The sequence below is a fragment of the Candidatus Providencia siddallii genome (assembly GCF_964026685.1).
GTDB lineage: Bacteria > Pseudomonadota > Gammaproteobacteria > Enterobacterales > Enterobacteriaceae > Providencia_A > Providencia_A siddallii_A.
Genome location: NZ_OZ034688.1, coordinates 576713 through 634383 on the forward strand (window position 1 = coordinate 576713; position 57671 = coordinate 634383).

Genomic DNA, 57671 nt, shown 5'->3' on the forward strand with positions numbered 1-57671 from the left:
AAAAAAGCAGTTTGTTTATGAATCCAATAAATTCGTGTTACAATACCAATTGCAGAAGAAGTTAATCCAATAATAAAACCAATCCAAAAACCTTTAGGACCCATAGCAAAAGTAACAATATCAGTTAAAGATAATATATAACCAAAAGGTAACCCTAAAACCCAATAAGCTGTAAATGTAATAAAAAAAATAGAACGTGTATCTTTATATCCACGTAAAATACCTGATCCAATAACTTGTATAGAATCTGAAAGTTGATAAAAAGCTGCGAATAACATTAAATTCGATGCTAATGAGACAACTTCTAAGTTTTTATTATACATAATAGCAATTGATTCACGAAATATAGCAGTAATAATTGCAGTTACACATGAAACACAAAAACCAACAACTAATCCAGTATATGATGATACTTTAGCTGCATCTATTGATCGCATACCAAGATTATAACTAACACGAATAGTTGACGCAACACCTAATGATAATGGAAAAATAAACATAATAGAACTAAAATTAAGTGCAATTTGGTGTGCAGCAACAGCAACTATTCCAAAAGGAGAAATAAATAATGCTACAACCGCAAATAACGTAACTTCAAAAAATAATGATAATCCAATTGGTAAACCTAATCTTATTATACGCTTTAAAATTAAAAATTTTGGAAATGAAAAAGAATAAACTGACACAATGTCGTAATACGCTGGAGCTTTTTTTATATACCATCTCATAATTATACACATAATCCAATAAACTGATGCAGTAGCAATTCCACAACCTACACCACCAAACGCAGGAACACCTAAACGACCATAAATAAATGTATAATTAATTGGAACATTAACAATTAAACCTATAAAACCGATAATCATTCCTGGTTTTGTTTTTGATAATCCATCGCATTGACTACGATAAACTTGATAAAATAAATAACCAGGAACACCACACATAATCGCACGAAGAAAACGAACTGATTTAAATGATAACTCATTATCAATATGTAATATATTATTTATAAAATAATTACTATTATAAAGTAAAAACATAATACAAAGTGCTAAAAAAAAAGCTAACCATAAACCTTGTTGAATTTGATCAGCAATTAATTTTCTACGACCAGAACCATTCATTTGAACAATTATAGGTGTTAATGCCATTAATACACCATGACCAAAAAGAATAATAGGCAACCAAATCGAAAGACCTATAGCAATTGCAGACATCTCAATTTCACTAACACTTCCTGCCATAACAGTATCAATAAAACCCATAGCAGTTTGTGAAAATTGAGCAAGTAAAATAGGAATTCCAATAGTTAATAAACTACGCGCTTCTATAAAATATTTCTGCACGTATACACCTTTAAATTTTTAAAATTATTAAATTATAACATAATTAAAAAAATATTTTTATTTCATATTAATTGATCTAATTATTAAAAAATATATAATATTAAAAAAATAAAAAACTAAAATTAATAATAAAACAAGGAATATTATGTTTACAGGAATTATTGAAAATACAATGCAAGTTATTAAAATAATAAAAAAAAATAATTTTCAAAAACATATTTTAGAATTTAAAAAAGAACTTTTAACTAATTTAAAAATTGGTGCATCAGTTTCACATAACGGTTGTTGTTTAACTGTGACAAAAATTAATAAAAAAAAAGTTACTTTTGATTTAATTAAAGAAACATTAAAATTAACTAATCTAAATAATATAAAAGAAGGTGATTTTATTAATATTGAACGTTCTGCAAAATACGGAGACGAAATTGGCGGACATATATTATCAGGTCATATTATAACAACTGCTAAAATAATAAATATTTCAAAATCAAAATATAATTATCAAATTTGCTTAATTCTAAAAAACTTAAATATCATGAAATATATTTCATATAAAGGTTTTATTGCTATTGATGGCATAAGTTTAACCGTAGGAGACATTAATGAAAAAAATTTTTTTATAAATTTAATCCCAGAAACAATTTTAAAAACAACTTTAGGAAAAAAAAATATAGGTGATGTAGTTAATGTTGAAATAGATTCTTACACACAAACTATCGTAAATACAATTGAGAATTTAAAAAAAATAAAAAATAATTTTATATAAAATAACTATATTTTATTTTAAATAAATAATATATAATTAATATATATAAAATATCAATACAAAAAAACTATTTATTTTATTATAAAAATATTTAAAACTATTACATAAATTTCAAAACATTTTAAAAAATTAATTCATATAAGTATTTTTTATATAAAAAAATACTTATATTTTTTTTTAAAATCAAAAACTTATATATCAGTATTAAATTTAATATCTTATTATTAAAATAAGAACAATTTAAATATTTCACTCATTATATGAGGTGAGTGATTTATATAAAATTTATATTTTTGTATGAACTGATAATTGTTTTTAGTATGACTATATTGATTATTTTTTATAAAAAACACAATTAAAAAAGTGTTTTTTGTACCACGTAATTGTTTTTTCTTAATTTATATTAATAGAGAGAATATTATGTTTAATAAAAAAATGACGTCTGTGTTATTGTCAACTGTTATTGCTGCTACAACAGTAGCTAGTATAAGTGCTCAAGCAGCTACAGTATTACAAGCAACAACTATAAACGATCATACACCTGTATCATATGTGATTTCATCTAAATAGATAAAATATATAATTACAAGTGTAAATTTTACTAATGTAATTAAAAAATTTTAATTATTTTTAATGATTTCAAAAATAATTATTTAATAAATCACATTTTATTAATAGAGATATTATAAGGATATATATCTCTATTTTATTATGTTTTTTAAAAAAATCTTTATACTAATTAATTTTATATAAAACAAAATAACAAATAAACATTATGGTTTTTTATAAAATTAAATTATTTATTTTGCATTATTAAAAAAATGATAACTATTTTAAAAATCAAAAAACAAATTAAAAATAATCCTATTTTATTATATATGAAAGGATCTCCAAAATCCCCAAGTTGTGGTTTTTCTGCAAAAGCCGCACAAACATTATGTTCTTGTGGAGAAAAATTTGCATATGTTGATGTTTTACAAAATTTAGATATCAAAAAAGAATTACCAAAATATGCAAACTGGCCAACTTTTCCTCAACTTTGGATTAATGGAGTTTTAATAGGTGGTTGCGATATTATCACGGATATGTTTATAAAAGGAGATTTACAACTTTTAATAAAAAAAACAATTAATAATTATTATAAAAATTATTAATTTATGTTCCAATATTAATTTCAATCTTAATTAAATTGAATATTGGAATTAATAGTAGTTTTATTCTTTTGATCAAAAATAGGCCATCCACCAAGTTTTTTCCATCTATTTACAATTTCACAAAATAAAAGAGCTGTACGATTTGTATCGTACAACGCACAATGAGCTTGTTTTCCATTAAACGGAATCCCAGCAGCCATACAAGCTCTAGCTAAAATTGTTTGTCCAAAAACAAGCCCACTAAGCGCTGCTGTATCAAAAGTAGCAAAAAGATGAAAAGGATTACGCTTTAAACCAGAACGATATACAGCATTCATAATAAATCCATGATCAAAATTAGCATTATGCGCAACTATAATAGCTCTATTACATTCCGTACTTTTCATTCCTTTACGTATAACTTTAAAAATTGAATACAATGCATCATGTTCACTAACAGCTTCACGCAATGGATTTTCTGGATCAATTCCAGTAAAAGCTAAAGCTGATGGTTCTAAGTTTGCTCCCTCAAATGGTTTTATATTAAAATGTATTGTATCATCAATTAATAACCAACCTTCATTATCCATTTTTAAAGTAATTGCTGCAATTTCTAATAAACCATCAGTTTTTGCATTAAAACCACCAGTTTCTACATCGATAACTACAGGATAATATCCTCTAAAACGACTAACTAAAGTATTAAAATTATTTTTTAATATCAAAGATTTCATATATAAATTACTAACTTTATTTTTTTCGATTATATTATTTTTTTTAAAAAAATTACTATAATTACTGTGTTACAATATATATAAATATAAAACATTTATAAAATTATAATATTTTTTAAAATATAAAAATAAAACATTATTAATATATTTTATAAAAAAAATAAATATATAAAAAATTATAATAAATTTATTTTTTTATATTAAATTTTATTTATATTTATTATAAATAATAACACAATTAATTTTTCTGCCAATATTAACCATTAATACATATTAATGACTTATATCTACTTAAAAAATAAAATAAATTATATAAATTTTATACAAAACAACTATTTTAGTTTTACAAAAAATATTTATGTATATTATACAAAAAAAATAAAACTTAAATATAATGCATATTAATTATATTAATACTATAATCAATATTATACAAAAAAATATGTTAAAAACTATCTTAATTATTAATTTTATAAAAATACAAATAAATTTATTCTTAAATAAATGGTTAAAAATTACATATATTTTTTTATAATATTTTTTAAACAAAATATATTATAAAAAATATTTTAAATCAAAATTACAAAAATAAAAGATTATAATGAACAAAATAAATAAAATTACTATATCAAAAATACGTAGAGAATATATTAAAAACGAACTAAAACGAAGTGATTTAACACAAAATCCATTAATATTATTTAAAAAATGGTTAACAGAAGCTTGTGAATTACAGTTAACTGATCCAACAGCAATGTGCGTTGCAACCGTAGATGAAAAAGGTCAACCTTATCAACGTATAGTTTTATTAAAACATTTAGATGAAACTGGTTTGATTTTTTATACAAATATGAATAGCCGTAAAGCTAAACATATTAAAAAAAATAACAAAATAAGTTTACATTTTACTTGGAAAAAATTAGAACGTCAAGTTAATTTTATTGGAATAGCAAAACCTCTTAAAACTATGGAAATATTTAAATATTATAAAAATAGACCAAAAAATAGTAAAATTTCAGCATGGGCATCATATCAATCATCAAAAATTTCAACAAAAACAATTTTAAAAAATAAATTTTTAGAAATAAAAGAAAAATTTAAAAATAAAGAAATCCCATTACCAAGTTTTTGAGGTGGTTTTCGTATAATATTCAATAGTGTAGAATTTTGGCAAGGAGGAAAATATAGATTACATGATCGTTTTTTATATCAACTAGAAAATAATAATTGGAAAATTGATAGATTAGCACCATAAATTTTCTATTAATTAATTTTATTTTTCTGATATAATAAACATTATTTTTTTAATATATACAAAAAATTTTAAATAAATTGTTATGTCTAAAAACATTATTAATAAATTATATGAACGTGATCTTATAGTTCAACTATCTAATAAAGATAAATTAATAAAAAGATTAAAAGAAAAACAAATATCTTTATATTGTGGATTTGATCCAACATCAGATAGTTTACATATAGGACACCTTATTCCATTACTATGTTTAAATAGATTTAAACTAAAAGGGCATAAAACAATTGTATTAATTGGTGGAGCAACAGCACTAATTGGTGATCCTAGTTTTAAAAATATTGAACGCAATATAAATCAAATAGAAATAATTCAAGAATACACATTAAAAATAAAACATCAAGTTTCAAAAATTTTAAATCATAATAATGAAAAAAAAAATACAATAATTATTAACAACTATGATTGGTTTAATAAAATAAATTTATTAACATTTTTACGAGATATTGGAAAACATTTTTCAATCAATAAAATGATAAACAAAGAATTTATTAAACAACGTTTAAATCATAATAATTTAGGAATTTCTTTTACAGAATTTTCATATAATTTATTACAAAGTTATGATTTTGCTATTTTAAATAAAAATTACGATGTTGAATTACAAATTGGTGGTTCTGATCAATGGGGTAACATAATCTCAGGAATTGATTTAACAAAACGTTTAAATAAAAAACATGTTTTTGGTATTACACATCCATTAATTATAAAAAATGATGGAACTAAATTTGGAAAAAGCGAAACAGAAACAATATGGTTAGATCCAAAAAAAACAAGTCCATATAAATTTTACCAATTTTGGATTAATATTAGCGATAATGATGTTTTTAAATTTTTAAAATTTTTCACATTCATGAAATTAAATGATATTAATGAATTAGAAAAAAATCAAAAAAACAATAAAAATTATAATGCACAATATATTTTAGCAGAAAAAATAACCAAATTAGTACATGGAGAAAATAATTTCATTTCTGCTTCTCGAATTAGTAAAAATTTATTTTCAAATAAAATTTTAAATTTAACAAAATCTGATTTTGAACAATTAGAACAAGATGGTATACCATGTATAACATTACATGAAGGCATAGATTTACAACAAGCATTGGTTGAATCAAAATTATTCAAATCAAGAAATCAAGCAAGAATTGCAATAAGTTTAAATGAAGTTAGTATAAATAGTGAAAAAAAAACAGATCCATTATATATTTTTAATAATACAGATCGTTTATTTAAACACTTTACTTTAATTAAAAAAGGAAAAAAAAATAATTTTTTAATTAAATGGATTACAAAAAATTAATATAAAAATAATTTTAATTATAAAGAATTTTATATATATTTTATTATTTTATCTAAACACATTTTTACAATTCATTATAAAATATATACAAAATTTTTTATTTACACTAGATATCAATAAAATATTTTATTGTAATTTACAATTAACAATACTACAAGAAAATTAGTTTTATATAAAATTTCATAATAAAAATATTCAAAATAATTAATTTAAAACCATAATACATTAATTTTATTAAAAATATTAATATTTAAAATAAATTACAATTTAATTATAAAAAATAATAAAATAAAAATAGAAAAATAATTTTTTTGATCAATTTTTAAAAAAAAATACATTATTTAAAAAATTATATTTTAATATATATTAATAAATAAGTTATATTATAAATATTTTCAAAAATAAAAATATTTAAAAAAATAAAAACTTTTGAATTTATTTTTAAAAATGTTAATATAATAATATTAAAAATAAAATATATTATTATTTATAATTAAATATAAAAATATTATGTACAAAACAATTCTACTTCCTATAGATATTACAGAAAAAACTTTAACAAATAAAGCAATTACTCATACAATTAATCTAGCAAAATTATCAAATTCAAAAATACATTTAATTTATGTATTACCAATTTCTTTAGCTATAACAAATACTTATACATTTGGATATTCTGAAATAAAAGATTTTACAACAAAAGAAGCAAAAAAAAATATCAAAAAAATCATTGAATCTATTAATTTCCCTCATAATAACATTAGCTATACAATTAGCTTTGGAATTCCTCGTGATGAAATTATTAATACAGCTAAAAATATTAATGCAGATATTATTATTATTGGATCACGTCATCCAAATATAACAACTCATTTATTAGGTTCAACTGCCGCAAGTATTGTTCGTTATGCAAAAACATCAGTTTTAATTATTAGATAAATATGTATTTTTTTAAAAAAAATACATTAATTAATACTAAAATAAATTTTATTTTGAAGCTTATTTTAAGTATTAATTTAAAATATTTAAAATATTATACACAAATTAATTTTGTTTTTTTAATTTAATTTTTTTAAATAAAATATCGGAGGGAGAGAGATTTGAACTCTCGGATAGTTTCCCATCTACGGTTTTCAAGACCGTTGCCTTAAACCTCTCGGCCATCCCTCCAAAATATATAAAACATTATAAATATATAGATTTTATATGTAAACTATTAATTAATTTTTCTTTTAAAAAAAATATGTTAATATTTTAAATAAAAATTAATTAATATTTTTATATATATACTTTTTTAAAAAAATAAAATGATAATTTTAAATAATAAAAAAATAAAAACAAATTCACAAGGATATTTAATTAATTATAATCAATGGTCTGAAGAATTAATTTTTCTATTAGCTAAAAAAGAAAATATTAAATTAACAAAAGAACATATAGATATAATTAAATTTATTAGATCTTTTTATATACAGTTTAAAATATCTCCAAGCATTCGTTTACTTGTGGAAGAAGCAAAAAAAAAATTTGGAAAAAAAAAAGGAACCAGTATATATTTATATTATCTTTTTCCTAATGGACCAGCAAAACAAGCAACAAAATTAGCTGGTATTCCTTATCAAGTCAAATGTATTTAATATTTATTAAATAAATATAATAAATTAATAAAAAATATATTTATATTTTTTTATAACTATATATAATTAAATAATTATTTTATAAAAAAATAATTATTTATTTTATAAAAAATACTAAAAAATACATTAAAATTTTTATTTAAAATAAATATCTACTTTTTAATAAGAAATAAAATTAAATAATATAAAAATTCAAAATTAAAATATAACATTGTAATATTATAAACAATTTATTTAAACTACATATAAAATAACTAGATAATCAAAATAATTAACTTAATTAAATAATAATAACATTATTTTAGTAATATATACACAAATTAATTTTTATATAATTTAAATTAACTAATTATAATAATATTTTTCTAAAAAACACTTAAACTAATTAAATTTTTTACTATTCAATAAAATTAATTTTTAATATTTATTAAATATAATTTAATATATAAATATAATAATAATATAAATATCAATTTATATAAAATATAAATACAAAAATAAAATAATCAAAAAAACTAAAAAATTTTTTATATATTATTCAAATAATTAAATCATTAATTAATACATATATATTAAAAAACAAAGTAATTAAATTTAATTTGTTATATAATATTTAAAATATTAAAATTATTAACAATAAAAACAATAAATTTTTATAAAATTCAAAAATAATTTATTATAAAATATTTTTATACAATAAAAGATAAAACTAAAATATGAATCATAAACGTATTTATTATACAAAAAACGATTTAATCAATTCTGGAAACGGAAAACTTTTTGGATCTAAAGGTCCACCTTTACCATCAGGATATATGTTAATGATAGATAGAATCACAAATATAACCGAAAACAGTGGATTATTTAATAAAGGTTATATTGAAGCAGAATTAGATATTAATCCAAATTTATGGTTTTTTAATTGTCATTTTATAAATGATCCTGTAATGCCTGGTTGTTTAGGACTTGATGCTATGTGGCAATTAATAGGATTTTATCTTGGCTGGCTTGGCGGTGAAGGTAAAGGTCGAGCTCTTGGTGTTGACGAAGTAAAATTTATAGGTCAAATCCTACCAACATCAAAAAAAGTTATTTATCAAATTAATTTAAAACGAATAATTAATAGAAAACTAATTATGGGTTTAGCTGATGGGAAAGTTATAGTAGATAAAAAAACTATTTATACTGCAAAAAATTTAAAAGTTGGGCTATTTACAAATACCGATGTTTTTTAAAACTTTTTAATTGTTATTTTTTTATGAAAAATATAAAATAATATCTATTACTATATTTTAATATATTATATATTTAATTTTGAAATTAAATAACATAATTAATTACAATATTGCGTTTCATGCATATTAATTATTTTAAAAAAACAATTATAAAATTTTACTATTTATTTTAAATATAGTTTACTATATCTTTAATTAATTTTGGTCCAAGATAAATAAAACTAGAATAAATTTGAATTAATGATGCACCTGCTTCTATTTTTTCACGAGCTGATATTAAAGAATCAACCCCACCTACACCTATAATTGGTATTTTACCATTAGATTCACGAAAAATAATTTTAATTATTTCTGTACTTTTAAATTGAATAGGACGTCCACTTAAACCACCTTTTTCATCACAATATTTTAAACCTTGTACTAAAGAATGATTTAAAGTTGTATTTGTAGCAATAACACCATCTAATTTATATCTTATTAAACTATCAATAAATTGAATAATTTCCTCTTCAGATAAATCAGGTGAAATTTTAACTAAAATAGGAACATTTTTTTTATATTTTAAAGATAATTTTAACTGTTCTAATTTTATATTATTTAATAAATCATCTAAAAGTGAACCATATTGTAACATACGTAATTTAGGAGTATTAGGAGATGAAATATTAACAACAATATAATCTGTATAAAAAAATATTTTATTTATTAAAAATAAATAATCATCTTTACTATATTCAATTTTAGTATCCCTATTTTTTCCTATATTAACACCAATAATTCCATTGTAAGAACAATTTTTTATATTATTAATAAGATAATCTACACCTTTATTATTAAAACCCATATTATTAATAAATGCATTAGCTTTTGTTATCCTAAATAATCTTGGTTTATTATTACCAATTTGTGGTTTTGGTGTAATAGTTCCGCACTCAATAAAACCAAAACCCATTGCGCCAAATACATCTATACATTCACCATTTTTATCTAACCCAGCTGCCAATCCTAATGGGTTTTTAAAATGTAATCCCATACAATTAACCGGTTTTGATTTAATATTTTGATAAAACATTTTTTTTAAAGGTGAAATATATAATTTATTAAGTTGTTTTAAAATAAAATTATGTACATTTTCTGGATCAAATTTGAACATTATATTAGTAATAAAATTATATAACATATTCTATAACCTAAAAAATACAATTTTAAAAAAATTAACAATAATTTTTTTAATAAAAATAAAATAACAAAACTTATATTTTTAAAAGTAAAATAAAATCAAATTATATTTTAAAAAACAATTACAATTTTATTATTATAAAATAAAAATAAATAATTTTTTTATTATTTAAAAACCTAATTTTTTATTAATTTACTTTTTATTTAAAATTTTTTAATAAAACATTATATCAAAAAGTAAATTTTTATTTATAAATATATTTAAAAATTTTTATTATTAAAAAAATTAATAAAAAATTTACATTTTAAATAAAACAAAAATATATTTTCAACCATTACATTTATTTTAATAACAAACTTTATCTTATATAAAAAAACAAAATAAAAAAGAATAAACAATATTAAATTATATTTGATATTATTTAAAAAACATTTTATTTATATTACAAAACGTTAATAAAAATAAAATAATATTTGTTTTAATATAAATATTTTATATAAAACATATTAATTATACAATAAATAAATAATAACATATAATTATCTATATAATAGAATCTCCATACTTCATAGGAGATAATCCAAAATATTTAGCAATCGTTTGGCCAATATCTGCAAATGTTTTTCTATGACCAAAAAATACTGGTTTTATTTTTTTCCCATAAATTAAAATAGGAATATATTCACGTGTATGTTCAGTACCATGCCAAGTTGGGTCACATCCATGATCAGCAGTTAAAATTAACATATCATTTTTTTTTACTAAATTTATAATCTCTGGCAAACGAAAATCAAAAAATTCTAAAGCTTCTGCATAACCAAAAACATCACGACGATGACCATAAAGTGAATCAAAATCAACAAAATTAGTAAAAACAATAGTATTATCATTTGATTCTTTTATTTCTTTTATTGTCTCATCAAATAAATTGGAAATACCAGTAGCTTTAACTTTTTTAGTTATTCCAACATTAGCATAAATATCAGCAATTTTACCTATTGAAACAACTTCACCTTTTTTTTCATCAATTATTTTTTTAAACACAGTTAATGATGGCGGCTTTACTGACAAATCATAACGATTACCAGTACGAATAAAATTATTTGCATGATTACCAATAAATGGACGAGCAATAACACGACAAATATTATAACCACATTTTATTAACTCTTCACGAATAATAAAACATAAATTATATAAATTATCCAAACCATATATATTTTCATGACAAGCAACTTGAAATACAGAATCTGTAGAAGTATAAAAAATTGGTTTTTTTGTTTTTATATGTTCTTCACCTAATTCTTTTAAAATTACAGTACCTGAAGAATGACAATTACCTAAATATCCAAACAAATTTGCTTTTTTAATTAAAATATTTAATAATTTTTGTGGAAAACTATTATTTTTATTAGAAAAATAATCCCAATCAAACAGTACTGGTACACCAGCAATTTCCCAATGACCAGATGGTGTATCTTTACCGGATGAAATAGAACTTGCATAACCATATGCTCCAATAATTTTAACATTTTGATCAAGACCAATAGGAAAAAAACCACTTGCTTCTTTTGCAGCCAAACCTAAACCAAGACTATTTAAATTTGGTAAATATAACATTTTTTTTCTTTTATTTAAGTTATTATTTAAATAAAAACATGATCTTGCAATATTACCTAAAGTATTTGAACCATTATCACCAAAACTATCTGCATCGCTAGAAGATCCAATACCTAAAGAATCCAATACTATAATAAATATACGTTTCATGTAAAAATTCCTATTAAAATTTTAACTTAATAAATATTTTTAAAATTTATATGATATCTAAAAAATAAAATAAATTTTGTATATATAAAATAATTTTAATATTTAATTATTAAAAAACTTTAAAATACATAAAATTTTTTATAAAAAAATAAATTAATCTAATTAAAATTTAAATACTATATAATATGTTATAACAAAATTTGTTTAATTAATATATTAATTAAACAAATAATATATAATACAATTATAAAATATATCAGTATAAAATTAATATTTTAATTTTTTTAATGAAACTATTTTTTTTATATTTTTATAAAAAAATAACTTTTATTAATAATATAACAAAATTATTTTTTATAAAAACCTTATAATATATAAATATATATATATATATTATAAGGTTTTTATAAAACATCCTATAATATATATTATTATTTTTTTAATAAAATTAAAAAAATTATTTTTTTTTAATTTTATTTTTTTATAAATATATATTTAATAATTTTTTACTAATATATTTATTATATAAATTTAAAAATTATATTTTTAAATATAAAATAATTATAATAATTTTATTATATTTAATATAATTAATATTAATTAAAAATATTAAAAATTATATTTTTCTTAATAAAATTAATATAAAAACAATTTATATAAAATATATTTTTTATTATTTAATAATAAATACTGAATATAAATATAAATTTTTTAAATTATTTAATTCAAAAAAAATAATACTATACTAATAGTAATTAATAATTTAACTAATTTTTATTTTTTTCAATAACTAAACGTAATTTTTTCATAGCATTTTTTTCAAGTTGACGGATTCGCTCAGCTGAAACATTATATTTATTTGCTAATTCTTGTAACGTTTTTTTATTTCCATAATCTAACCAACGAGAACGTATTATGTCTTGACTTCTTGTATCTAATAAAGCAAAAGCCTTTAACAAACATTCAGTAGCATGAGTTTCCCAATTATGATTTTCAATCATATCAGCAAAATCAGATGTTTTGTCTTGTAAATATAACATAGGCAATAATGAACCATTAAAATAATTTGATTCATCATCTTCTTTTATATCAAAAGACATATCTTGAACAGACATTCGTGATTCCATTTCACGAACATCTTTACTACTAACACCTAATTCTTTTGCAACTTTATCTACTTCTTCTTGATTAAACCAACCAAAACGTTTTTTATTTTTTCTTAAATTAAAAAATAATTTACGTTGAGATTTAGTTGTAGCTACTTTTACAATTCTCCAATTACGTAAAACATATTCATGTATTTCTGATTTTATCCAATTAATAGCAAAAGAAACTAATCTAACTCCAATTTCAGGATTAAAACGACGAACTGCTTTCATTAAACCAATATTTCCTTCTTGAATTAAATCAGCTTGCGGTAGACCATATCCCGAATAACTACGAGCAATATGAATAACAAAACGTAAATGAGATAAAATTAATTGTTTCGCTGCCTTTAAATCACCATAATAATGTAAACGTTCAGCAAAATTTTTTTCTTCATCTATAGTAAGTATTGGAAAAGTATTAGCTACTCTAACATATGCTTCAATATTCCATTGCGGTATTATAGATAACGATTTTATATCATTAAACATTAAAATCCTCTATTATAAAATATATAATATTTTTAAAATATTTTAAAAAATAAAAAATACTAATTTTAATTTTTTTTAAATCTAGATTTAATAACATCAAAAAATATTAAAAACTATTTAATTAAAAAATATTTTTATTTTTATAAAAAATCAATATTTTTGATAAAAATAATTATTTTAAATATATATTTAAAATATTATAATAATTATTATCTATATATAATAATATTAAATATCTACTAATTTTTATTAAAATTAAAAATATTTTTATATAAATAAAGCATCAATAAATTCATTTGCGTTAAATATACATAAATCTTCAATATTTTCACCAACACCTATATAACGAATTGGTATATTTATTTGTTCTGCAATTGAAAAAATTACTCCACCTTTTGCTGTACTATCAAATTTTGTTAACGTAATACCAGTTAAACCAATTGCGTCATTAAAAAATTTTGCTTGATTAATAGAATTCTGTCCAATATTTGAATCTAATGTTAACATTGTTTCATGAGGGATATGTTTATCAAATTTTTTAATTACTCGTACAATTTTTTTTAATTCTTCCATTAAAAAAAATTTATTTTGCAATCGCCCAGCAGTATCTATAATAAGCACATCAATATCTTTTGATCTAGATTGTTTAATAGCTTCAAAAATCACAGAACTAGGATCTGCACCATAATGTTGAGCTATAACAGGTATTTTATTTATATTACCAAAAATCTGCAATTGTTCAATAGCTGAAACTCTAAATGTATCACCAGCTGCTAACATTATTTTTTTTCCATCTAAATTATATCTATGTGCTAATTTAGCAATTGTTGTAGTTTTACCACTTCCATTAACCCCAACCATTAAAATAACATATGGTTTTTCATTTTTTATAACTAAAGGTTTATCTACAGATATTAAAATATTTAAAAGATCTATACGTAATTTACTATATAGTAAATCAATATTTTTCAATTCTTTAGAATTGGAATGTTTGATTAATTTATTAATAATTTTACGTGTAGTAAAAAAACCAACATCAGAAACCAATAAAAATTCTTCTAATTTATTAAATAAATCATCATCAATTTTTTTATTAGTAAATAATTTAAATAAATTATAACTGAAATTTTCACGAGTTTTTATTAATCTTTTTTTAAACCTTTCAAAAAAATTATTTTTCTTTAATTTCATTTTTTCACTAAATTTTTTATCTATAATAAATTTTTATATTTAAACTTTACATTTAAATATTAACTAATTTTATTTATTAATAAATATAACCAATTTATGATAATACATTATATTACAAAATATATAACTATTAAAATTCAAAGATTATATATTTATAATATATATTAATATATATTATAAATATATAAAACAAAAAAATACTAAATAATATAAAAATTAATGAATTTATATCCAAAAAAATATAATAAAAAATTAAAAATAGTATCATATAAACAAATTAAAATAATTAGTGGGAAATGGCGCGGACGAAAATTATTTTTTCGTAGTTATAATAATTTACGACCAACAAGAAATAAAATAAAAGAAACTTTATTCAATTGGTTAAATCCTTTTATTCAAAATAGTAATTGTCTTGATTGTTTTGCAGGAACTGGTTCTTTAGGATTTGAAGCACTTTCTCGTTTTGCAAAAAGTGTAACTTTCATTGAATTAAATAAGAACAATATAAATTTTTTATTAAAAAATAAAAAACAATTACAAGCAGATAATATAACTATTATTAACAAAGATATTCTAACGATTACAAATGAAATAAAAAATATTTTTGATATAATTTTTATTGACCCACCTTTCTACAAAGGATTAATTTACAAAAGCATACAATTTTTAGAAAAAAAACAATTTTTATCAAATAAAAGTTTAATTTACATTGAATCAGAATCTAATCTAATATTAGTAAACGTACCTATAAATTGAGAATTACGTCATGAAAAAATTTCTGGACAAGTTGCTTATCGTCTTTTTTATAGAAAACAAAATATTAAATAAACATTAAAAAAATAATAAATTTTAAACAAATTTAAAAAAAACAATATTATTACTTTTTTTTACGTAATAAATAACGATATGGCTTATTTTTTACTTTTATTAACAATAATTCATGTTTCATAAAACGACAAAAATTAGGAATATCATAAATTGTAGTACTATCATCTGAAATAATTAATAAAGTATCTCCTTTTTTTATATTACGAACTGTTTTTCGAACTAACATTACTAATTCAGGACAACGTAATCCAGATGTATCAAGTGTTTTAGTAATATCAAAATATACATTACACATAAAATATATCCTGTAATTATAATATATATAAATATTATATAATCTATATATTATATATAGTATAAAACTAATAATTTTTCGTAAATTTTTTTGATTACAAAAAAACTAATTACAAACAAAATTGCTTTTTTTAATAATTAATATTATTTTATTAATTACAATTAAATATAAAATTAACATAATCTAATAAAAAAATAAATTTTATTTTAGATTTTTTATAAATATCTTCATAAAAATTAATTAATAATATTTAAAAATAATCAAATACAAATATACTCTATCTAATAACTTTTTTATTTAATTTTTTAAAAAAATAATTTTTTGCTAGTTTATTTCTTATAATACGAGCATAATCAATAATTTCATGTGCAGTTAAACCAATCGGTCCTATTCCTTCTAATACTGCTCTGTCTGCAGCAGCCCCATGAATCCAAACACCACCACAAATTGCTTCCTGAATTGGTATTTTTTGAGCTAACAAACCACCAATAATACCTGATAATACATCGCCAGTACCAGCAGTAGATAATCCATTATTACCACTGTAATTACACCATAAATCTCCATCAGGAGATGATATTAAAGTATGATAACCTTTTAATACAACCCAACAACAATATTGTTTAGATAACATTAATATTGATTTTTTCCGATTAAATTGTATTTTTTTTACATTTGTATGTAATAAACATGCTGCTTCTTTAGGATGAGGTGTGATTATACAATTTTCATGTAATTTTATATCTGATGTTATAGAAAGAATATTAAGCGCATCTGCGTCTAATAAAATATATTTTTTTTTATCTAAAACTATCATTTTTATTAAAATTGAACTTACCGGGTTAATACCTAATCCTGGACCAACAACCAAATTTGTTAATGATATATCATTTATTATCTCATTAACAGTTCTTAAAATTAATTCCGGCATACTTTCAATTAATGAAACTGCACATTTTAATTGATTAAATCCAATAATAACTTTTCCACAACCAATTTTTAAAGCAGAACACCCTGCTAAAATTATAGCTCCTATCATTCCATAAGAACCACCGATTAAACCTAATGTTCCAAACATTCCTTTATGAGAATCTTCTAATCGTAATTTTTTTAAAAAATGATAATATTTATTAATTGAATTTAAATCAATACGTTTCATTATACTGCCATTAAAATCAAAACAATTAAATTATAAAACTAATAGATATTAATTTTAAAATTAATAAAAATTATTATATCAAAAAACATAATTTAATATTTTATTATTTTTTTTAAAATTAAATAATGTTAAATAACTATTATAAAAAATAAATTTAAACATTTTAAGGTACTAATAAACTAGATGCATACGTATTTTTAGATTCAATCATATCATGAATTTTTTTTACATCTTTAAGTGAAAAAATTTGTTCTGATGGAACTATTGCTTTAAGTTTACCACTTAATAACATATCAAACAATATTTTACTTATTTTTTTTAATTCTTTTTTATTTGAAATATAATCTCTAATAGATGGTCTTGTAACATACAAAGAACCTTTTTTATTTAAAATATCTAAATTAATATTTTTTACAAAACCTGATGCATTTCCAAAACTAACCATTAATCCTCTTTTTTTTAATGAATCTAAAGAATCAAACCATGTCGTTTTACCAAAAGAATCATATACTACACGAACTTTATTTCCTTTTGTTATTTCATTTACTCTAGATACAATATTTTCATTTTTATAATTAATAACATCCCATGCTCCAAACGATTTTGCTATTATTCTTTTATTTTCTGAACCAACAACACCTATTAATTTTGCACCAATTAATTTCGCCCATTGACAAGCAATAGAACCAACACCACCGGCTGCAGCATAAAACAAAAATTTTTCATTATATTTAATTTTATAAACTTTATTAAATAAATAATAAACTGTAATACCTTTTAAAAAACAAGCTGCAGCATCTTTAAAAGAAATATTATCTGGTAAATGTACAGCAACATTTTCTTTTACATTATGAATTTCACTATATGCTCCTAATTTTCCTTGTGCATAAACTACTCTATCACCAACTTTAAAATCAATTATATTTTTACCTTTTTTTATAACAACCCCAGCAGCTTCAATCCCAAGACCACTAGGTAAATTTGTAACAGGATATAATCCATTACGCATATAAATATCTATAAAATTAATTCCTATTACATTATTTTCTACTTGAATTTCATTATATAACGGATCATTTGGTAAATATTTTTCAATCTTTAATACTTCAGATGAACCATATTTATTAAATTTAATACGTATCGCCACAATATTCTCCAATAAAAAAAACATAATTTTTTACATTATATTTTTTTATTTTTTAACTTATTATACACTATAAAATATTAATAAGATACAAAATCTAGGAATAAAAATGTCAAAAAAAATATTATCAGATTATAAAAAAAATATATTACGAGATTATCAAATTGAAAAATTAAAACTTCCACCTCATTCAATAGAAGCTGAACAATCAATTTTAGGTGGAATAATGATAGATAATGATAGATGGGATACAGTTTCTGACCGCATAACACAATCAGATTTTTTTATTAAATCTCATAAAATAATTTTTTCACAAATGAAAATTTTACTAGAACAAAATAAACCAATAGACTTAATTACACTATCTGAATCTTTAGAACAACAAGGAAAATTAGATATTGTTGGTGGCTTTTCATATTTAGCTGAATTATCAAAAAATACACCAAGTACAGTAAATATAAATGCTTATGCTGATATTGTAAGAGAACGCGCTATAGTTAGAAATATGATTTCTGTTGCTAATGAAATAGCAGACTCTGGATATGATCCAAAAGGCAGAACTAGCGAAGATTTACTTGATCTTGCAGAAAGTAAAATTTTTCAAATCGCTGAATCAAAAACAAATAAAAGTGACGGTCCAAAAATTATAGAAACTATATTAGCAGACACAATAGAAAAAATTGAAAAACTTTATAAACATCCAAACAAAGGTGTAACTGGTATTTCTACAGGTTATCAAGATCTTGATAATAAAACACTAGGATTACAAAATTCAGATTTTATTATTATAGCTGCGCGACCATCAATGGGTAAAACTACATTTGCTATGAATTTATGCGAAAATATAGCAATGACTGAAAAAAAACCAGTACTTATTTTTAGTTTAGAAATGCCAGGAAATCAAATAATGATGCGTATGTTAGCATCATTATCCCGTGTTAATCAAACACGAATACGAACAGGTCAATTAAGCGATGAAGATTGAGCTAGAATCTCAAGTACAATGAGTATATTAATGGAAAAATGTAACATGTATATAGATGATTCTTCAGGTTTAACACCAATGGATGTTAGATCACGTGCAAGACGTGTTTATCGCGACAATAATGGATTAAGTCTTATTATGATTGATTATTTACAATTAATGCGAGTACCTTCTTTAATTGAAAATCGTACTTTAGAAATAGCAGAAATTTCTCGTTCTCTAAAAGCATTAGCTAAAGAATTAAACGTACCAGTTATAACTTTATCTCAACTAAATCGTAGTCTTGAACAACGTGCTGATAAACGACCAGTTAATTCAGATTTAAGAGAATCGGGTTCTATTGAACAAGACGCAGATTTAATTATGTTTATTTATCGTGATGAAATTTACAACGATAATAGTATATTAAAAGGAGTAGCTGAAATCATCATTGGTAAACATCGAAATGGACCTGTTGGGACAATTAAATTAACATTTAATGGACAATTATCAAGATTTGATAATTATGCAGAACCAAGATATAAATTTTAATAAAAATTTTAATTTAAAATAATTACTTTATAATATAAAAAAATAATTATATAATATAAAAAATAATTTTTTATATAATAATATTATTAACTAATAAATTTTAAAAAATAAAAAAAATGAAAATAGCAACTGCTTTTATAAATCGATTAGCTATAAAAAATAATTTACAACATATAAAAAAAATTGCGCCAAATAAGAATATCATAGCAATTGTAAAAGCGAATGCTTATGGACATGGAATATTAGAAATAACAAAAACAATTCAAAATTTAGTAGATGGTTTTGGAGTTGCAAGATTAGATGAAGCATTAATTATTAGAAAATCAGGAATAACAAAACCTATTATTTTACTTGAAGGTTTTTTAACAACAAAAGATTTATCATTAATAGTCAAAAACAAACTAAATACAGTAATACACTGTAATGAACAATTAAAAATTTTAAAAAAAAGTAAAATTAATAATAAAATAAAAATATGAATGAAATTAGACGTTGGGATGTATCGTATAGGAATTTTACAAAAAGATGCAGAAAAATTTTATAACCGTTTACAACATTGCAAAAATGTACAATTACCTATCAATATTATTAGTCATTTTTCTAAAGCAAATACTCCATCTTCATCAGTTACTAAAAAACAAATTAATATATATAAAAAATTTATTTTTAATAAAAATGGAAAAAAATCAATTTCTGCTTCAGCTGGTATTTTATTATGGCCAGAGGCTCATTTTGACTATATACGTCCTGGCATTATAATGTATGGCGTCTCTCCTCAAAATAAAAAAAATGGATCAGATTTTGGTTTGCAACCTGTAATGACATTTAAAACTATACTAATTTCAATTAAAAAATATTTTGCTAATGAATATGTTGGATATGATGGAATATGAACTAGTAATAAAAACACTTATTTAGGTGTTATAGCTGTAGGATATGGTGATGGGTATAGTTTTAATTCATCATCAAAAATTCCAGTTTTAATTAACGGAAGAAAAGTTTATATTGTTGGAAAAATTTCAATGGATATGACTATTGTAGATTTAGGTGAAAATAGTACTGATAAAATAGGAGATGAAGTATTATTATGGGGTGAAAAATTACCAATCGAAGAAATTGCAAATAAAACAGGATTTTCAAATTATGAACTACTAACAAAATTAACATCACGTGTTAAAATAGAATATTTTAATTAAATAATTATTTCATAATATAATTAACTTATTTTTATTAAATAGTTAAAAAAATGTATTATTATAAGTAACAATATTTATAATATGGAAAATTAATTATAAATATAAATTATTATTTTTGAAAACTTAATATAAAATATATTAGTTATATTAATAAAAAAATAACAATAAACTAAATAAAAATTCATATTTTTATAACAAAAAAATATATTTTAAAATAAATTTTATTTTAAATTATAAAATATTGAATTTAATTAACTTAACAATAAAATATTCTATCATTACTAATAATTGCTTCGAAATATTTAGGATAAAACAAATGGCTAGCAGAGGAATAAATAAAGTAATTCTTATAGGTAATCTAGGACAAAATCCAGAAATACGTTATACACCTAATGGTATAGCTGTACTTAATTTATCTATAGCAACTTCTGATAATTGGAAAGATAAACAAACAGGTGAAAAACGAGAAAAAACTGAATGGCACCGAGTAGTAATTTTCGGTAAAATAGCCGAAATTACAAACGAATATCTAAAAAAAGGATCTCAAGTTTATATCGAAGGTTCTTTACAAACTAGAAAATGGCAAGATAAAAATGGTCAAGATCGATACATAACAGAAATTATTGTAAATATAGAGGGAACTATACAAATACTAGGAAATCGAAACAATGAAAAATTATCACATAATAATAATGAACAAAACAATTGGGACTCAAAAAAACAAACAGAAATAAATCAACAAAATCATAACAATAATAATCTTGAAAATCAATTAAAAGAAATAAATGAATTATCAGTTGATTTTGATGATGATATTCCTTTCTAATTTATAATATTTATATTATAACCTTCAAAAATTGACGGTTATAATATATTTAAACTATATAATATTTTTTATAATTTATACTTACTTTCTTTATTATCAAATAAAAACAAAAAGATTATTTTAAATTATACTTTTCTATATAATTAATATATTTTTTTTAATATATTTATTATTAATTATAAACGTTAATTGAAATTTGTATTTCAACAAAATTTTTAAAGAATTTAAAATATAAATTACTAATAATAAAAAATTAAAAACAATGAAATTAAATATAACAAATAACCATTAAATATATAATATAAATTAACTAATTTTAATATTAAATATAAATATAAGTAATATTTTATTTTTTTTTTAATAATCGGCGAGAGAGGATTCGAACCTCCGACCCACTGGTCCCAAACCAGTTGCGCTACCAAACTGCGCTACTCACCGAATTAAAACATAATTTTATAAAACGAAGGAGGGGATTTGAACCCCTATATCATTTTTAGATGCCAATACCTGAAATTAGCGCGTCTACCAATTTCGCCACCTTCGTAATAAACTTTAAATGGGTGACTAATGGGATTCGAACCCACGACAACTGGAATCACAATCCAGGGCTCTACCAACTGAGCTATAGTCACCATAAAATTTTAACGATAGCACCCGACAGGATTCGAACCTGAAATCTCTGCCTTCGGACGGCAATGCTTTATCCAAATAAGCTACGGGCGCACATTCAAAGGATAATACAATTTTATTTATTAATTGTCTATACATTTAAAAAATTTTTTAATTATTTTATTTGAATTCGATTTAATTTATTAACTAAAAAATAAATTATTGAAACAACTAATAAAAATAAAGCTCCTATAATCAAAGATAAACGAGTATCTTGATTTATAAGCATTCCAATTAAAACGCATACTAAAAAAAATAATGTAATATAATTAACCCATGGAAATAAAATTGATTTGAAATTATGATTCACAAGTTTTTCTTTATTATATTTACGAAAACGAATTTGACTTGTTAATAATACCAACCAAGGAACCATTCCTGGTAATACACTAGCACTATAAACATACACAAATACTTTTTCAGAATTTGGAATAATATAATTTAAACTTGAACCAATAATTAAAAATAAAATCGTAAAAAAAATACTACGTGCTGGAACACCATTATTAGTTAATTTCAATAACCAACTAGGTAATTGTTTGTTTTGTGCCAAAACATACAACATACGACCACCACTATACATACCACTATTACAACCAGATAAAGCTGCAGTTAAAACAACAAAATTAATAACAGAAGCAGCTGAAACAATACCAACTTTCGAAAACGTTAATACAAACGGACTACCTTCATATCCAAGATTATTCCAAGGAAATAACATTACAACAACAAAAGTAGCTCCAACATAAAAAATTAAAATTCTCCATAAAACATTACTAATAGCTTTTTTTAATGTTACTTGTGGATTTTTAGCTTCACCAGCTGTAATCCCTACCAATTCAACTCCTTGATAAGATGCAACAACAATACATAATGCAAATAAAAAACCCTTCCATCCGCCAGCAAAAAAAATACTATTTTTAGTTAAATTTGTAAATCCTATAGGTTCAAAATTATTTCCTATACCAAAAAAAATAAGACCAAAACCAATTAAAATCATTGCTATAATTGTAATAACCTTAATTATTGAAAACCAAAATTCAAATTCACCATATAATCTAACAGCAACTAAATTAGCAAAAGAAACTAATCCTACTGCAATTATAGCAAATACCCATTGAGGTACATCAGAAAACCAATATCCTACATAAACACCAATTGCTGTAATCTCTGATATACCAACAGAGACCCACATAAACCAATAACCCCAAGCTGTTAAACAACCAAAAAACGGGCTAAGATACTTATAACCAAAAGAAGCAAAAGAACCTGTAACAGGTTCAACAAATAACATTTCACCCATAGAACGCATAATAAAAAAAACAAAAATACCAGCTATAATATATGCTAACAGCACTGATGGACCAGCCCATTTTAAAGTACTAGATGATCCTAAAAATAAACCAACTCCAATTGTTCCACCAAGTGCAATTAATTCTATATGGCGAGATTCCAATCCTCGTTGAAGACCTTCTTGTGGTTTTTCCATAAATACCCCTGTTATAAACAGATGTTATTATACTAATAAATATAAAATAATTAACTCTATTAAAATAATAAAAATATATAAATACTATTTTTTAAAAAAAATAATATTTTTTAAAATCAAAAAAAATATAAATTATATTAATTTTTAATTATTTTATCAATAAAATTATAACATATCTCCGTAATAGTAACCTAAAAATTTAAGTAATTTAAATTGTCTTTTTATACGTGTTAACTGTGATAATAATCTATACAACCATTCTAATTCAAATTTTTGCCAAATCTTTGGTGCTCGTTTTACATAACCTGTAAAAACATCATATGTTCCACCTACCCCCATATAAATGGCATCATTATAAATTGCTTTACAATCACGAATAAAAATTTCTTGTTTAGGAGACCCCATAGCAACAGAAACGATTTTAGCACCACTAAAACGAATACGTTCAAATAAATTTTCTCTTTCTTCAAAAGAAAAAAAACCATTTTGTGAACCTACTACATTAACATTTAACACAGTACGTAATTTTTTTTCTGTTTTTTCTAAAATTTTTTGTTTTGCTCCAACTAAAAAAATTGGAATTCCTTTTTTTCCAATTACTTCCATCAATCTACACCATAAATCAATTCCAGCAATACGAGATATTTGAACACCTGGGGTATTTACGACGAATAGCACGAACAATACTAATTCCATCAGCATATAAAAATTCAGCTTGTCTTAATAAATTATGTAATTTTTTATTTTTTTCAGCAATTATAACTTTTTCTGCATTAAGGGCTATTAAAATACCATTCTTAATTTTTCCATCAGCAAATAAAAAATCTATAAAATGTGATATATTTTTAAATCCAGAAACCATATGACCACGAATACTAAATTGAGGTATAAACTGATATATATTAGATAATTGTGTTGTTTTTTTCATAATTTTCCTTTTAAAAATTATTTCATTATTATAATTTTTAAGTTATTTTTTTTAACATAAACAACCCCTGCATTTTCAAATAAACAATATAATATTTTTGCAAAAATCAAACAAAAACCAAAAATTATACAAAAAAAGAAAAATCTTGATACAAACGAATCAATACCTTCACGAACTAAAACAATTATATTAAAAATCAAACTAAAACAAAATGATTTTAAAACAGAAGCTTTATAACGATTAGATTCTCTTAAACTTAAATTATAAATCCAATCAAACCATTTTATAAATAAACCAACAACAATACCTCCAAGTGGAATAAAAAAAACTCCACCCATAATAATAAAAGAACCAATTAATGTTGGTGAAATAGATAAACCTGAATAATTATTTAATATTTTCCAAGTAAAATAATTTGCTGAATTTAAAATAACATTAGGACGTTCAGGCCATACCCATGATGGGATAAACACATAAAAATCACGTATAATTGGTGATAAATTTTGAAAATCTAATTTTTCATAATAACTTAATATTAATGCTAAATTTTCCCATGGAGAAAAAGTATCACGAGTAAAATATAACATTATATAAAACAATTTATTCCAGCTAACATTAATTCCATATCTATTTAAAGCTAAAAAAAACATTATAACTATACTTAATATAAAAAAAACAATTAACATCCATAATTTAATCCATTTACGATTTATGCCAATAAATAAAAATAACGAAAATGGAATAATAATATTAGCCCTAGTTCCACCAACTACAAAATAAGTAAAAAAACCAAATATAATAGTACTAAAAAGAAAAAAAAACCAACGTTTTTTGGTTGGTTTTAAAAAATAAATAATTAACATAGCAGGAATAAAAAAATAAAAAAATCTTTTTAACCCAACTAAAAATACTTGATTAGAAAAAATTTGATCATAAGATTTAAGTTTAAATAACAAAAAACCATTTTTCAAAAAAAATATAAAAATAGTAATAATCGATATCAACATCAATAAAATACAAAATAAATTTATTTCAATTTTATTTATATTAAATATCATACGTCTTTTAGTACTTTTTAATACTGAAAAATTAGTATTATAAACAATATAATAAACTATATAAAAACTAATTGAAGATAATTGTGTATAAAACAAATATTCTGATTTTATAATACTTTCGCTAAATTTAAATGTTAATATACAAGTTAATGGAAAACCAAAATAAAATGTAAGCAAAAATAAAAATGAAAAAATGACATTAAAATTCAATTTAAAATAAAAAAAATTTTTATATAACAAAATACTAATAAAAATAATTGATATAAAACAAAATAATGATAAACAAATTAATTCCATTAATGTCATTTTTTTACCTCTTTGCAAAAAGGCTTAAAACTATTTTTCAATTACAAACAAAATTAGGAGGAAAAAAATTAATTTTATTATTATTTAAATTAAATATTTGTTGTTTAATTTTATTTATTGAAAAAATAGTAAATTTATTACCGTAAATAAAAACTGGAATATTTTGTAATTTTAAATCTTTTAAAAAAGTATTTTCTTTACTAATAACAAATGGAATACATAATTGTATTAATAAACATATAGTTCCAATCCCTTGTTGACGATTAAAAATTAAATAACTTAAATCACAAGTTCTCAATAAACTAATATATTTATTAAAACTTAAATATTCTTTAATAACTATTACTTCTCCTAACTTAAACTTTTGATTTATAACTTTTTCTATTTTTCTAATATATGTTTGATTGTTATTAGGATATCCCATAGGAATAATAATTTTTACTTTTTCACCAAATTGTTTTTTAATTGCTATTAGTGCTTCTTCATGACGATTAGAAGAATCACCTGAATTGCCTAATAATATAGTTAATCGTCTTGTTACGCTAATTTTTAGTTTTTTTTTATTTAAAGATAAATCTATTTTTGTTGGAAAATATAATACAAAACTAGGAGTCTTAGGATTTATTTTATAATAATAATCTAAATCACCACGAGTAGCACATACATATCCAACTTTTTTATAAGCTAAACGTCTAAAAATATAAAAAATTTTAAATTTTAATGAATTAGATTCTTCATATAAATCAGCGCCCCAAATATGCCACCAAAACTGATATGATTTTATTCCTCCAAATAATAATCCTAACCAAATAAATACATTAAATTGTCCATGAAAAAAAAAACGATTATATCGATTATTAATCGCATTTTTTATTACATTTTTCGCAAGCAATAATTTATTATCAAAAGTTTTAATTTCTAGATTAGAATATATATTAATAATATTTTTATCTTTAGTTACAACAAAAAAAAGAAATTTTTTTAATAAAAATTTTTCTTTTAAAAAAAGTTTATTAAAAAAATTTAGTAAAGTATTATTATGATGTGAAATATTAGATCCTAATACATGTATCAATTTTTTCATATCTTTTTATTATAAATAAAAAAAACGTAACAACATATAATAAAATATATAATATAAGTTATCATATACGCCTTTGTTGCTCCTACAGCACCATATAAAGGAATAAAATAATAAGATAAACCAACAAGTAAAAAAAACTGAGTTAATTCCGTTATAAAACAAAAAAATAAAGATGCTTTTGCAATAACAAAATAGCCAAACACATATGATCCTACTTTTAAAGTATTTCCTATAACTTGACATAAAAACAATTTTTTCATATTTATGAAATTTTCTGAAAATAATAATAAAATAATAAATTCACGTAATAACCATATTACAAAACCAACAACAAAAATAACAGGTAAAACAAATTTTAATACTTTAATTATTTCTAAAATAATTTCTTTTTTATTAGATATACGAGAAAACGTAGATAATAAATAAACAGAAAATAATGCAGTAACAAATTGCAAATAAGCGTCAGAAATCATACAAACACCTGACCATAAACCAACTTCATACCAACTTTGACACTTAGCAAGTAAATTTCTTATTAAAATATAAGCTATAGGTAAAGTTATTGATGTCATTATTGACATAATTGTAAATTTACTTAAATCAATTGCGATTGATTTATTCCAAATAGGAATTATTGCCAATAAATTAATTTTTTCTCTACGAATAATTATTACAATTGCAGGTATACCTATTAACGCAGGTATTAATGCTATTCCAACTAATGAACCTTTATATCCAAAAAAATTATAAAATAAAAAAAATACAAAAAACCCAAAAAAAAATCCAATAATAATCGATTTAGCATTACCAGAAGCGTCACAATATCCTTTTAATATTGATAAAAAATAATTGGAATATGCAATTCCAATTTGAATAAAAGCTAAAATACATATAACTAAAGAATATTCTTTACTATTAAATAATAAAATACTAATAAAATCACTAATTAATAAAAAAATAATTGCTAACAATATTGAAAAAAATAAAATAATCGATGATGCTGTTCCTAATAAAGAATATAATTTTTCTTTATCACGATCATATTCTGCTACATATTTTATAATACCATTATAAATACCACCGCCAGACACAACTCCTAACACAGTTAGTAATTGACGAAAATTACTTGATAATCCAACACCTATTGGACCAAAAAACACTGCTAACGATTTTATTATAATAAAACCTATCACTATTTTAATAAAAATAGAACTAGCAGTCCAAATTGAAATTTTAGTGAGTGACATTAGAAAAAAATATTTTAATTCGATTAATAACTATACTTTGTTCTTCATCTGTCATGTTATAAAATATTGGTAAACGTATTAAACGTTCACTATGAAAAGTAGTATTTTCATCTTTTCCATTAAATCGAGTAAATTTTATACCAGCTGGGCTAGTATGTAATGCTACATAATGAAATGCTGTTAATATACCATGAGTTTTCATATAATATGAAAATATCACTCGTTCATTTATATTTTTAAATTTTAAATAAAATATATGACCATTATTTTTAATACCTTCTGGAATAGTCATTAAAGTTATGTAATTAAAATATTCTAATTCTTTTAATTCTTTAAAATAACGTTTCCATAAAAATACACGACGATCATTAATTTTATCTGATTCTTCAAATTGCGCCCATAAATAAGCAGCTTGTAAATTAGATAATAAAAAACTTGATCCTATATCACACCAAGTATACTTATCGATTTGACCATTTAAAAATTTATTACGATTAGTTCCTTTTTCTCTAATTATTTCAGCACGATCAATTAAACTTACATCATTAATTAATATTGCTCCGCCTTCACCACCTGAAGAATAATTTTTAGTTTCATGAAAACTATAACAACCTATATGACCAATAGTTCCAAGTATTTTCCCTTTATATGTAGACATTATACCATGAGCTGCATCTTCAATTACAAAAAGATTATATTTTTTTGCTATATTCATAATAACATCCATTTCACAAGCTATACCAGCATAATGAACAGGAACTATAGCACGTGTAAATTTTGTAATCGCTTCCTCAATTTTAGTTTCATCAATATTCATTGTATCTTTACGAATATCTACAAAAACTATTTTTGCGCCACGTAAAATAAATGCATTTGATGTAGAAACAAAAGTAAAACTAGGCATAATTATTTCATCTCCAGGACTAATATTAATCAATATCGATGCCATTTCTAGAGATGCTGTACAAGATGGAGTTAAATGAACTTTTTTACAATTAAATTGTTTTTCCATCCAATTTTCACAAAGTTTTCCAAAATAATTATTACCAAATATTTTATTACTTTTTATCAATTGTTTTATATATATTAATTCTGTCCCAACAATAGGTGGTTTATTAAATGGAATCATAGTTACCTCTATACAACCAATATGAAATATCCACTATTGAAGCCCCACTACATAAATAAAGATTTAAAGCAATATTATTACTAATTTGAGTTGTAATTTTTAATTGTTTTTTATTATTTTTTTTACACCATTCAAATACTGCTAACATTAATTTTTTACCTATATTTACACCAGAAGATTTAGGAATTTTAGCTAAAAGACCAATTTGCGCCACATCTACACCAACATCACGTAAAGTTACAAAACCTAAAATTGTTTTATGCTTATCTTTAATAAGCAAACAAACATTATCAAATGTACCTAAAACAGATTTTTTTATCCATAATGAATAAAACTCTTTAATTTTTTTTTTATTATACCATGGAAAACGAAAACGAGTTTTTTCAAAAAAAATAATTGATGCAACCTCTGCTAATAAATCAATATCACAAACTTTAGCTACATAAACTTTTTCTTGTTCTAATAAAACTGTTTTAAAAAAAGAATTATTAAAACTAATTTTTAATAATAAATTAATTTCACCTTCTATAAAAAAAAAACCAATTTTTCCTAAATTATCTATTAATATTTTTTCAGATGACAACACTTTAGCATGAATAATATCAAATTTATCAAGATTACTAACCAAAATTCTATTAGAATTAACATTAAAATTTAATCTAGCTGTTAAACGATTAAAAAAATTAGATTCCCATTTTAAAAATTCAATATCAGCGAAAATACACATGAAGAATATCCTTCAAATATTGTCCATAACCTGTTTTTTTAAATCTATCCGCTGAAGATTTAAGTTGTTGATCACTTAACCAACCATTTCTCCATGCTATTTCTTCTAAACAAGCAATATTAAAACCTTGTAATTTTTCAACATATTGAACAAATGTAGCCGCTTCAATTAGACTATCATAAGTTCCTGTGTCTAACCAAGCAAAACCACGACCAAGTAATTCTATATTAAGCTCATTACATTCTAAATACATTTTATTTATAGAAGTAATTTCTAATTCGCCTCTTTCTGAAGGTTTTACTTTTTTTGCAAAATCAACAACTTGTGAATCATAAAAATATAATCCTGTTATTGCCCAATTACATTTAGGATTTTTTGGTTTTTCTTCTATAGATAAAACTTTAAACTTATCTGAAAATTCAACTACACCAAAACGACTTGGATCCATAACTTGATAACCAAAAATTGTTGCACCTTTTTTTCTTTTTGAAACAAATTTTAATTTAGGAGTAAATGAATGACCAAAAAAAATATTATCTCCAAGCACCAAACAACATGAATCTCCATTTATAAAATCTTCAGCAATAATAAAAGATTGTGCTAATCCATCAGGAGAATATTGTTCAGCATAATTCAAAAAAATACCAAATTCAGAACCATCACCTAATAAACGTTTAAACATTGGCAAGTCATTAGGAGTTGAAATAACCAAAATATCTCTAATTTCAGCTAACATTAAAACTGAAAGAGGATAATAAATCATTGGTTTATCATAAATTGGCAATAATTGTTTTGAAATACCTTTAGTGATTGGATATAAACGAGTTCCATAACCACCAGCTAATAAAATACCTTTCATAATTTTAATTTTATATTTATAATTTGTATTATATACGTTAAAAATCACGTTTTATATATTTATTTAAAAACCATAACACAGTTTTTTTAATACCAGATTCAAATGTTTCAATTGGTTTCCAATTTAATTCTGTAATAATCTTATTGGAATCAATAGCATATCGAATATCATGACCAGGTCTATCATCAACATATGTAACAAGATCAATATAACGAACAACTCCTAACGGTTTTTTAGGATGAAATTCTTCCAAAAGTTCACATATAATTTTAACTACATTAATATTACTAAATTCATTATTGCTACCAATATTATAAATTGCACCAGGCTTAGCATTAGTTACAACTAGATATAACGCACGAACATGATCTTCAACGAATAACCAATCACGAATTTGTTCACCTTTTCCATATATTGGAAAAGTTTTTCCTGATAATGCATTTAAAATAATTAAAGGTATTAATTTATCAACAGAATGATATGGTCCATAATTATTCGAAGAATTAGTAATTAATATCGGCAAACCATAAGTTCTATACCATGAGTATACTAAATGATTACTAGAAGCTTTTGAAGCTGAATATGGACTACTTGGAAAATAAGGTGTTTTTTCATTAAATAATTTTTCCGATTTATCTAAATCACCATATACTTCATCAGTAGAAATATGATGAAAACGAAAACTATTTTTTTTATCCTTATTCAACTGCAACCAATAACAATATGATAACTCAAGTAATGTATATGTTCCAACAATATTTGTTTTTATAAATATTTCAGGATTTTTAATTGAACGATCTACATGTGTTTCTGCTGCCAAATGTAATATTGCATCTGGTTTATACTTAATAAAAATTTTTTTTAATGATAATTTATCACAAATATTTATTTTTTCAAAAAAATAACGATCATTATCTATAACTTCAACAAGCGATTCCAAATTTGCAGCATAAGTTAAAGAATCAACTACAACTACTTTATCTTTTGTATTTTTAATTATATAACGAACTACTGCTGAACCAATAAACCCTGCTCCACCAGTAACTATAAAACATTTCAATACTAAACTCCTTTTTTTATATCTATAAAAAATTTTTTAGAAAAATATGAGTGTTGAATATTTTTAAAAATATCATGATCAACAAGCATTAAAAATATATCTGATTCATCAATAGCTTTTTCTATAGAAACTAATTCAGAAATATATAATAAAGAAGATGGTAAAACATTAATATAAGGCTCAACTATATAAGTTTTTCCTTTATTAAATTTCGCTATTTTTTTCGCTATATATATTGATGGACTTCCGCGTAAATCATCTATATTTGGCTTAAAAGATAAACCAAAACATGCAATTGTAATTTCATGTTCTTTTTTACATATCTTAATTAACAAATTTTTTATAATTTTTTTTACTTGATTAACAACCCAAATTGGTTTGTTATCATTAACAAAACGCGCAGCACGTATAAGAAATGATTCTTCTTTATTTTGATCAATAATAAACCATGGATCTACAGCAATACAATGTCCACCTACACCTAAACCTGGTTGTAAAATATTTACACGAGGATGTCTATTAGCAAGTTTTATTAATTCCAGTGTATTAATATTTTGCTTATGACATATCAAATCTAGTTCATTTGCAAAAGCAATATTTACATCACGAAAACTATTTTCTGTTAACTTACACATTTCTGCTGTTTTTGCATTCGTGATAACACATTTACCCTTAAGAAAAATATTATATAATTCTGTTGCTCGTAAAGATGATTTTTTATTTATTCCACCAATAATTCGATCATTTTTAATTAATTCTTCTATAATTTTACCAGGTATAACCCTTTCAGGACAATATGCTACATCTATATCAGAATCAACTAATTCTTGATGTGGAAAAGTTAAATCATGTCGAATTTCAGACATCCATCTAGATACTTTATCTGTTGTTCCAACAGGAGATGTAGATTCTAAAATAACTAAATCTCCTTTTTTTAATATTAAAGCAATTGATTCTGATGCTGCACGAACATATGTTAAATCAGGTTTTTTATTATCTTTTAAAGGTGTTTGTACTGCAATAATATGTGCATCAGCACACTGTGGTTTACTAAAACCTTTTAAATAACCATCTGCAACAGCAGACTTTACAATTTCATCTAATCCTGGTTCAATAATATGTGTTTTTCCTTTATTGATCATATCAATCACATAATGATTAATATCTACTCCAAACACTTGTTTTTTACAAGATGCAAAAATTGCTGCTGTTGGCAAACCAATATATCCAAATCCAATAACAGAAATAGTATTAAAACTCATATTTTCACCTAATTTTTTTTAATACTTTTATAATACGATAACAAGCTTTTCCATCACCATAAAGATTATGTATCTGACTCATATTTTTATATTCTTCTTTATCAATTAATAATTTGTTTACTTCTTTTACTATTTTTTCTGTATTTGTACCAACAAGACGAGCAACACCAGCTTTTATACATTCAGATCTTTCTGTTTGATTTCTCATGATAAGAACTGGTTTTCCAAGAAATGGAGCTTCTTCTTGAATACCACCAGAATCAGTTAAAATCAAATAAGAAAGATTCATTAAATAAACAAATGACAAATATTCTTGAGGATTAATCAATATAACACGATCAATACCACGTAACATATAATTTATTGGTTCACTTACATTTGGATTTAAATGTACAGAATAAATAATTTGAACATCCAAATGATTTTTAATAATTTCTAAAATAGCAAAACATATATTTTTGAAAGCTTTTCCAAAATTTTCTCTTCGATGACTTGTTACTAAAATTATTTTTTTATTAAAATCTATAAACGAATATTTATCTTTTAATGCTTCTGATATATTTTTATCATTTTTAATTTTATTACATACCCATAATAATGAATCAATAACTGTATTACCTGTAACAAAAATATTATCATTAGGAATTAATTCTTTTAAAAGATTTTTACGTGAATTATACGTTGGTGTAAAATGATATAACGCTAAATTAGCTATTATTTTACGATTACCTTCTTCAGGCCACGGAAAATATAAATTTCCAGTACGAAGACCTGCTTCAATATGTCCAATGTTTATACGATGATAAAAAGAAGAAATACTTGCAGCCATTGTTGTTACAGTATCACCATGCACTAATACAATATCAGGTTGAAATTCATTAAACACTTTTTTCAATCCTTTTAATATAAAACATATAATATTAGTTAAATCTTGCATTGGATACATTATATTAAAATCATAATCTGGTATAATGTTAAATAATTTTAACACTTGATCCAACATTTCTCTATGTTGTGCAGTTACACATATTTTTATTTCAAAACTTTTATCATCTTTTATTAAACGTAATAATGGAGCCATCTTTATAGCTTCTGGTCTAGTACCAAATACACTTAATATTTTCACATTAACTCTCTTAATTTTTTAATTATGTTTTTTAAAAATCTATTTTTTTATCATTTTGTCATTTAAATTACGTCCTTTTAAAAAAACGAATATTACACCAACTAAAAATCCTATTATACCCCATAAAATTGTTATAAATTCTTTTCTTGGACTATCACAATTAATTGGATTTTCAGGTGTTTTTAGATATCTATAACTCTGAAAATCATTTTTAATAACAAGATTTTTATTTATATCTAATAACATATTATTATCATTACAAATATAACTGTTACCAATTTGCAACAATGGGATATCAAACATAAACATTTTATAATAAAAAAAATCATTAATAAAAAAATAGTTTTTATTTTTTATAAAATCTTTTTTTAATACATAATTAAATTTTTCTTTTAACAAATTCAATCTTTCTTCATAAATATCTTTTATATTTATATCTTTTGGTTTTTTAAAAAAATTAAATAACTGCATTTTTGTTTTTAAGATATTTTTAATTTCATTATTCAAATTATTTATAGTACGTGCGTTAGCAAAATCTACATATTTACGCAAAAGTAAATTAGAATCATCTGATGTTTCAGCAATTAATTTAATAGTATTAACATTACTCTTAAAATCATCTGATGATAAAAATTCAATATTATTTATAAGCTCATCTAAAAACGCAATATCTATTTTAGAATTATTTGTCAACCTATTTTTATAATAATTAGTAGTTAACCAAAATTGACGACGAGTATCATATGAAGTTAACTGTTTTATAAATTCTTGATAAACTTCTTTTGTTATTGTTACAAAATCTTCTTGAACAGTTTTATTAACGCATAAATCAAGATTATGAATAAGTTGTTTATTAAAATAATAATAACCAAGATTATTAATAGTTGGTAAGTCTGTAACTGCAGTAGCAGTCCATTTATATTTCATAAAACATGATATAATAAACGCAATAAAAGCAAAAATAATACTAAAAGCAAAAATCAAAAATTTTTTTTTAAAAAATAAACGAAATAAACCACGAATATCTAATTCATATTCCATTAAATATTGATTTTGATTATTATTTGAATTATCCACTATATAAAAAACCTCTATATTTTATATAAAATATTATATCTATCGAAAACGATGTTTAACCCGCTTTATAAAACGAGAAATTTTCCATGCACGTTTTATAAAATACCCATACATTACAAACAAAAACAAAAATAAAAATAACATAACCCATTCCATCATAAATTTTGAATATTCACCAATAATACCAATAATAGCAATAAAAATTGCAAATAATGTAATCAAAATAAAAGCACCTTTTGCTGTAAACCCGGAACGCATAATCAAATGATGAATATGTTGACGATCTGGAGAAAATGGACTCATTCCTTTACGTATTCTACGATACATAATAGCAATCATATCCATTAATGGTATTGCAATCAACCATAATGCTGTAACAGGATTAATAGAATGATATTTACCTTGAGTTGATTCTATTAAAATCCAAATAATAGTAAAACCAATTAAAGTGCTACCAGCATCACCCATAAATACTTTAAAACGAACACCAAAAATCCCAAGATTAAGAAAAATATATGGAATAATAGCTACTATAAAAGCAAAACACCAAAACGCAAGTGCATAATTATTGTTTTTATATAATAAAAAACCTAAAGAACTAAAAAATACTAATGATAAACCTCCTAATAATCCATCTATACCATCTATCATATTAAAAGAATTAATAGACGCCCATACTGCAAACAAAGTCATAATATAACTAAATGGTCCAAGTGATAATTCCCATGGACCAAACGCATTACCTAATGATTCAAGTTTAAGATCTGCTTTAGTCATCATAATAATAGCTATTATTGCTTGAATACCAGCTCTAAATTTTACACTAATATCAAATTTATCATCCAAAATACCAATAAAAACTAATATACCAGAACAAAAAATATACAACCATTTATTAGGAATATATTCGTTAGTAATAATTAATGCAAAACATATACCAAAAAATAAAGATACCCCCCCAACTAAAGGAATAAAACCTACATGCTTTTTTCTAAAATTAGGTTTATCAACTAACTCAAATTTAATTGCAAAAACTCGAGCAATAAAAATAAATACTAATGTAAATAAAAAAACATAAAAAAGACTAATTATAAAATGTATAGTATCCACTATTAATTCTTTTGCCTTTTTATATTATTAAGTACTAAAAATAGATCTAACATAAACTAAAATAATTCATAATTAACTTATAAGTTTTATACGTAAAGTTATTTTATATCTTTAATATTAAATGAATTATAAAATTATAAAACATATTTTTTCTATAAAAAAACAACAAAAACATATTTACTATGTAATATTTTAAATAACGTTATTTTATCAAAAATTAAAAAAAATAAATTAATAAAAATATATATTTTTATAAAAAATAATATACAAATTAAAATTAAGATCTTTTCATAAAATCAAAAAATTCTTCATTTGTTTTCGTCATAGCTAATTTACTAATAAGAAATTCCATAGCATCAATTTCTCCCATTGGATGAATTATTTTTCGTAAAATCCACATTTTTTGTAATTCATCTTGTGATGTTAAAAGCTCTTCTTTACGTGTACCAGATCGATTATAATCGATAGCTGGAAAAACACGTTTTTCTGCTATTTTACGAGATAAATGTAATTCCATATTACCAGTACCTTTAAATTCTTCGTAAATAACTTCATCCATTTTTGATCCTGTATCAACTAATGCAGTTGCAATTATAGTTAAACTTCCACCTTCTTCAACATTACGAGCGGCACCAAAAAAACGTTTAGGTCGATGTAATGCATTAGAATCAACTCCTCCAGTTAAAACTCTACCAGAAGAAGGTACAACAATATTATATGCACGAGCAAGACGAGTAATTGAATCAAGCAAAATAACAACATCTCCTTTATGTTCTACTAAACGTTTTGCTTTTTCAATAACCATATCTGCTACTTGTACATGACGTGTTGCTGGTTCATCAAAAGTTGATGCAATTACTTCGCCGTTAACTAAACGTCGCATCTCAGTTACTTCTTCGGGACGTTCATCTATTAATAAAACAATTAAAATACAATCAGAATAATTAGATGCAATATTCGCTGCAATGTTTTGCAATAACATTGTTTTTCCTGCTTTAGGTGGCGCTACTATCAATCCTCGTTGACCTCGACCAATAGGAGCAGCTAAATCTAAAACACGAGCTGTTAAATCTTCTGTTGAACCATTACCTCGTTCCATACGAAGACGATTATTTGCATGAAGTGGTGTTAGATTTTCAAACAATATTTTACTACGAGAATTTTCAGGTTTATCAAAATTAATTTCATTAACTTTAAGAAGAGCAAAATAACGTTCGCCTTCTTTAGGTGGGCGAATTTTTCCTGAAATTGTATCACCAGTACGTAAATTAAAACGACGAATTTGACTAGGTGAAACATAAATATCATCAGGACCTGCAAGATAAGAACTATCTGAAGAACGTAAAAAACCAAATCCATCCTGTAATATCTCTAAAACACCATTTCCAAAAATATCTTCTCCACTTTTAGAATGTTGTTTTAAAATAGAAAATATAATATCTTGTTTTCTCATACGAGCTAAATTTTCAAGATCAATATTTTCGCCTAAAATAATTAATTCTGACACTGGTTTATTTTTTAATTCAGTAAGATTCATGATGGTGGGGGTTATTAAACTTGGGGGATAATATTTTGAACATTAAACACTTTTTTAATTTAAACAAATAAAAAATAGTTATATTTATTTATGTAATTTTTTTTATAACTAAATTTAATTTGAAACTTTAACGTTCAACACTAAAAAAATTATCAAATATTTATAATATATTTTTTCAAAAAAATTAAAAGTATATTTTTAAATATTGTAAAAAAATTGATTATAACTAAAATATTTTATAAAATAAAATAAAACATGTTATTTTTGTATCTATAACATTATAACATAAATACTTAATAAAAACTAAACAATACAAACATAAAAATAATAATCATAAAAATCAAGTTACCTAACAAACATACTAAATAAAATTTTTTTCATATTACAAAAATATATTTCAAAAAAATAAAACTAATATTATATACATCAAAAAAATAAAAATCAAATAATAAATAAATAAAACAACATATTTGTATATTTAAATTAAAAACAAAAAAAATAATCTAATAACTATATAAAATAAAGATATTTTTTTTATTTTATATAATATAGAAATATTCTAACGGAAACAATTTTATATTATAAACTATAATTTTTAAAAAAACAATAATATATTTTTATAAATTTTACAAAAATAAAATATATAATCTATATATACTATAAAAATAAATAAAATATAATAAAATAATATCAATTACGATTTTTAAAAACTTTATTAAAAATATTAAAAAAACTATATTCTTTAAGTTTTAAAATATTATAATTAATTTAATTATAACAAAATCTTATAAAAATTAGTAATATTATCAAAAAATATTTTTTAAATTATTAACGATTTTTTTAAAAAATTTTCTAAATTTTTTTTAAAACTAAATATAAAAAAAATAATAATAAAAAATGAACATTAAAAATAAAAAAAAAATTTATTTAAATTGCAGACGCAGTATGAGAGAATTAGATTTTTTAATCTTATTTTTCGAACAAGAATATGATAATCTTTTTTATGAAGAAAAACGTGCATTTTACCATCTCTTAAAATTTAATGATCACTATATAATTAATTTTTTAACCAATTATAAAACTCCAAAAAATAAAAATTTAATAAATATAATAAAACTTATTCAAACAAAATATTTACATAATAAAATAATTAAAACTTAAAAAAATAACAAAACATTATATTTTTTTTAAAAATAAAATATACGTTAAATTATTATTATAAAATATTAATAAGATATTTTTTTATGTATTTTTTTTTAATATTTAAATAAACAAAACAATAAAATTATTAATCAAGTATTTTTATTTGAAAATTATTTCAAATAAAAATACTTGATTACCATAAAACCATAAATATAGTAAATATAAGTTTATAACTGTATACTAACGTATAATATCATATATTCATTTTTAAACAACATTTTTTAAAATAAATAAGATACTTGAAACATAAAATATATAAAAATTAATATTTTTTTTAAAATTAAAATAAAAAATAAGAAATATATTAAGCATATAAATAAAAACTATATAACTTATTAAAATATAATGAATTAATAAAATTAACTAATTATATTAAATATAATAATATATAATTTAATAAAGTAAAATATTATTACAACTAATATTTTTTTATAAATAACAAAAAAACTATTTTCATATTCAATAATAAACCATTAAATATTTTAATTTATTTTTTAATAAAAATAATATTTAATATTTATAAAAAAATATTTTTTATAAAAATAAATGATAATTATAAATACTTTAACAATATAAATAATTTATCAAAAAAAACTATAAAACAAGCATAAATATAAAAATATAATACAATTATAGATAAAAACATAAATAAAAAAAATACAAAATGACTTTTGAAAAAAAACAAATAAAAAGTAAAATTCAATATATATTTGAACGAATAATTATATTAAAAAATTTTTTTGATTATAATAAAAAGAAAAAACGAATAGAAGAAATTAATCAAATACTTGAACAACCGTATATCTGAAAAAAAATTAAACAAATAGAAATTTTAAATAAAGAACGTTCATTTCTTAATACAATAATCAATAATATTGATCAATTAATTAAAAAAAATGAAGATATTAAAAGTTTATTAGAACTTGCATTAGAAATAAATGATGAAGAAGCATATAATGAAATATCTTTTGAACTTAATCAATTACAAAACAAATTAATTGAACTTGAATTTCACAGAATGTTTTCTAAAGAATATGATATATCTAATTGTTATATTGATTTACAAGCTGGATCAGGAGGAATTGAAGCACAAGATTGGACAAACATGTTACTTCGTATGTATTTACGTTGGGCTGATTCAAAAGAATTAAAAACAGAAATAATTGAAGAATCTTTTGGTGATATTACTGGCATAAAATCCGCAACAATAAAAATTATAGGTAATTATGCTTACGGGTGGTTACGTACAGAAACAGGTATTCATAGATTAGTACGTAAAAGCCCATTTGATTCATGCAAGCGACGTCATACATCATTTAGTTCAGTATTTATCTATCCTGAAATTGATAATAAAATAAATATTGAAATTAACTTATCTGATTTACGAATTGATGTATATAGATCATCTGGAGCTGGTGGACAACATGTTAACAAAACAGAGTCTGCAGTACGAATAACACATATTCCAACAAATATTGTAACACAATGCCAAAACGATCGTTCGCAACATAAAAATAAAGATCAAGCCATGAATCAATTAAAAGCAAAACTTTATAAATTAGAAATCCAAAAGAAAAATGAAAATAAACAAGCCATTGAAAAAAATAAATTAGATATTTGTTGGGGGAATCAAATTCGTTCTTATATACTAGATGATGCAAGAATAAAAGATTTACGAACTGGTATAGAAACACGTAATATACAATCAGTATTAGATGGTGATTTAGATAAATTTATTAAAGGTAGCCTAAAAATAGGACTTTAAAATGTCTCAAGAACAAGATTTTAATAATTCAAATAACGAATTTATTAATCGTAAAAAAAAATTATATGACTTTCATAAAAAAAATATTCCTTTTCCAAATGATTTTCGTCGTGAAAACACTTCAGATGAACTTCATAATAAATATGATAATAAATCAATTGAAAAATTAAAAAAATTAAATATAAAAGTATCAATTGCTGGTCGAATGACAACTCGACGTATCATGGGTAAAGCATCATTTGCAACATTAAAAGACATTGGAGGATACATTCAAATTTATGTTTCTCAAAATAACTTATTAAAAAATTTATATTACAAACAATTTAAAATATTTGATTTAAGCGATATTTTAGGTGTAAAAGGAATCTTATTTAAAACAAAAACCAATGAATTAACTATTCGTTGTCATGAAATTTATTTATTAACAAAAGCACTTAGACCATTGCCAAATAAATTTCATGGATTAATAAATCAAGAAATGAAATACCGTCAACGATATCTTGATTTAATTTCAAATGATGATTCTCGTAATACATTTATTATAAGATCTAAAATTTTATTAGAATTACGATATTTTATGGCTAAAAATAATTTTATAGAAGTTGAAACTCCATTAATGCATATGATTCCAGGAGGAGCTTCAGCACGTCCATTTATTACACATCATAATGCATTAAATACTGATATGTATCTAAGAGTTGCACCTGAATTATACTTAAAAAGATTAGTTATTGGTGGTTTTGAACGAATATTCGAAATAAATCGTAGTTTTAGAAATGAAAATTTATCTACATCTCATAATCCTGAATTTACAATGATGGAACTTTATATAGCATATGCTAATTATCATGATTTAATAAAATTAATTGAAAAATTATTAAGAACACTAATAGAAAATATATTAAAAAAAACAATCATCCAATATGGAAAACAAGAATTAGATTTTAGCAAACCATTTAATAAATTAACAATGAAAGAAGCTATTTGCAAATATAATCAAAAAATAAAAATCACAGATCTTAATTGTAAAAATAAAATAATTTCTATAGCTAAATCATTTGAAATAAAAATTGATAAAAATTGGGGATTAGGACGAATTCAATTTGAACTTTTTGAAAAACTAGTAGAAAAGCATTTAATTCAACCAACGTTTATAACAGAATATCCAACAGAAATTTCACCTTTAGCGCGTTGCTGTAATGATAATCCATTTATTACAGAACGATTTGAATTATTTATAGGAGGACGTGAAATTGCTAATGGATTTTCTGAATTAAATGATTCAGAAGAACAATCTAAACGATTTATTATGCAAATAAATAAAAAAGAAAAAAATGAACAAATATTTTATGATAAAGACTATATAACTGCATTAGAATATGGATTACCACCAACAGCTGGTTTAGGAATTGGAATTGATCGTGTTGTAATGTTATTAACTAATAAACATACTATTCGCGATGTTATTTTTTTTCCAATTTTACGTAACATAAAACTTTAATAAATCATATTAAAAATAATTTACTATTAATTTTTTTTAAAAAAATACAACTAATTTTTTATTAAATTTATATTTAATAATTAAAAAAAACAATTATAGTTTTAACAATAAAACAAAAAAATAACAAAATATAATAAAATAATATTTTATTTAATATTTTTAATTAAAATATTTTAAAAATAATATAATTATTTTAAAGATAATTTTATTTTTTCTTTTATTTTATAAGCAAATAATTTTATAATTATGTTTACAAAAATTATTTTTTCTATATTACAACTAATATATTATATTTTTATTTAAAAATACACTTTTAATGATATATATTATTTTATAAATATAAAAAAATTTTCCGAAAGCTTTAAAAAGATAATACATCTTATATATATTATTTTAATTTATATAATACAATTTTTTTAAAATAATTTTAAAAAATAAAAAAACAAAACATCTATAAATATACTAAAATATATAAAAATGATTTTATCATATAAAATATTTTATGAACAATTATAAAATTAACAAAAAAAAATATTATTTTAAAAAAAATAAAAATAAATTTAAAATAATTAAAAACTGTATTTTAATTAGCAGCATAACAAATATAATTTTGTCTGTTCTTCAAATTTTTATTGGTATTTTTTCACATTCTTCAAATTTAATTGCAGATAGCATACATACATTATCAGACTTAATTATTGATTTAATAATATTAATCACTAATAAAAAAAGTCAAAAAAAACCAGATCAAGAACACCCTTATGGACATTTACGTTATGAAAACAGAACTTCATTAATTTTAGGTATATTTTTATTAATTATTGGAATATGGATGGAATACTCTGCTATACAAAAAATATTAAATCCAAATTTTTTTCACGAAATTCATATAATAGCTTTATTTACTGCTTTTATATCAGTTCTTATAAAAGAAATATTATCTCGTTATATAATTTATATAGCAAATAAAATTAACTCAAAAATGTTAATTACTAATGCGTGGCATATACGTTTAGATGCCATATCTTCATTTATTGTAGCAATAGGAATAACTGGAAATTTATTAGGATTTTATATCCTTGATCCAATTGCATTATTAATTATCGGGATATTTATTATTCATATTGGATTTAAATTTAGTAATCAATCTATGCAAGATTTAATAGATAAAGGAGCTGATAAAAATACTTTACAAAAAATTTATGATATTTTAAATAAAATAAAAGAATTAAAAGGTTATCACGATCTAAAAACACGTAAATCTGGAGATTTTTATTTAATTGATATACATTTAGAATTAGATGGAAATCTAACAATAACTCAAGGGCACAAAATAGCTACAAATGTAAAAAAAAAACTTATGGAAAATTCATTTATAATAAATGTAATGATACACATAGATCCTTATAAAAAAAATTTTTATATATATTAAATTAGTATTTTTATAAATTTTATATAAAATACATATAATTAATTTAAAATTAATAATTAATGTTTTATTTATATACATAAAATTTAAAAAAAATAACAAAAAAAATAAAATAATATAAATAAATTATTTTATTTTTTTAATAAAATTAAATATAATTTTTTTTAATTATAAAAACTTAACTTATATAAAAACAGATTAATATAAAACACTTAAAATTTTCATACGTTTAAAATTTTAAACAACATGATTATTTAATCATGGAGCTGGCGGGAATTGAACCCGCGTCCGAAATTTTTTAGATCTTTGGCGCTACATGCTTAGTCTATTAAATAATTTCTTTTTTAGATAAAACAGACATACAACTAAAAAAATATTCTGATTTAATTTTTAACGTTTTAATCTCAGAAGAAATATCAAACGCAATCTTTTAAATTTTAAACTCTAATATACCTTTATTCTAAAAGAAAAAAATTTTAAGGACAGAGTACTATACAGTGTATTAAGCTGCTAGTGAATAACTTCTATTATTTGCTACTATTTTTTTACGGCTTTTTAACGAGGCCTACCGTACCTCGACATGCACCTGTAGATTTTATAAATTACGTCAAATTCCATATCAGCCCCAAACTTTAAAAGTATACTGTATAATTATAAAAATTACAATCTTTTTTTTAATATACGTTCTTTATTTATTTTCCATTCTCGTTTTTTCATTTCTAAACGTTTATCATATCTTTTTTTACCTTTTGCTATACCAATTTTTGCTTTACATAATGCATTTTTCCAATATAAAAAAATCACAACAACAGTATATCCTTTTATATTAATTTTATCATAAATAAATTTCAATTCACGTTTATTTAGAAGTAATTTTCTATTTCGTACAGGATCATTTAACATATAAGAAGATGTATTATTTAATGGTGTAAAATTTGAACCAAATAAATAAGCTTCATTATTTTTTAATGAAATATAACTATTATTTATATTAACATTGCCAGTACGTAATGCTCTAACTTCCCATCCTTGCAATAATAAACCTGCTTCAATTTCTTTCTCAATAAAATATTCATAATAAACCATTTTGTTTCTAACAATAATTGATAATTTTTTTATCATAATTTATATAATCATTTCACTAAAATTTATAAGTTAAAAATATATAAAATATTTCAAAATAACAAGAAAATTAAATATTTTTATTAATAAAAATATCTTATCTATCATAAGATATTTTTTATATTTTTAACAATTAAAAAAATTAATTAAAAAATAATATTAAATAGCAATAATCTATAAAAAAATTTTTTTATAATAAACAAACTTAAATAAAATTATTTTTTTAAAATAAAACTATTCTATTTTTTTAAAATTAATTAAAATTCCTTTTTTGTTAAAATAAAGTATTAATGACTTTTGTTTTATTAAATTTATACTTAAATTTTGACGAAAAATATAAAACCAAGTTTCTGTACCAAAAGGATCTGTTAGCATTGGATAACCCAAAATATAAACTATTTGTTCTTGTGTCATCCCATTTTTAATTTTATTAATATCTTTTTCAGTAAAATAATTACCTTGATAAATATTTTGATTATAAATCAAATTATCTAAAATTGAACACTGTGTACACATTGAAAAAATTATTAAATTAACAACTAATAATTTACAAAATAAAAAATATTTATTTTTAAAAAAATTAATATCAGATAATAATTTACATTGTAAATTTAATTTGAAATAATTTATTTTTTTTATTATTAACATAATTTAATCACTTTATAATAAAATCAACATAAAATATAATAATAAAATAATGACATTATCATATATATTAGAATTAAAAATTCTATATATTTTATATAAAAATTATTTTATCTGATTTTAATTTAAATATTAATATAAAATTATTTTTCATAAAAATAAATAATAAAAAATATATTTTTTATTAAATAATTTTAAAATTAAAAATTTTTTCTTGACCAACCTAATTTTGTATTAAGTGTGTTAAAGTAATCATATTCTAACGGATGTATTAAATTAAAAAATTTATTACTACGTTTTATTACAACCTCTTCTTCATCTCTTACAGATAAAGTAATTTGAGTATCACAACTAATTTTATAATTAATTTTAGAGCTTAAAAATTTTAACCTAATAACACTATCATTATTAATAATTAATGGACGTGATGATAATGTATGCGGGAACATAGGAAGTAATACAATTGCTTCTAAATCAGGTGTTAAAATTGGACCACCTGCAGATAATGAATATGCAGTTGAACCAGTTGGTGTTGCAACAATTAATCCATCAGAACGTTGAGAAAAAGCAAATTTTTCATTAATATATACTTCAAAATCAATCATATCAGCTATTTCACCAGAATGTAAAACAATTTCGTTGATTACAATATTTTTAAAAAAATTACGATTTGAATTAATAATTTTTACTTCAAGTAAAAAACGTTTTTCTTCGATATAAAAACCATTTAAAACATAAGAAAGTTGCTGTAATACATTATTAAAATCAAGATCAGTTAAAAATCCTAATTTTCCACAATTTATACCAATTATTTTAATATTATAATTCGAAAAAAATCTTGCAGCACTAATCATGCTCCCATCTCCTCCTATTACAATTATTAAATCAGTAAGATTAGCAATTTCAATTAAAGTTCCTGTTATTAAATTTTTTAGTTTTAAATCATTAGTTATATTTTTATCTACAATAATATTATATTTGTTTGAAATCAACCATGTATAAACTAATTTAAAAATATCAAAAAATTTAAAATATTTTTTATATCCAACAATTCCAATTGTTTTAAATTGTAGTTTTATTTTTTCATTATTTTTTTGCATATATATACACTTTTTAACCTAAAATTATATAAATTCTCTTGAATCTACATTTTACACCCCCATAATAATTTCGCATAATGTGGTTAATATAAAATAAACGGAGATACTCATGAACAATAAAGATAATAGCTTTAATAATGAGCAAGTTTCTGAAGAAGAAAAATCACAAGATATGCAATTAAACCAAAATACCACCAACCAAGAAACAAATGAAGAAAATTTAAAAAAACGTATTACAGAACTTGAAGAAGTCTTAGAAAAATCTAAAAAAATAGAACGAGATACTATATTACGCGCACAAGCAGAAGTCGAAAATATAAAACGTCGTACTGAACAATATATTGAAAAAGCACATAAATTTGCACTTGAAAAGTTTTTAAGTGAATTATTACCAATAATAGATAATTTAGAACGTGCTATAGAATCAATTAATAACAATGATGAAAAATCAAAAACAACAGAAGGTTTAAATTTAACATTAAAAACTTTTTTAGATATTATAAGTAAATTTGGTATTAAATCGATATCTGAAGAAAATATACCATTTAATCCCGAAATACACCAAGCTATATCAATGATAGAATCATCAAAACACAAACCAGGAAACGTTCTAAATATAATGCAAAAAGGATATATACTAAATAATAGATTACTAAGACCAGCAATAGTTACTGTCTCTAAATAATTTCTAAAAAAATGGGATTTATTTAAATCCCATTTTAATACTATAACATAATTATTACAAAGTTCAATCTATTGGAGTTCTACCTTGTTTTATTAAAATATCATTAGATTTTAAAAAATGTTTGCATCCAAAAAAACCGTTATAAGCAGAAAAAGGTGAAGGATGGGAAGCTTTTAATATAAAATGACGATTTGTGTTAATAATTTTATCTTTTTTTTGTGCATATTTCCCCCATAATAAAAATATAACACCAGAAGTATATTTACTAATATATAAAATTATTTTATCAGTAAATAAATCCCAACCAATATTTGCATGAGAATTAGGTATACCATGTTCAACTGTTAATATACTATTTAATAAAAAAACTCCTTGATAAGCCCATTTAAGTAAATATCCATGATTTGGAATTTGAAAACTCGATATATTTTGTTTTAATTCTTTATAAATATTAATTAAAGATGGTGGTATTTTAATTCCAGGTTTTACTGAAAAAGAAAGACCATGAGCTTGTCCAAAACCATGATAAGGATCTTGTCCTAAAATAACTATTTTTATATCTTTAAGCTCAGTATAAAGAAATACATTAAATATATCATTTTTTGATGGATAAATAATTTTCCCATTTTTTCTTTCTTTTGAAAGATATAATAAAATTGATTTAAAATAAAATTGTGTTTTTTCTTTATAAAAGAAATCTGACCAAGTTGCATTATTAAACATATATTTTTTAAAAATAATTATTTTTAAATCTTAAATAAATAGTAAATTAATAAATTAATTATTATTAATAAATAAAAAATTAACTTTTATATAAAAAAAATAAAAATTGATCATTTGAATTAATATAAAATAATATTTAATAAGTATTATTTTAAAGCAAAATATTCTTAAAAATAAAATTAAATACTAATTATAGTTAATATTATTTTTAAAATATTTATATTTACGGAATTAAAATAGTAGGACCAGATATTTTAAACTTTGTTGGATAATCTAAAATATGATGTAATCCACGACTTTCTTTACGATTTAAAGCACATCGTATCATTAATTCAGAAACTTGTACGAGATTTCTTAAATCTAATAAATTAGATGAAATTTTAAATTCAGAATAATAAAAAAAAATTTTTTGTTTTAGTAGATTAATATGATTCAATGCATATTTTAAACTGCTAGTTGTTCTAACAACACCCATATGATCCCACATAATTAATTTTAAATTATTCAAATCATGTTTTATTATATCATCATTAATATTTTTCTTTTTGATTTTATAAAAATCTAAAGATTTTTCTATATCAATAATATATTTAGTTGTATTAATAATATTTTCTGATGACGACCAAGCATATACTAAACACTCTAATAATGAATTAGATGCCATACGATTTGCACCATGAAAACCAGTATAAGCTACTTCACCAATAGCATATAAATTTTCAATATCAGTCATACCAAACTTATTAACAATAACACCACCACATGTATAGTGTGCAGCTGGAACAACTGGAATACTATCTTTAGTTAAATCCAATCCAAATTCCATTAATTTTTTATAAATACCTGGAAAATGTTTTTTTATAAAATCAGATGACTTATGAGTTATATCTAAATACATACAATTAACACCAAGACGATTCATTTCTTTATTCATAGCTAAAACAACAATATCTCGTGGAGCTAATTCATAGCGACTATCATATTCTTTCATAAAACGAGTTCCATCATATCGTTTTAAATAAGCACCTTCACCTCGTAATGCTTCTGTTAATAAAAAATTATGAGACTGTTTATGAAACAAACAAGTTGGATGAAATTGATTAAATTCTAAATTTGCAACACGACAACCAGCGCGCCACGCCATAGCAATACCATCACCAGTTGAAATATCTGGGTTTGTAGAATATTTATATACTTTTGATGCTCCTCCTGTAGCTAATATTAAAATTTTTGATTTTATTATTTCAACTCGTTTAAATTGTATATTCCATACATAAGTACCAATAACAATACGATTATTTTCTTTTATATATGTTTTTTTTACAATTAAATCTATCGCATTAAAAAATTCTTTTACAAAAATATTTTTATGTTTTAAAACAAGATTTATTAATTTTGTCTCAATTTCCTTACCAGTAAAATCTGTGCAATGCAATATTCTACGATGACTATGCCCTCCTTCTTTTGTTAAATGATATTTATTTTTATTTATACTATTATATTCCATATCAAATGATATACCTTGTTCTGCAAGCCATTGTATACATTTCTGTGAATTTGAAATAATAAATTCAACTATAGATTTTTCACAAATATCTAAACCAACATTTAAAGTGTCTTTTATATGAGATTCAATACTATCGTTTTCATTAAAAACAGAAGCTATACCACCTTGTGCATAATAAGATGCACATTCATTTATTTTGTTTTTACTAATTAAAATTATTTTATAAAATGAAGCTAATCTCAAAGCAGCAGATAACCCCGAAATACCACTTCCAATAATTAATATATCAGTATAATGACATATTGTTTTATTCATAAATTAATGTTATTCAACGTAAAAAATTTTATACTAATTTGTATAAAATAAATAAATATTTGTATATTAATTAAAATTAATTATTGCATAAAAAAAATAATTTTTAAAAAATAATCAAATAAAATATTATAATAATGATAAATTTTACATAAAAATAATACACAAAGCAAATTAAATCAATTTTAATATAAAATATCAATTTTAAAATCTATAAAATATATATTATTTTTTTTAAAAAAAATTTTTTAAAAATATTCAAAAAATATTTTTTTTAAATAAAATAAACATTATTTAAATTACATATATAAAATTCACATATATATTTTAAAGAAATAAATATATTAATTTAATGTTAATAATATATAATATATTTAACTTTTATATAACTTAACAAATTATTATTATCTAAATTAAAAAATAACTAATTTTAAACTTAATATACAAAAAATAATAACTTATGACTATTATATAATTACAATTATAAATAAATTAAAAAATATCAAAAATTATACTTTTATAATAAATCAAATACATTATAACAAACTATAAAATTTTAATAAATAATATATATAATTTAAAAATAAAAAAATAAACATAATTTTTTGTTTATATAATTACATACAAAATAATAAAATTATATTAAACAAATAAAATATTAATCCATTAATTACTTTTTTAGTTTTAAGAAGATATATTTTGAATATAAAAAACATAAGAAATTTCTCTATTATAGCTCATATTGATCACGGAAAAACAACTTTTTCAGATCGAATTATTCAAATTTGTGACGGTTTAACAAAACGAGAAATGAAAACACAAATTCTAGATTCTATGGATTTAGAACGTGAACGTGGTATAACAATTAAAGCTCGTAGCGTAACATTAATTTATAAAACATTAAACAACGACTTTTATCAATTAAATTTTATAGATACCCCCGGTCATGTAGATTTTTCATATGAAGTATCTCGCTCATTATCTGCATGTGAAGGAGCTCTTTTAATTATAGACGCAACACAAGGTGTAGAAGCACAAACCATTGCTAACTGTTACACAGCAATTGAAATGAATATAGAAGTTATACCTGTTATTAATAAAATTGATTTAATATCAGCAAACCCTAAACGTGTTATTAAAGAAATTGAAGATATTATAGGACTTGATGCACATAATGCTCTTACATGTTCAGCAAAAACTGGATTTGGTATACAAGAAATTATAGAAGAAATAATAAAAAAAATACCGCCACCAAGTGGAAATAGTAATGCACCATTACAAGCATTAATTATTGATTCATGGTTTGATAATTACCTAGGTGTTGTATCTCTTGTTCGTATAAAAAATGGAACATTAAAAAAAGGTAATAAAATTAAAGTAATGAGTACTAATCAAATATATAATGTAGATTATTTAGGTATTTTTACACCAAAACAAATTCATAGAGATATATTAAACTGCGGAGAAGTAGGTTGGTTAATCTGTGGAATCAAAAATATAACAGGAGCACCTGTAGGAGATACATTAACATGTGCTAATCATCCTGCAAAAGAAATATTACCTGGGTTCAAAAAAATAAAACCACAACTTTACACTGGTCTATTTCCAATTGATTCTAATAAATATAAATTTTTATTAAATGCACTAAATAAATTAAGTTTAAACGATTCATCTTTATTTTTTGAACCAGAAACCTCAAAATCTTTAGGATTTGGTTTTCGTTGTGGCTTTCTAGGTATGCTACATATGGAAATTATAAAAGAACGCTTAAAACGTGAATATAAACTCGATCTTATAATAACAGCACCAACAGTAATTTATGAAATAATACAAACAAACAATAACATCATATATATAGATAATCCTTCAAAGCTACCTGCCAGTAATTTAATCAAAGAAATAAAAGAACCTATTGCTGAATGCCATATTTTAACACCAAAAGATTATCTAGGTAATATAATTACAATTTGTTCAGAAAAACGAGGTATTCAAATTAATATGATTTATCATGTAGAACAAGTTTCATTGGTATATCATATTCCTATGTCTGAAATTATATTAGACTTTTTTGATCGATTAAAATCAATATCTCGCGGTTATGCATCTTTAGATTTTACATTTAAACATTTTCAAAAATCTGATATAGTACGTATTGATATTGTTATTAACAATGAACGAGTTGATGCTTTATCGTTAATAACTCATAAAACAAACTCACATTATCGAGGACAGGAATTAATAAAAAAAATAAAAGATTTTATTCCTCGTCAACAATTTAATATTGCAATAAAAGCTACAATTGGAAATAATATTATAGCTAGTTCTACAATAAAACAATTACGAAAAAATGTTACAGCAAAATGCTATGGTGGTGATATTACACGCAAAAAAAAATTATTACAAAAACAAAAAAAAGGAAAAAAACGTATGAAACAAATTGGTAATATTTCTATACCCAAAGAAACTTTTCTTGCAATATTACAAGTTAATAAGAATAATTAATCAACTATATGGAGTAAGAAATTGTTAAATAACTTTTCATTAATTTTAATGTTTGCAACATTAATATCCGGTGTTTTTTGGTGTTGCAAAAAATTTAATTTTTGTTTTAATCATAAAAACAATTTAAAACAATTAAAAGAAAAAAACAATTTCTTATTAAAAAACAAATCTATAAAACATATTAATAAATTTTTATTTATAGATACAATCAGCTCAATGTTTCCTGTATTCGGAATTGTATTTATTATACGTTCATTTATCTATGAACCTTTTCAGATACCTTCAGGATCAATGATGCCAACATTACTAATTGGTGATTTTATATTAGTTGAAAAATTTACGTATGGAATAAAAAATCCAATCACACAAAAAACATTAATAAAAACAGGTAAACCAAAACGTGGAGATATTGCTGTATTCAAATATCCAAAAGATCCAAAAATTAATTTTGTAAAACGTATTATTGGATTACCAAATGATAAAATTATTTATGATCTAGACAATAAAGAAATAATAATATATCCTAACTATAATAGTAATAAACACACAAAACGATTACATATTAATTATAGTTTATTAAAACTTAGCGAATGGACTATATTTTTTAATATTGATTCTTTAAGTAACACAAAAAAAGGAAATTATAAAATTCCTATTAACAAAAAACTACCGAATAATGCACTTAGACAATATGAACGAACAGAAACATTAGATAATATAAAACATCAAATTCTTGATATTAAACAAATATCTACAATACCAATTTTTTCACAACAAGGAATGCCACAAAATGAATGGATTGTACCAGAAAATCATTATTTTATGATGGGAGACAATAGAGATAATAGTTCAGATAGTCGTATGTGGGGTTTTGTTCCAAAACAAAATCTTATTGGACGAGTAGTTTTTATATGGCTAAGTTTTGAAAAACAAGCAAACGAATGGCCAACCGGGATTAATTTTAATCGAATTAATTCAATTAATTAATATTTATTTTATAATTATAAATATTAATTATTACATATTCAAAAATCCAAAAAAATATATATTATTATTTTTCAAAATTATCTTATAAAATATTTTAAATAAAAGTATACAAATCTTAACAGATTTTAAAAACTATTTATCTTGTAGTTATATAATATTTGTTTATTATTTAAATTATGTATATTTATGAATCATCTTTTATTAAAAAAATTACAACATAAACTTAATTATCAATTTAAAAGAAATGAATTATTAATTCAAGCATTAACACACAGAAGCTTAAGTAATATTCATAATGAACGATTAGAATTCTTAGGAGATTCTATATTAAGTTTCGTTATTTCTAATTATTTATACCATAATTTTCCAAATGTAAATGAAGGTGATATGAGTCGTATGAGAGCAACGCTTGTACGAGAAAATACATTAGCTGAAATAGCTCGCGAACTTAAATTAGGCAATTATTTACGTTTAGGACCTGGTGAGTTTAAAAGTGGTGGTTTCCGCAGAGAATCAATTCTTGCTGATGCAATAGAAGCTATAATCGGAAGTATTTTTCTTGATAGTAACATGCAAACAATTGATAAAATTATATTAAATTGGTATCAAAATAGACTTAATATAATTAGTCCAGATAAACAAAAAGATCCTAAAACAAGATTACAAGAATATTTACAAAGTAAACGTTTAGGATTACCAAATTACATAGTAATAAAAGTTAAAGGTGAAGCACATGATCAAGAATTTACAATTAGCTGTAAAATCGACGGAGTTAATCAAATAATTAACGGAATTGGCTCAAGTCGTCGTAAAGCTGAACAAGCAGCAGCAGAAAAAGTATTAAAAATACTGGAGATTAAATGACAAAAACTAAAACATATTGCGGTTTTATTAAAATAATTGGACAACCAAATGTCGGTAAATCAACGCTTTTAAATAAATTATTAGGAAAAAAAATTTCTATCACATCTAAAAAACCACAAACAACACATCAATGTATCATGGGAATAAAAACAATAAATAATTATCAAATTATTTACATAGATACTCCAGGAATATCTTTTAAAAAAAACACAACTATTAATACATCTCTAAAATCAATAAATAATGTTGAATTAATAATTTTTATTGTTGACAAAATAATTTTAACAGATAATGATTTAATATTATTATCTAAATTAAAAAAATTACATAATAATATAATTTTAGTAATTAATAAAATTGATAAAATAATTGATAAAAAAAATATACTCCCATATATTAAATTTATTAGTAAAAAAATAAATTTTATTCATATATTACCAATCAGTGCAAAAAAAGAAATAAATATTAATATACTATCTAAAATAATAAATAAATATATTCCTGAATCTAAACATTTTTTTACAAAAAATAATATTACTGACAAATCTAAAGAATTTATAGCTTCCGAAATTATCCGTGAAAAATTAATACGATTCCTTGGTGATGAATTACCATATTCTACAAATGTAAAAATAGAAAATTTTCATATTAAAAAAAATAATTTATTTATAATCAAAGGGTTAATTTTAATAAAACGACCTAATCAAAAAAAAATAATTATTGGTAAAAATGGTAATAAAATAAAAAAAATTGGAACTGAAGCACGTATTAGTATGGAAAAATTTTTTGAATATAAAGTACATTTAAAAATTTGGATTAAAATTATATAAAAAAATAAATATTATTATAAACAAACATTATAATTATATAAACATACAATAAAAATACATATTTATATAAAAATGTACATTTATTAAAAGTAAATAAAATAAAAAATATAGTTAAAAGTAATTTATATTAAAAATAATAAAAAATTATTATTTTAAGGAATACAACAATGAATAAAATATTATTAGGAATAAATATTGATCATATTGCAACATTAAGAAATGTAAGAGGAACAAATTATCCTGATCCTATACAAGCTGCTTTTATTGCGGAAGAAGCTGGTGCTGATGGAATAACTGTTCATTTACGAGAAGACCGTCGTCATATTACAAATAGAGATTTAAAATATTTATCTAAAACTATTTCAACAAAAATAAATTTAGAAATGGCAGTAACCGATGAAATGATAAATATTGCATGTTCTATAAAACCAACTTTTTGTTGTTTAGTTCCAGAAAAACGAGAAGAGATTACAACTGAAGGTGGATTACCTGTTACTAAACAAAAAAAAATAATTTTTAAAGCAATACAAAAATTAAAAAATGAAGGAATTTTGGTTTCTTTATTTATTGATCCAGATTATGAACAAATAAACGCTGCTAAAGAAATCGGTGCATCATTCGTTGAAATACATACAGGAATTTTTGCAAATTCAAAAACAATACAAGAACAAAAATTACAACTTCATCGAATACATAAAACTGCAAAATACGCATCAAATAAAGGACTTAAAGTTAACGCTGGACATGGTTTAACATACCATAATACTTATGAAATAGCACGTTTACAAGAAATTTATGAACTCAATATCGGACATTCAATTATTAGCCGTGCTATTTTTACTGGATTAAGTAAAGCAATATTAGATATGAAAAAAATATTAACAGAAGCACGTAAATAATGACTATTATAGGATTAGGAATAGATCTTGTTAAAGTTTCACGAATTGAATCTATTATTCAGAAATTTAAAAATGAATTTGCAAAACGAATATTAACTAAAAATGAATTTATTCAATATCAACAACAAAATAATAAAGCTAAATTTTTGGCTAAACGCTTCGCAGTAAAAGAAGCAGCATCAAAAGCTTTAGGAACAGGTATTCAAAACATTATAACATTCAATCAATTTGAAATTATTAACAATAAAATTGGAAAACCATTATTAAAACTAAATGGAAAAGCGTTAAAATTAGCAAATAATTTAAATGCTACTAATTTTTATGTTTCAATAACAGATGAACGTAGCTATGCATTAGCTATTGTTATAATAGAAAGTATAATTTTAAAAATAAAATAAAATAAACAACAAAATATTTTATTTTATTTTTTTTATAATAACATTAGTAATTGGACAAACTAACTGACAATTTGGTTCATTATAATAATTAATACATTCAGTACATAATTTTTGATCTATTTCATAAAACTTTTTACCAAAATAAATTGCATTATTTGGACATTCTAATTCACAAACACCACAATTTACACAACGTTTTGTTATAATTAAGCTCATAATTATTTTTGTAATTAAATATCTAAAAAATTTTTTATAATTTTTATATATTTAATTTTTTTAAAAAATAATATATATAAAAATTATAAGCATATTTCAAAATA

General features: G+C 21.7%; 51 protein-coding genes, 5 tRNA genes, 1 other RNA gene and 1 pseudogene (1 of these 58 cut by a window edge). 23 read left to right on the plus strand and 35 right to left on the minus strand.

Features of this window, described 5'->3' with window-relative positions:
* Positions 1–1349, minus strand: the 5' portion of a protein-coding gene (locus AAGD61_RS02455; RefSeq protein WP_341764870.1) for an MATE family efflux transporter. It extends 25 nt beyond the left edge of the window; 1349 of the gene's 1374 nt are visible here — the first part of the coding sequence; it begins with the start codon at positions 1347–1349; its stop codon lies off the left edge, out of view.
* Positions 1350–1494: 145 nt separating this feature from the next.
* Between AAGD61_RS02455 and AAGD61_RS02460 the strand changes: the two genes are divergently transcribed.
* The 3 genes from AAGD61_RS02460 to grxD all read left to right on the plus strand — a co-directional run bounded on the left by AAGD61_RS02460 (position 1495) and on the right by grxD (position 3269).
* Positions 1495–2115 carry a riboflavin synthase subunit alpha gene (locus AAGD61_RS02460; protein WP_341764871.1) on the plus strand — a complete coding sequence of 207 codons (621 nt, stop codon included), beginning with the start codon at positions 1495–1497 and terminating at the stop codon, positions 2113–2115.
* A gap of 420 nt (positions 2116–2535) precedes the next feature.
* Positions 2536–2685, plus strand: a complete 150-nt coding sequence (locus tag AAGD61_RS02465) for a hypothetical protein (RefSeq protein ID WP_341764872.1) — start codon at positions 2536–2538, stop codon at positions 2683–2685.
* Positions 2686–2936: 251 nt separating this feature from the next.
* Complete coding sequence (grxD, locus tag AAGD61_RS02470; protein WP_341764873.1) at positions 2937–3269, plus strand: Grx4 family monothiol glutaredoxin; 333 nt, start codon at positions 2937–2939, stop codon at positions 3267–3269.
* Positions 3270–3295: 26 nt separating this feature from the next.
* Here the strand turns inward: grxD and rnt are convergent, their stop codons facing one another.
* Positions 3296–3982, minus strand: coding sequence for a ribonuclease T (gene rnt / locus AAGD61_RS02475; protein WP_341764874.1), 687 nt, complete (start codon positions 3980–3982; stop codon positions 3296–3298).
* Between the two features lie 601 nt (positions 3983–4583).
* Here rnt and pdxH point away from each other — a divergent pair.
* The 3 genes from pdxH to AAGD61_RS02490 all read left to right on the plus strand — a co-directional run bounded on the left by pdxH (position 4584) and on the right by AAGD61_RS02490 (position 7536).
* Positions 4584–5237, plus strand: a complete 654-nt coding sequence (gene pdxH / locus AAGD61_RS02480; RefSeq protein WP_341764875.1) for a pyridoxamine 5'-phosphate oxidase — start codon at positions 4584–4586, stop codon at positions 5235–5237.
* 82 nt (positions 5238–5319) lie between these two features.
* Positions 5320–6597: a tyrosine--tRNA ligase gene (gene tyrS / locus AAGD61_RS02485; RefSeq protein WP_341764876.1), complete on the plus strand. Its 1278-nt coding sequence runs from the start codon at positions 5320–5322 to the stop codon at positions 6595–6597.
* A 510-nt stretch (positions 6598–7107) separates the two neighbouring features.
* Positions 7108–7536, plus strand: a complete 429-nt coding sequence (locus AAGD61_RS02490; protein WP_341764877.1) for a universal stress protein — start codon at positions 7108–7110, stop codon at positions 7534–7536.
* 146 nt (positions 7537–7682) lie between these two features.
* On the opposite strand, the gene AAGD61_RS02495 is transcribed toward AAGD61_RS02490, so the two are convergent.
* Positions 7683–7767: transfer RNA gene (locus AAGD61_RS02495), tRNA-Ser, on the minus strand.
* 137 nt (positions 7768–7904) lie between these two features.
* On the opposite strand from AAGD61_RS02495, the gene AAGD61_RS02500 reads away from it, so the two are divergent.
* Positions 7905–8234 (plus strand): TusE/DsrC/DsvC family sulfur relay protein, encoded by a 330-nt coding sequence (locus tag AAGD61_RS02500; RefSeq protein WP_341764878.1) that lies wholly within the window; start codon positions 7905–7907, stop codon positions 8232–8234.
* 716 nt (positions 8235–8950) lie between these two features.
* Complete coding sequence (gene fabA / locus AAGD61_RS02505; RefSeq protein ID WP_341764879.1) at positions 8951–9469, plus strand: bifunctional 3-hydroxydecanoyl-ACP dehydratase/trans-2-decenoyl-ACP isomerase; 519 nt, start codon at positions 8951–8953, stop codon at positions 9467–9469.
* 169 nt (positions 9470–9638) lie between these two features.
* Here the strand turns inward: fabA and pyrD are convergent, their stop codons facing one another.
* From pyrD to ftsY, 4 genes are all read right to left on the minus strand, one after another.
* Positions 9639–10649 carry a quinone-dependent dihydroorotate dehydrogenase gene (pyrD, locus tag AAGD61_RS02510; RefSeq protein ID WP_341764880.1) on the minus strand — a complete coding sequence of 337 codons (1011 nt, stop codon included), beginning with the start codon at positions 10647–10649 and terminating at the stop codon, positions 9639–9641.
* A 543-nt stretch (positions 10650–11192) separates the two neighbouring features.
* A complete protein-coding gene (locus tag AAGD61_RS02515) occupies positions 11193–12419 on the minus strand; it encodes a phosphopentomutase (protein ID WP_341764881.1) in 1227 nt (408 codons plus the stop codon).
* Positions 12420–13186: 767 nt separating this feature from the next.
* Positions 13187–14056 (minus strand): RNA polymerase sigma factor RpoH, encoded by an 870-nt coding sequence (rpoH, locus tag AAGD61_RS02520; RefSeq protein WP_341764882.1) that lies wholly within the window; start codon positions 14054–14056, stop codon positions 13187–13189.
* A 267-nt stretch (positions 14057–14323) separates the two neighbouring features.
* On the minus strand, positions 14324–15247 hold the full coding sequence (gene ftsY / locus AAGD61_RS02525; protein ID WP_341764883.1) for a signal recognition particle-docking protein FtsY: 924 nt from the start codon (positions 15245–15247) through the stop codon (positions 14324–14326).
* A gap of 219 nt (positions 15248–15466) precedes the next feature.
* Here ftsY and rsmD point away from each other — a divergent pair, with 219 nt between their 5' ends.
* Positions 15467–16075 (plus strand): 16S rRNA (guanine(966)-N(2))-methyltransferase RsmD, encoded by a 609-nt coding sequence (gene rsmD / locus AAGD61_RS02530; protein ID WP_341764884.1) that lies wholly within the window; start codon positions 15467–15469, stop codon positions 16073–16075.
* Positions 16076–16124: 49 nt separating this feature from the next.
* On the opposite strand, the gene tusA is transcribed toward rsmD, so the two are convergent.
* The 3 genes from tusA to AAGD61_RS02545 form a co-directional block, all read right to left on the minus strand.
* The gene (gene tusA, locus AAGD61_RS02535) at positions 16125–16370 is read right to left on the minus strand and encodes a sulfurtransferase TusA (RefSeq protein ID WP_341764885.1); all 246 of its coding nucleotides are present in this window, start codon (positions 16368–16370) and stop codon (positions 16125–16127) included.
* 277 nt (positions 16371–16647) lie between these two features.
* On the minus strand, positions 16648–17529 hold the full coding sequence (locus AAGD61_RS02540; RefSeq protein ID WP_341764886.1) for an NAD(P)H-hydrate dehydratase: 882 nt from the start codon (positions 17527–17529) through the stop codon (positions 16648–16650).
* A 163-nt stretch (positions 17530–17692) separates the two neighbouring features.
* Positions 17693–18676, minus strand: coding sequence for an NADPH:quinone reductase (locus AAGD61_RS02545; RefSeq protein ID WP_341764887.1), 984 nt, complete (start codon positions 18674–18676; stop codon positions 17693–17695).
* Between the two features lie 106 nt (positions 18677–18782).
* Between AAGD61_RS02545 and dnaB the strand changes: the two genes are divergently transcribed.
* The 3 genes from dnaB (at position 18783) to ssb (ending at position 22211) form a co-directional block, all read left to right on the plus strand.
* Positions 18783–20189, plus strand: coding sequence for a replicative DNA helicase (dnaB, locus tag AAGD61_RS02550; RefSeq protein WP_341764888.1), 1407 nt, complete (start codon positions 18783–18785; stop codon positions 20187–20189).
* Between the two features lie 116 nt (positions 20190–20305).
* The gene (gene alr / locus AAGD61_RS02555) at positions 20306–21385 is read left to right on the plus strand and encodes an alanine racemase (protein WP_341764889.1); all 1080 of its coding nucleotides are present in this window, start codon (positions 20306–20308) and stop codon (positions 21383–21385) included.
* Positions 21386–21701: 316 nt separating this feature from the next.
* Positions 21702–22211, plus strand: a complete 510-nt coding sequence (ssb, locus tag AAGD61_RS02560) for a single-stranded DNA-binding protein (protein WP_341764890.1) — start codon at positions 21702–21704, stop codon at positions 22209–22211.
* Positions 22212–22575: 364 nt separating this feature from the next.
* On the opposite strand, the gene AAGD61_RS02565 is transcribed toward ssb, so the two are convergent.
* The 18 genes and pseudogenes from AAGD61_RS02565 to rho all read right to left on the minus strand — a co-directional run bounded on the left by AAGD61_RS02565 (position 22576) and on the right by rho (position 38879).
* Positions 22576–22649, minus strand: a tRNA-Pro gene (locus AAGD61_RS02565).
* A gap of 21 nt (positions 22650–22670) precedes the next feature.
* Positions 22671–22755 (minus strand) — tRNA-Leu (locus AAGD61_RS02570).
* Between the two features lie 15 nt (positions 22756–22770).
* Positions 22771–22843 (minus strand) — tRNA-His (locus AAGD61_RS02575).
* Between the two features lie 17 nt (positions 22844–22860).
* Positions 22861–22934, minus strand: a tRNA-Arg gene (locus AAGD61_RS02580).
* A gap of 61 nt (positions 22935–22995) precedes the next feature.
* A complete protein-coding gene (locus AAGD61_RS02585) occupies positions 22996–24369 on the minus strand; it encodes an amino acid permease (protein WP_341764891.1) in 1374 nt (457 codons plus the stop codon).
* Positions 24370–24534: 165 nt separating this feature from the next.
* Positions 24535–25297 (minus strand): annotated as a pseudogene (gene wecG / locus AAGD61_RS02590) (lipopolysaccharide N-acetylmannosaminouronosyltransferase).
* 17 nt (positions 25298–25314) lie between these two features.
* Complete coding sequence (gene wzyE / locus AAGD61_RS02595; RefSeq protein ID WP_341764892.1) at positions 25315–26661, minus strand: ECA oligosaccharide polymerase; 1347 nt, start codon at positions 26659–26661, stop codon at positions 25315–25317.
* A 4-nt stretch (positions 26662–26665) separates the two neighbouring features.
* Positions 26666–27745, minus strand: coding sequence for a TDP-N-acetylfucosamine:lipid II N-acetylfucosaminyltransferase (locus AAGD61_RS02600; protein WP_341764893.1), 1080 nt, complete (start codon positions 27743–27745; stop codon positions 26666–26668).
* A complete protein-coding gene (wzxE, locus tag AAGD61_RS02605) occupies positions 27721–28992 on the minus strand; it encodes a lipid III flippase WzxE (protein ID WP_341764894.1) in 1272 nt (423 codons plus the stop codon). The genes AAGD61_RS02600 and wzxE overlap by 25 nt, the downstream gene beginning before the upstream one ends.
* Positions 28979–30121 (minus strand): dTDP-4-amino-4,6-dideoxygalactose transaminase, encoded by a 1143-nt coding sequence (rffA, locus tag AAGD61_RS02610; protein ID WP_341764895.1) that lies wholly within the window; start codon positions 30119–30121, stop codon positions 28979–28981. Before rffA ends, wzxE begins: the two co-directional genes overlap by 14 nt.
* Positions 30108–30848, minus strand: a complete 741-nt coding sequence (gene rffC / locus AAGD61_RS02615) for a dTDP-4-amino-4,6-dideoxy-D-galactose acyltransferase (RefSeq protein WP_341764896.1) — start codon at positions 30846–30848, stop codon at positions 30108–30110. Before rffC ends, rffA begins: the two co-directional genes overlap by 14 nt.
* Complete coding sequence (gene rfbA / locus AAGD61_RS02620) at positions 30805–31707, minus strand: glucose-1-phosphate thymidylyltransferase RfbA (protein WP_341764897.1); 903 nt, start codon at positions 31705–31707, stop codon at positions 30805–30807. Before rfbA ends, rffC begins: the two co-directional genes overlap by 44 nt.
* A gap of 37 nt (positions 31708–31744) precedes the next feature.
* A complete protein-coding gene (gene rfbB, locus AAGD61_RS02625) occupies positions 31745–32767 on the minus strand; it encodes a dTDP-glucose 4,6-dehydratase (protein WP_341764898.1) in 1023 nt (340 codons plus the stop codon).
* A 2-nt stretch (positions 32768–32769) separates the two neighbouring features.
* The gene (gene wecC, locus AAGD61_RS02630) at positions 32770–34029 is read right to left on the minus strand and encodes a UDP-N-acetyl-D-mannosamine dehydrogenase (RefSeq protein ID WP_341764899.1); all 1260 of its coding nucleotides are present in this window, start codon (positions 34027–34029) and stop codon (positions 32770–32772) included.
* On the minus strand, positions 34019–35155 hold the full coding sequence (gene wecB, locus AAGD61_RS02635; protein ID WP_341764900.1) for a non-hydrolyzing UDP-N-acetylglucosamine 2-epimerase: 1137 nt from the start codon (positions 35153–35155) through the stop codon (positions 34019–34021). The genes wecC and wecB overlap by 11 nt, the downstream gene beginning before the upstream one ends.
* Before the next feature lie 39 nt (positions 35156–35194).
* Positions 35195–36232, minus strand: a complete 1038-nt coding sequence (locus AAGD61_RS02640; protein ID WP_341764901.1) for a Wzz/FepE/Etk N-terminal domain-containing protein — start codon at positions 36230–36232, stop codon at positions 35195–35197.
* A gap of 39 nt (positions 36233–36271) precedes the next feature.
* Positions 36272–37342: a UDP-N-acetylglucosamine--undecaprenyl-phosphate N-acetylglucosaminephosphotransferase gene (gene wecA / locus AAGD61_RS02645; protein WP_341764902.1), complete on the minus strand. Its 1071-nt coding sequence runs from the start codon at positions 37340–37342 to the stop codon at positions 36272–36274.
* A gap of 277 nt (positions 37343–37619) precedes the next feature.
* Positions 37620–38879, minus strand: coding sequence for a transcription termination factor Rho (rho, locus tag AAGD61_RS02650; RefSeq protein WP_341764903.1), 1260 nt, complete (start codon positions 38877–38879; stop codon positions 37620–37622).
* Between the two features lie 897 nt (positions 38880–39776).
* Here rho and AAGD61_RS03285 point away from each other — a divergent pair.
* From AAGD61_RS03285 to AAGD61_RS02665, 4 genes are all read left to right on the plus strand, one after another.
* Positions 39777–40040 carry a succinate dehydrogenase assembly factor 2 gene (locus tag AAGD61_RS03285; protein WP_431307845.1) on the plus strand — a complete coding sequence of 88 codons (264 nt, stop codon included), beginning with the start codon at positions 39777–39779 and terminating at the stop codon, positions 40038–40040.
* A gap of 706 nt (positions 40041–40746) precedes the next feature.
* Positions 40747–41847 (plus strand): peptide chain release factor 2, encoded by a 1101-nt coding sequence (gene prfB, locus AAGD61_RS02655; RefSeq protein WP_341764904.1) that lies wholly within the window; start codon positions 40747–40749, stop codon positions 41845–41847.
* A 1-nt stretch (position 41848) separates the two neighbouring features.
* Positions 41849–43348, plus strand: coding sequence for a lysine--tRNA ligase (lysS, locus tag AAGD61_RS02660; RefSeq protein WP_341764905.1), 1500 nt, complete (start codon positions 41849–41851; stop codon positions 43346–43348).
* 502 nt (positions 43349–43850) lie between these two features.
* Entirely contained in the window at positions 43851–44780 is a 930-nt protein-coding gene (locus tag AAGD61_RS02665) for a cation diffusion facilitator family transporter (protein ID WP_341764906.1), read from the plus strand.
* Between the two features lie 255 nt (positions 44781–45035).
* Here AAGD61_RS02665 and ssrA read toward each other — a convergent pair.
* The 4 genes from ssrA to nadK all read right to left on the minus strand — a co-directional run bounded on the left by ssrA (position 45036) and on the right by nadK (position 47623).
* Positions 45036–45404, minus strand: a transfer-messenger RNA (tmRNA) gene (ssrA, locus tag AAGD61_RS02670).
* Between the two features lie 33 nt (positions 45405–45437).
* Entirely contained in the window at positions 45438–45899 is a 462-nt protein-coding gene (gene smpB, locus AAGD61_RS02675; RefSeq protein WP_341764907.1) for an SsrA-binding protein SmpB, read from the minus strand.
* Between the two features lie 234 nt (positions 45900–46133).
* Positions 46134–46547: an outer membrane protein assembly factor BamE gene (gene bamE / locus AAGD61_RS02680; protein ID WP_341764908.1), complete on the minus strand. Its 414-nt coding sequence runs from the start codon at positions 46545–46547 to the stop codon at positions 46134–46136.
* 197 nt (positions 46548–46744) lie between these two features.
* Positions 46745–47623, minus strand: a complete 879-nt coding sequence (gene nadK, locus AAGD61_RS02685; protein WP_341765303.1) for an NAD(+) kinase — start codon at positions 47621–47623, stop codon at positions 46745–46747.
* A gap of 130 nt (positions 47624–47753) precedes the next feature.
* Between nadK and grpE the strand changes: the two genes are divergently transcribed.
* The gene (gene grpE / locus AAGD61_RS02690; RefSeq protein ID WP_341764909.1) at positions 47754–48329 is read left to right on the plus strand and encodes a nucleotide exchange factor GrpE; all 576 of its coding nucleotides are present in this window, start codon (positions 47754–47756) and stop codon (positions 48327–48329) included.
* Positions 48330–48383: 54 nt separating this feature from the next.
* On the opposite strand, the gene ung is transcribed toward grpE, so the two are convergent.
* Together ung and nadB are read right to left on the minus strand one after the other, a co-directional pair.
* On the minus strand, positions 48384–49052 hold the full coding sequence (gene ung / locus AAGD61_RS02695; protein WP_341764910.1) for a uracil-DNA glycosylase: 669 nt from the start codon (positions 49050–49052) through the stop codon (positions 48384–48386).
* 223 nt (positions 49053–49275) lie between these two features.
* Complete coding sequence (nadB, locus tag AAGD61_RS02700; RefSeq protein WP_341764911.1) at positions 49276–50874, minus strand: L-aspartate oxidase; 1599 nt, start codon at positions 50872–50874, stop codon at positions 49276–49278.
* Between the two features lie 702 nt (positions 50875–51576).
* On the opposite strand from nadB, the gene lepA reads away from it, so the two are divergent.
* The 6 genes from lepA (at position 51577) to acpS (ending at position 57351) form a co-directional block, all read left to right on the plus strand.
* Positions 51577–53373, plus strand: a complete 1797-nt coding sequence (gene lepA / locus AAGD61_RS02705) for a translation elongation factor 4 (protein WP_341765304.1) — start codon at positions 51577–51579, stop codon at positions 53371–53373.
* 21 nt (positions 53374–53394) lie between these two features.
* Positions 53395–54360: a signal peptidase I gene (gene lepB, locus AAGD61_RS02710; RefSeq protein ID WP_341764912.1), complete on the plus strand. Its 966-nt coding sequence runs from the start codon at positions 53395–53397 to the stop codon at positions 54358–54360.
* A gap of 186 nt (positions 54361–54546) precedes the next feature.
* Complete coding sequence (gene rnc / locus AAGD61_RS02715; protein ID WP_341764913.1) at positions 54547–55260, plus strand: ribonuclease III; 714 nt, start codon at positions 54547–54549, stop codon at positions 55258–55260.
* A complete protein-coding gene (gene era, locus AAGD61_RS02720; protein WP_341764914.1) occupies positions 55221–56054 on the plus strand; it encodes a GTPase Era in 834 nt (277 codons plus the stop codon). Before rnc ends, era begins: the two co-directional genes overlap by 40 nt.
* A gap of 167 nt (positions 56055–56221) precedes the next feature.
* Positions 56222–56953 (plus strand): pyridoxine 5'-phosphate synthase, encoded by a 732-nt coding sequence (gene pdxJ / locus AAGD61_RS02725; protein WP_341764915.1) that lies wholly within the window; start codon positions 56222–56224, stop codon positions 56951–56953.
* Entirely contained in the window at positions 56953–57351 is a 399-nt protein-coding gene (gene acpS, locus AAGD61_RS02730) for a holo-ACP synthase (RefSeq protein ID WP_341764916.1), read from the plus strand. Before pdxJ ends, acpS begins: the two co-directional genes overlap by 1 nt.
* A gap of 18 nt (positions 57352–57369) precedes the next feature.
* On the opposite strand, the gene AAGD61_RS02735 is transcribed toward acpS, so the two are convergent.
* Positions 57370–57567 (minus strand): YfhL family 4Fe-4S dicluster ferredoxin, encoded by a 198-nt coding sequence (locus tag AAGD61_RS02735; protein WP_341764917.1) that lies wholly within the window; start codon positions 57565–57567, stop codon positions 57370–57372.
* Positions 57568–57671 lie beyond the last annotated feature (104 nt).